We start from the raw sequence: 57,215 nt of genomic DNA, 5'->3' as shown, positions 1-57,215 counted from the left end.
TACCGCGACACCGGCACCGATTCGCCCGCCCAGCTCGTCCAGCAGTCGGACGCACCGCACCCTACCTTTCCGCTGGAGCCCGGCGTCTACGTCGTCCATGCCGGATACGGCCTGGCGGGAGCGACGAAGCGCGTCGTTATGGGTGCCGTGCCCCTGACGGAGACCGTCCCCATCAGCGCCGGCGGGCTCGTGCTCGGCGGTGTCATCGGCGATACTCCGATCGAGCCGGACAAGCTGAGCTTCAACATCTACGTGCCCATCGGCAACGACCCGGAGGGCCGCCTCGTGCTGGAGGGCGCGCGCGCCTCCACCCTCGTCCGGCTCCCCGAGGGGAGCTACCGCGTGGTCTCCACCTATGGCGACTCGAATGCCATCACGAGCGCCGACCTGCGGGTCGAGGTCGGCAAGGTCACCGAAGCGGTGCTGCGCCACCGCGCCGCGACCGTTACCCTGAAACTCGTGACGGCCCCGGGCACCGAGGCGCTCGCGAACACCACCTTCAGCGTGCTCACGCCCGGCGGCGACACGATCCGCGAAGCCATCGGCGCCTTCCCGTCGATGACGCTGGCGGAAGGCGAGTACGTCGTCATCGCGCGCAACGGGGGCAAGGTCTACACGCTGGAGTTCCAGGTGAAGTCCGGCCTCGACCGCGACGTCGAGGTACTGGCCAAGGAGCAGGCGGCACAGCCGCCGGCGGATCCGCAACAGACCGCCCCGCCCGCGTCCCAGCCTTGATCCAGCCCCGGGACAGCACGGTTGCCCGGTGGCAGCATGGTGCCGTTCGGAGTGGCCCGGAGGACAGGTGATGGGTGCTATGTTCCAGTCCGCGACGCGGTGGTGGGTCGAGAGACGTTGTTCAGCCGCGATGTTCGGCGCCGCCGTGCTGGTCCCGGTGCTGGCGTCCTTCCCTGCAACCGCAGGTGATCCGGGAACCGGCCTCTCCATCGCCCGCCGATGGTGTGCCTCATGCCACGTCGTCGAGCCCGGCCAGAAGCAGGCGGCGGCCGACGCTCCCAGTTTCGCCAGCATCGCGAAACGCCGCGGGAAGGACCCGAAGCTCGTCGACTTCCTGATAGACCCTCACCCGAAGATGCCGGACATGCAGATCAACCGCGAGGAAGCGGGCGACATCGTCGCCTACATCCAGAGCCAGGCGCCGCAGTGAGATTTGGCGAGGAGCCGCGCGGGTAGCGCAGCCTGACGCCTTTAGATGCCCAGCTTGGCCTTGAGAAGCTCGTTGACGGCCTGCGGGTTGGCCTTGCCGCCGGACTGCTTCATGACCTGGCCTACGAACCAGCCGATCATCGTGGGTTTGGCCCTCGCCTGCTCGACCTTGTCGGGATTGGCGGCGATGACCGCGTCCACCGCCGCCTCGATGGCGCCGGTGTCGGTGACCTGCTTCATGCCCCGGCTCTCGACGATCTCGCGCGGGTCGCCGCCCTCGGTCCAGACGATCTCGAAGAGGTCCTTGGCGATCTTGCCCGAGATCACCCCTTCGCCGATCAGGTCGACGACGGAACCAAGCTGCGCGGCGGAGACGGGAGACGCGGTGACGTCCTTCCCCTCCTTGTTCAGCCGGCCGAAAAGCTCGTTGATCACCCAGTTCGCGGCGGCCTTGCCGTCACGGCCGCGTGCGACGTTTTCGTAGAAGTCGGCGGACTCGCGCTCTGCCACCAGCACCGAGGCGTCATAAGGTGTGACGCCGTATTCGGCGATGAAGCGTGCCTTCTTGGCGTCAGGCAGTTCCGGCAGGTGCCGGGCGAGCTCGTCGACGAAGGGCTGGTCAAATTCGAGCGGCAGCAGGTCTGGATCGGGGAAATAGCGGTAGTCGTGCGCCTCTTCCTTCGAGCGCATCGAGCGTGTCTCGCCGCGGCCGGGGTCGTACAGGCGGGTTTCCTGGTCGATCTTGCCGCCGTCCTCGAGGATGCCGATCTGCCGTCGCGCCTCGGTCTCGATCGCCTGGCCGATGAAGCGGATCGAATTCACGTTCTTGATCTCGCAGCGGGTTCCAAGAGGCTCCCCCGGACGGCGCACGGAGACGTTCACGTCAGCGCGCAGGCTGCCCTTCTCCATGTCGCCGTCGCAGGTGCCGAGATAACGCAGAATGGTCCGCAGCTTGCTGACGTAGGCGCGCGCCTCCTCCGAGGACCGCAGGTCGGGCTTCGACACGATCTCCATCAGGGCGACGCCCGACCGGTTGAGGTCGACGAAGCTCATCGTCGGGTGCTGGTCGTGCAGCGACTTGCCGGCGTCCTGCTCCAGGTGCAGGCGCTCAATGCCGACGGTGATCTGGCCGCCGCTTTCCGGCAGGTCGACCAGCACCTCGCCCTCGCCGACGATGGGGCTCTTGTACTGGCTGATCTGGTAGCCCTGAGGCAGGTCGGGATAGAAGTAGTTCTTGCGGTCGAAGGTCGAGCGCAGGTTGATCTGCGCCTTCAGGCCGAGCCCAGTGCGCACCGCCTGCTTCACGCATTCCTCGTTGATGACGGGGAGCATGCCGGGCATGGCCGCATCGACCAGCGAGACGTGCGAGTTCGGATCGCCCCCGAACGCGGTCGACGCGCCGGAGAAGAGCTTCGACTTCGAGGTGACCTGGGCGTGGATCTCCATGCCGATGACGACTTCCCAGTCGCCGGTGGCGCCCTTGATGAGCTTCTTGGGATCTGGCTGTGCGGTCATGGTCGTCCGGTGCCTCGGGGCGGTCTGGCCGCGACGGCGGCCGTCCTGCCTTTTGGGTCCCGCGCGCGCGCCGGTCAAGAGGCGCCGGATGGGCCGCACTCCTGCCGAAACCGGCTTTAGACTGCCCGGCGCCTGCCAGCCGGCGCTACCTCACGCTCTCCGCCCGACAGCCCGCCGGGCGGTGAATCCGATGACGGCCCAGACGATGCCGGCGATGAACCGGAACAGGGCGTGCGCGCCCCCGAACAGGAACTCGCCCTCGAACCAGCTGATCCCCACGAAGCGCAGGAGGAAGCTCACCGCCACCCCCGCCAGCGCCGCGATGAAGCCGGCCAGCACGATCTTCACGGCCTGGTCCGCGTGCCATCCCATCCAGAGCCCGATCAGGACCACGGCGGGATCGAGGAAGGCGAGGATGATCACCCACCGGAACTGGTCGAGGTCGGCGAGGAAATGGGGCGGCACGCTGGGTCTCCGATGACGGCTCGGGCGTCATGGGGCGCCGGGCAAGCTGCGTCAAGGACGGCGCCGGGCAGGGATCGCTTGACGGGCGGCGGCGCGCGGACGAAAACGCGTGAGCCGGACGGGACGACCCGGCACAGGATCGCCATGCCCCGGATCACCCTCGTCGACAACTACGACAGCTTCACCTGGAACCTCTACCACGACCTCGGTCGTCTCGGGGCGAAGGTCGACGTCGTGCGCAACGACGAGGTGAGCGCGACGCAGGTCGTCGACGGCACGCCCGACGCGATCGTCCTGTCGCCGGGCCCCTGCACGCCCAACGAGGCGGGGATCTGCCTCGACCTCATCGCTGCCGCCGGCGGGCGCGTGCCCATTTTCGGGGTTTGCCTCGGCCTGCAGGCCATGGGGCAGGCCTATGGCGGCCGGGTGGTGCGTGCTCCGTTGCCGATGCACGGCAAGGTTTCGACCATCCACCACCGCGGCCAGGGCGTCTTCCGCGGCATCAACGGCCCGTTCCGGGCCACGCGCTACCACTCTCTCGTCGTCGCGCGCGAGGACGCGCCTGCCGATCTCGCTATCACGGCCGAGAGCGAGGACGGGCTGGTGATGGGCATGTCGCACCGCGCCCATCCCGTCCATGGGGTGCAGTTTCACCCCGAGAGCATCCTCTCCGAGCACGGCCTCGTCATCCTGAAGAACTTCCTCGACCTCGCGGCCGAGTGGAACAAGACCCAACGCGAACCCGCCTTCGCCTGAGGCGGGTCGCCGGAGCCCGCCCATGGACGCGTTCAAGCCCATCATCGCCAAGGTCGCCGCAGGCAGCCCGCTGTCGCGCGAGGAGGCCCAGCATGCCTTCGACACCGTGCTTTCCGGCGGCTCCACGCTGGCGCAGACGGCCGGTTTCCTGATGGCGCTGCGTGTCCGCGGCGAAACCGTCGACGAGATCACCGGTGCCGTGGCGGCGCTTCGCGACAAGATGCTGCGCGTCGACGCGCCGGCGGATGCGATCGACATCGTCGGGACCGGCGGAGACAATTCCGGCAGCTACAACGTCTCCACGCTCGCGGCGATCATCGCGGCTGCTTGCGGGCTGAAGGTCGCCAAGCACGGCAACCGCGCGGCGTCCTCCCGGTCCGGCGCGGGGGACGTTCTCGCGGCCCTGGGCGTGAAGGTGGGGCTCGAGCCGCCGAGCGTGACCGCCTGCATCGACGAGGCGGGCGTCGGCTTCATGTTCGCTCCCGCGCATCACGCCTCGATCCGCCATGTCGCGCCAGTCCGCGTCGAACTGGGCACACGGACGATCTTCAACCTGCTCGGACCGCTCTCCAATCCGGCGGGAGTGAAACGGCAGGTTCTGGGAGTCTTCTCAGAAACCTGGCTCGAACCGCTCGCGCAGGTTCTGAAGGCGCTCGGCTCGGAGCGCGTCTGGGTGGTGCATGGCCGCGACGGCCTCGACGAGATCACCACCACCGGTGAGACGCTCGTCGCGGCGCTGGAGGACGGCTCCATCCGCCGCTTCGTCATCACGCCCGAGGAGGCCGGGCTCGCGCGCTCGCGTCCCGAGGATCTGAAGGGCGGCGAGGCCGAGCAGAACGCCACCGCCCTGCGCGCCGTCGTCGCCGGCGAGCGCAACGCCTATCGCGACATCGCCGTGCTAAACGCCGCCGCCGGGCTCGTCGTGGCCGGACGTGCGCGGACGCTGCGCGAGGGCGCGGATGCTGCAGCGTCCGCCATCGACAGCGGTGCCGTCGCCCGGACGCTGGACGTTCTCGTCGCGGTGTCCAACCGATGAGCGCGGGGATCGATATTCTCGACCGGATCGAGGCTTACAAGCGCCTCGAGATCGCTGCCGCGAAGCATGCCGTGCCGCAGGCCGAGATCGAGCGGCGTGCCGCGGCGGCCCCGGCGCCGCGCGGCTTTGCCCGGGCCATCGACACCCATCTCGCCGAAGGCCGGCCGGCCCTGATCGCCGAGATCAAGAAGGCGAGCCCTTCCAAGGGCCTTATCCGCGCCGACTTCGACCCGCCGGCCCTGGCGAGGGCCTACGAGATTGGCGGCGCGACCTGCCTCTCCGTCCTCACCGACGAGCCGTCATTCCAGGGCAGGCCGGACTATCTGAAGGCGGCGCGCGACGCGACCCGCCTTCCCGCACTGCGCAAGGACTTCCTGTTCGAGCCCTACCAGGTGTTCGAGGCTCGCGCCTGGGAGGCGGACTGCATCCTCGTCATCATGGCGAGCGTGACCGACGCTCAGGCGCGCGAACTCGTCGCCACCGCCCATGCGCTCGCCATGGACGTGCTGGTCGAGGTGCACGATGCCGCCGAGCTCGATCGCGCCTTGCCCCTGGACACGAGGCTGGTCGGCATCAACAACCGCAACCTCAGGACCTTCGAGACGCGCCTGGAAGTGACGGAGGAGCTGGCTCCCCGCATCCCGGCAGACAGGATCGTCGTCGGGGAGAGCGGCATCTTCGCCCATGCCGAGCTGGAGCGGCTCGGACGCTGCGGCGTGCGCACCTTCCTCGTCGGCGAGAGCCTGATGCGCCAGGCCGACGTTGCCGCCGCGACCAGCGCGTTGCTGTTCGGCGAGGCGGCGGAGGCCTGAGCGATGTCCGGCCTCACCCATATCGACGCGTCCGGCACCGCCTCCATGGTCGACGTCTCCGACAAGTCCGCCACGATGCGGACCGCAGTCGCAGAGGGCTGCGTCGTCATGCTGCCCGAGACGCTGGCGCTGATCCGCATGGGCGACGCGAAGAAGGGCGACGTCTTGGGCGTCGCGCGCATCGCGGGCATCATGGCGGCCAAGCGCACGCACGAGCTGGTGCCGCTCTGCCATCCGCTACTTCTGACCAAGGTCCAGGTGGATCTCGAGCTCGACGACCTTCTCCCGGGCGTTCGCATCCGCGCGCTGGCCCGGGTGACCGGCCAGACCGGGGTGGAGATGGAGGCGCTGACCGCTGTCTCCGTCGCCTGCCTCACCGTCTACGACATGGTGAAGGCCGCTGATCGCGGCATGCGGATCGAGGGCGTCCGGCTGCTGTCGAAGGAAGGCGGCAAGTCCGGTGAATGGCAGGCCGAGGGCACGCCGTCATGAGCCTGCTCTCGGTCGACGACGCCCTGAGAATGGTGATCGAGGCGGCCGGGCCGGTCGAAACGGAGACCGTTCCCGTGGCCGAGGCGGACGGGCGCACTCTGGCAGCTCCGCTGGCGGCCCTGCGCACGCAGCCCCCCTTCGCAGCGTCGGCGATGGATGGCTACGCCGTGCGCGGCGAGGACGTGGCGCAGGCGGGTGCACGGCTGAAAGTGATCGGAACGGCACCGGCGGGGCACGCCTTCGAGGGCCGGGTCGGTCCTCGCGAAGCGGTCAGGATCTTCACCGGCGCGCCATTGCCTGACGGGGCGGACACGATCCTGATCCAGGAGAACGCGACCCGCGAGGGCGATGTCGTCGTGACCACGTCCGCCGAACGCACGGGGCGCTTCGTGCGCCAGGCCGGGCTGGACTTCGCCTCCGGGCAGGAACTGCTGCCGGCGGGCACGCGCCTGACGCCGCGGACGGTGGCGCTGGCTGCCGCCATGGACCATCCCACCATTCAGGCACGTCGCCGCCCTCGCGTGGCCATCCTCGCCACGGGCGACGAGCTCGTCCGCCCCGGGGAGACGGCGCGACCCGACCAGATCGTCGCCTCCAACACCTATGCCGTCGCCGGCATGACCGCCGCGGCCGGGGGGGTGGCGACCGACCTCGGGATCGCGGGCGACACGTTCGAGGCGCTCGAGGACGGCATAACCCGGGCCGAGGCTGCAGGCGCCGACGTGCTCGTCACCCTCGGCGGCGCGTCCGTGGGCGACCACGACCTCGTCCAGTCCGCGCTCACCAGTCGCGGCATGACGCTCGGCTTCTGGCGGATCGCGATGCGGCCGGGCAAGCCGCTGATCTTCGGCCGACTGGGTCGGATGGTGATCCTCGGGCTCCCGGGAAACCCCGTCTCATCCATCGTCTGTGCCCGGCTCTTTCTCGTCCCCCTGCTGCGCGCTCTCGTCGGCGATTCCGAAGCCGGCGGGGATCCGTCGGAGCCGGCCAGGCTCGGCGAGGCGGTTCCCGCCAACGACATGCGGCAGGACTACGTCCGTGCGCGGACGGAGCGCGCGCCCGACGGGACGACGATCGTGTTCCCGTTTCCGCTGCAGGACTCCTCGATGCTCAGCGTCTTGGGCGCAGCCGACGCCCTCCTCGTTCGTGCCCCGCACGCGACTGCCGCCAAGGCAGGCGACGCCTGCAGGATCGTGCGCCTTTAGCGCTCGTCCGGGGCCGCGATCCCATGTGGAACATTGGGCCTCGCCATGCGAACAGGTGATCGATTTGCCGAACACAGGGGGAACGTGTATGGTTTGTTCGTGATTTGTTTGAGTCGCGCAACGCGCGATCGCTCCGCAGGTGGCACCGGCATGTTGACGCGCAAGCAGCACGAACTCCTTCGCTTCATTCACGACCGACTGCGCGAGGACGGCGTTCCGCCCTCCTTCGACGAGATGAAGGAGGCGCTGGACCTGCGCTCGAAATCCGGCATTCACCGGCTGATCATGGCGCTGGAGGAGCGCGGCTTCATCCGCCGCCTGCCCAACAGGGCCCGCGCCATAGAGGTGGTGCGCATGCCCGAGCAGGCGGTGCCGGCCGGCGCCCCGCGAGGCCGCTTCAGCCCGAACGTCATCGAGGGAACGCTGGGCAAGCTGCGGCCGCGCCCGGTCTCGGGCGGCAGTGACGACGCAAACCCGAACGTGGCGATACCCGTCATGGGGCGCATCGCGGCAGGCACGCCCATCTCGGCCCTGCAGGTCCGCAGCCACACGATCAGCCTGCCGCCGGACATGATCGGATCCGGCGAGCATTTCGCACTCGAGGTCCGCGGCGACTCGATGGTCGATGCCGGCATCCATGACGGCGACACTGTCGTCATCCGCCGGCAGGACAGCGCCGACACCGGGGACATCGTCGTCGCACTGATCGACGACGAGGAGGCCACCCTGAAGAGGCTGCGCAAGCGGGGCTCATCGATCGCGCTGGAAGCCGCCAATCCGGCCTACGAGACGCGCGTGCTCGGCCCCGACCGGGTGCGCATCCAGGGCCGGCTGGTCAGCCTGCTGCGCCGCTACTGAGCCTCTTCCTCGCCGTCCGGAGAGGTGGTGCGCGGCATCCGCGGTGGCGGTCTCGCCTGCGGAACCGCACCGGGTGGCGGGGCACGCAGCCATGGGCGCTCCACACCGGGTGGTCGAGCCTGTGTCTCGGCGATGACGCTCACTGTAGTCCCGGCTGCTTCGGCAAAGCCCTGCCCCGGCAACGACATCGGCGGACCTGTTGAGAGTTTGACTCCGGCAATCCCTTCGCTGCCGAGTGCCATGGAGACGGCTCCCGTGCGGGCCAGCGAGGCTCGGTCGATGAGAAGCGCGGGGGTGCACCATGGCGGCGCCCGAAGAGGCGTGACGAGGATCGTGGCGCGCCGGCAATCCTCCTCGAAGGCGGCGGGGGCCGTCGCGAGCACGATGGCGCCTCCGCCGAGTAGCCGTCCGACGCAGCCGATGGGGTCGCAGGACGTGCCCTTCACGAGCGACGGGTCGTCTGGCGAGCGCCCGTCGGCATCGGCGGCGAGCCACTGCGTGACGGCGAAGTCGCCCGCCCCCCGGCCGAGAATTGCGAGCCGTCCATCCTCGGTGCGGAACGCCAGGGCTCTCGCGTCCTGCGGGACCACAAGGTCCATGCGCGGCGCCGAGGCGGCCAGCGCGACGCCTGCGACTGCGGCGGGAACGGCGGACAGGCGCAGCCATCCACGCCAGAGCGTGGCGAGAACCACGGCCGCGGAGAGCCCGAGCAGGGCACCATGTCCGAAGGCCGGAGAGTGGCGGACCGCGCCCGGCAGGCCCGCGACCCAGGCCGAGAGCGACAGCATCCCCTGGACACCAAGCCCCATGACCCGCCAGACCGGCGTGTCGAGCCCGAACGGCATGGCGACCATCCCGAGCATTGCCATCGGCATCACCACGATGCTGACGAGCGGCAGCGTCAGGATGTTGCCGACGATGCCCAGCAATGTCCCGCGCTGGAAGTGATAGAGCGCGAAGGGGGCCGTCGCGGCCTCGGCAACGAGGGTCGAGAGCACGGCGAGCACAACGTGCCGCCGGGCGGACCCGAGAAGGCGTGCGACCGGCCCCGGGGGCGGCGCATCGCGCGGACTGGGCTGTTGCTGGCGCAGCGGCGTGAAGGCTCCCGCTTCCGGGTCGCTGCCCGGAGCAGCCCTCTCGAACAGGGCGATCAGAGCAGCGACGGCCGCAAACGACATCTGGAAGCTCGGGCCGAGCAGGCTCTCCGGCTCCAGGGCGAGCACCACCATCGCCGCGAACGCGAGGTTGCGCATCGAGAGCGCCGGCCTGTCCACGAGTATGGCACCCATCAACACGAGGCTCATCACCAGCGAGCGCTGCGTGGCGATCTCCGCGCCGGCGAAGGTGTTGTAGACGAGGGCCGCCCCCATCCCCGCCAGCGCGGCGATCTTGCGCAGGGGCCAGCGCAGCGCCAGTTCGGCCGAAAGGGCCAGCGTGGCTCTGACAAGCCAGAACACCATCCCGGCCGCGAGCACCATGTGAAGCCCGGAGATCGAGACCACATGGTAGATGCCGGCGCCGCGCAGGGCGTCGTTCGTCTCTTCGGGAATCAGCCCGCGCTTGCCGGTGACCAGCGCAGCGCCGACGGCGCCCGACGGCCCCTCGACAGCGCCGACGATACGGGCGGTGAGGTCGTTTCGGGCACGGTCGACCAGAGCCCGAAGGGAAAGTCCCCACCCCGCAGCAGCGGGAGCCTGCGCGACGGCTACGGGCCCGAGGACCGAGCCGACGGCGCCGATGCCGGAGAAGAAGGCCTCGCGCGCGAAATCGTAGCCGCCGGGCCGAGAGGGCTCGGGCGGCGGCATGAGCCGGGCCCTCACGGCGACGAAAGCGCCGGCTTTCACTTCCGGGCGCCCCTGGGCGACGAGCCGGACCTTGCCGGGGAGCGCGCCGGGCGCCATCCCCTCGATTTGCGAGACGTGCAGCAGCAGCCTGACGGACGCCGCCTGCACCTCGACGCTTTCCACGTAGCCGGACACCTGCGCGATACGCACGCGGTCGAGCACAGGCGCGGCGACCGAGGCCGTGCGCAGGCTCGCGGCCGAGAAGCCGGCGGCCAGGAACGCAAGGCCGAGCGCGACGGCAAAGGGCGCTCCGGCGCGGCGGCGCAGAAGGATGGCTGCCGAGGAGAATACGGCCAAGGCGAGCGGCCCCGCAGCGAGCCACGGCTCCCGGTCGGCCGCGAAGTAGAGGAGGATGCCGGCGGCCATCACGACAGGCAGGAACAGGAAGGCCCGCCCGGCGTCGAGCTCTCCCCGCAGGGAGCGCCCAATGGTGGCATGCGCCGTTTGCGCCCACCTCGCGGCAGCGTCCCACGCCGCCCAGCCGGCATAGCCTGCCTCGGCTTCCGCCGTCGTGCCGCGACCGTGACCGAACGCCATACGCGGCCCCCGCTCCCGGAGCCAAGCGCCCCTTAACGGCGCCGTCCATTGATGCTACACGACGCCCTCCCCGGCGCCACCGCCGCCCGGTTGAAACGCTTTCCCGCCCTGCACGCCCTATTTCCGGAACCGAGCGCGCGATGTCCCGTCCCGTCGTCACCCGTTTTGCCCCCTCCCCCACTGGCTTCCTGCACATAGGCGGCGGGCGGACGGCCCTGTTCAACTGGCTCTACGCCAGGCGCTTCGGCGGCACGATGCTGCTGCGCATCGAGGACACGGATCGCGAGCGTTCCACCGATGCTGCCATCGACGCGATCCTGGACGGCCTCTCCTGGCTCGGCATCACTTGGGACGGCGACGTCGTCTACCAGTTCTCCCGGGCCGCCCGGCACCGCGAGGTGGCGGAGGGCCTCCTGGCCAGGGGGCTGGCCTACCACTGCTACGCCTCGCAGCAGGAGCTCGAGGAAATGCGCGAGAAGGCGCGGGCAGAGGGCCGGCCCATGCGCTATGACGGCCGCTGGCGCGACCGCGATCCCGCCGAAGCCCCCGCCGGGGTCAAGCCCGTGATCCGCCTCAAGGCACCCGTCGACGGCGAGACGGTGGTCGAAGACCGCGTCCAGGGCCGCGTCGTCTGGCAGAACAAGGACCTCGACGACATCGTGCTGCTGCGCTCCGACGGCACGCCGACCTACATGCTCGCGGTAGTGGTCGACGATCACGACATGGGCGTCACGCATGTGATCCGCGGCGACGACCATCTCACGAACGCGGCAAGGCAGACGCAGATCTACCAGGCTTGCGGGTGGGAGGTGCCGGAGATGGCGCACATCCCGCTGATCCATGGGCAGGATGGCGCCAAGCTGTCCAAGCGCCACGGCGCCCTGGGCGTGGATGCCTACCGCTCGCTGGGCTACCTGCCGGCCGCGCTGCGTAACTACCTCGTGCGCCTCGGCTGGAGCCATGGGGACCAGGAGTTCTTCACGACCGACGAGATGGTCGCCGCGTTCGACCTGCCTGGCATCGGCCGCTCGCCCGCGCGTTTCGACTTCGCCAAGCTGGAGCACCTGAACGGCCACTACATGCGCGCCTCATCCGACGAGGATCTCCTGGCCGCGCTTGACACCATCCTGCCCGAGATCGGCCCTGCGCGCGGCGCACCGGCGAAGCTGGAAGGCGATCTGCGCAAGCAGTTCCTGGCCGCGATGCCGGGGCTGAAGGAGCGAGCCAAGACCTTGGTCGAGTTGCTGGACAGCGCCTACTACCTCTATGCGCAACGTCCGCTGGCGCTGGAGCCGAAGGCCGAGGCGCTTCTCGCCGAAGGCGGCCGGGACAAGGTCGGGGCTTTGCTGCCGCGCCTCGAAGCCCTCGAGGACTGGAGCGCCGCCTCCACCGAGGCCGCCGTGCGCGCCTTCGCCGAGGAGACCGGCATCAAGCTCGGGCAGGCGGCCCAGCCGCTGCGGGCAGCCCTGACCGGGCGGTCCACCTCCCCGCCCCTGTTCGATGTGATGGCCGTCCTCGGCCGCGACGAGACGCTCGCCCGTCTCGCAGACCAGACTTCCGCGAAAGGCGCCGTAAAGGCCTGAGCACAGTGCAGGACACCCGCCTTTCGGTGTGGTTGAATGCCGTCTGGAAGTGGGCTAGCAAACCCTAGGATCCTGCGAAATTTTGCAGTGACCGTGTTTGTTGGCCGCCTTTCCCGACGGCAAGCCGCGGTTTCTTCGAGTTGTCGCCGTTCTCCTGCATGTTCCCGGCCCGGTCCGGGATGCAGTCCCATGCCGCACCGAAGGCCGAAGGACCATCGCCCATGAGCGACAAAGCGTCATTCCAGATCGACGACAAGGAACTCGATCTCCCGGTGCGACCAGGTTCGATCGGCCCGAGCGTCGTCGACATCGGCAAGCTCTACGCCCAGACGGGCATGTTCACCTACGATCCCGGGTTCACGTCGACGGCGAGCTGCGAGTCGCAGATCACCTATATCGACGGCGATGCCGGCATCCTGCTCTATCGCGGCTACCCCATCGAGCAGCTGGCCGAGCACGGCGACTTCTTGGAGACGTGCTACCTGCTCCTCTACGGGGAACTGCCGACGGCCGCGCAGAAGGCCGATTTCGACTACCGCGTCACGCGCCATACCATGGTGCACGAACAGATGATGCGGTTCTTCCAGGGTTTCCGCCGCGATGCTCACCCGATGGCGGTGATGGTGGCCTCGGTCGGCGCGCTCTCGGCGTTCTATCACGACTCGACGGACATCTCGGACCCGCACCAGCGCATGGTCGCCTCCATGCGTATGATCGCAAAGATGCCGACGCTGGCCGCGATGGCGTACAAGTACTCCATCGGCCAGCCCTTCATCTATCCGCAGAACAACCTCGACTACACCGCGAACTTCCTGCGCATGTGCTTTGCCGTGCCGTGCGAGGAGTACAAGGTGAACCCGGTGCTGTCGCGCGCGCTGGATCGCATCTTCATCCTGCATGCCGATCACGAGCAGAATGCCTCGACGTCGACCGTCCGGCTTGCCGGCTCGTCCGGCGCCAATCCCTTCGCCTGCATCGCCGCAGGCATCGCCTGCCTCTGGGGTCCCGCCCATGGCGGCGCCAACGAGGCGGCACTGAAGATGCTGGAGGAGATCGGGTCGGTCGAGCGCATCCCCCACTTCATCGCCAAGGCCAAGGACAAGAACGATCCCTTCCGGCTGATGGGCTTCGGCCACCGGGTCTACAAGAACTACGACCCGCGCGCGAAGATCATGCAGAAGACCACGCACGAGGTGCTCGCAGAGCTCGGACACAAGGACGACCCGCTGCTCGAAGTGGCGATCGAACTCGAGCGTATTGCACTGCACGACGAGTATTTCGTCGAGAAGAAGCTCTACCCGAACATCGACTTCTACTCCGGCATCACGCTGAAGGCGATGGGCTTCCCCACTGCGATGTTCACGGTGCTCTTTGCACTGGCACGCACCGTCGGCTGGATCGCCCAGTGGAAGGAGATGATCGAGGATCCGTCCCAGAAGATCGGGCGTCCCCGCCAGCTCTACACCGGCGCACCCCAACGCGAGTACGTCTCGATCAACATGCGCTGACGCCGGCGCCGCGCTACAAGGAAGGGGCCCTCTCGGGCCCCTTTTTCGTAGAGACACCAGCAGCGGGTATCGCCATGGCCTTCGTCGAGCGCAGCGTCTCCGGCCGGAAGTTCAAGGTGCACATGCCGGATGGTGTCGAGGGTCTGCCGCCCGCCATCCTCTTCCTGCATGGCCGTGGCGAGAGCGGCAAAAATGGCGCGCAGACCAAGATCGGACTGCCTCCCGCCGTTCTGGCCGCGCCCGAGCGCTGGCCTTTCCTCGTCGTGTGCCCGCAGAAGCCCAACAAGGATACGCTGTGGCCGGACTGGATGGAGATGCTGGAAGAAATCCTGGCCGCGGTGGACCAGGAGTTTCCGAGCGACCCGGCCCGGCGTTACCTCACCGGCCTCAGCCAGGGTGGCCACGGCACGCTGCGCCTCGCCACCGGGCTGTCCTGGCGCTTTGCGGCCATCGCGCCCGTCTGTGGCTGGGGCGACCCCATGCGGGTTGCTCTCGCCATCCGGAATGTGCCGACGTGGCTGTTCCACGGCACCCAGGATCTCGTCGTTCCCGCCAGTTGCTCCGTCTCGGTGGCCGACTGCATGACCGGCACGGTGTCTCCCGCCGCCGTGCGGCCGCGCCTCACGCTCTACCCCGGGGTGGGCCACGATTCCTGGACGGCGGCCTATGCGGAACCGGAGCTGCCCGGCTGGTTCCTCGCGCACCGGCTGGAGAACGCCTGAGGCCTACTCGCCGGGCTGTCTCTCTTCCGCAACGCTGCCGCTACCGCGCAGGGCTCTGCGCAGCAGGTCCCAAGGCCGCCCGTCGATCGCCGCCAGCCCGAGCCCGATCATGACCATTCCTGCGATGTGGCGCGTTTCCAGGCGCTCGCCGAGGAACAGCACGCCCAGGATGATTGCCGTCACCGGCAGCAGGAAGGTGACCAGCATCAGGTTGGTCGCTCCCGCGCGGGCGAGGATCCGGAAGTATATGACGTAGGCGAGCGAGGTTGACAGCAGCGCCAGCGCGGTGACGGCGAGCAGCGCCTCAGGCGTGGGTGCCGGCATGGCCCACGGCCTGTCGAAGACCAGTGTCGCCGGAAGGAGCATCGCGGCTCCGCAGGTCAGCTGGCCCGCGGCGATGGAGAGGGGTGCGAGACCCATCGCCTTGAAGCGGCGTCCGTAGACGCTGGAAGCGGCATAGGACGCCGATGCCACGAGGCAGGCGACCTCCGCCAGCACGTAGATGCTGAGCGAGGACAGCGCCGAGATGCCGACCATCACGACAACCCCGCCGAAGCCGACGAGCACGCCTGCCGCGCGGTTGGGCGTGAGCTTTTCATCTGACGTGAAGACGTGCGCGAGAAGCACCCCGAAGAGGGGCGTCGTCGCGTTCATGATCGCGGCGAGGCTGGAGGGGATGTTGCCCTGCGCCCAGGCGAAAAGCGACATCGGCAGGACGTTGTTCAGGATCGACATCCCGGCCAAAGCGAGCCAAGCGCGCGAGCCGCGCGGCGCCGGTGCCCCGGTGAGCAGGAGGATGGCCCAGAGCGCGGCCGCCGCAACGCTCACCCGCATCGCGACGATGGCAAAGGGCGGCATGGTGTGGACGGCGATGCCGATGAAAAAGAAGGAGCCGCCCCACAGGACCGACAGGAAGACGAGGAAGCCCCAGTCCCGTGTGTCCATGCGGCGGTGGATGGCGGCGCTCATCTGGGCATTTCCCGACTTCCGGATGCCGGGGGTCTAGCACGCCCCCTCAGGTGTCGCCTTCCGGTTCTTGCGCTGCATCGCCGGCCGGTGTCGACGGCTCGGAGGCGATTACCGTGCGTTGCCCGATGGGCCGGCGGGCTCCGGCTTCCCCCGACGCTCGACTGCTTCTCGCCCTGCGACCCTCAGCACGATCTCGGCCGCCAGCCGGCTCGGGGTCTGGCCGCCGGGCAGGATCATCAGGCCGTCCAGCCGCCGCAGGGCAGCGAGCTGGCTCCGGCGCTCCGGCGTATCCGTGAGAAGCGGCTGCAATGCAGCGGAAAGCCGCGCGGGATTTGCATCCTGCTGAAGGAGTTCCGGGATGGCGTTCGTTTCGAGAATCAGGTTCGGCAGGACGATGGAGGGCACGTTGATGACGTGCTTCAGCTGCTCTTCGAGCTTCGACACCCGGTAGGCCACGACCATCGGAACTCCTGCCAGCGCGAGTTCGAGAGTAACGGTGCCGGAGGCTGCGAGCGCGGCGGTGGCGCGCCGGAACAAGGCCAGCTTCGCGGCCTCGCCTTCGACCACGTCGGGAACCACGGGCCAATCCGCTACCGCCGCCCGGATCGCTGCAGCGAGGTGCGGGACGGCGGGGAGCGCGAGCTCGAAGCGGATGCCCTGCTCGCGCAGCAGGCCTACGGCTTGTCCGAAGGGCTGAAGTAGTCGCGAGATCTCCGACCGCCGGCTGCCGGGCAGCACGAGAAGCAGAGGCGGGCCGGCATCGCGGCGCGCGTCCTCCTCCGGCCCGGGGCGGAGCTCGGCCAGCCGCTCCACGAGGGGGTGGCCGACATAGGTGCAGGCGGGGCCGCCGAGATCCCTGTGTGCCTTCGGTTCGAACGGAAGCAAGGCCAGCACGTGGTCGACATAGGCGCGCATACGTCTCGCCCTTCCCGGCCTCCAGGCCCAGACGCTCGGGCTGACATAGTCGACGACGGGCAGACGAGGCAGAGCCTTGCGCACGCGGCGGGCCACGCGGTGCGTGAAATCAGGGCTATCGACGATGACGAGAACATCAGGACGTGCCGCCACGATGGCGTCGGCGGTCTCGCGGATCCGCCGCAGCAGCGACGGCAGGCGCTTGATGACGGGCAGGATGCCCATGACAGCGATGTCGGAGAGCGGGAAGAGGCTTGCCATACTCTCGCGTTCCATCGCCTCGCCGGCCGTGCCCGTGAAGCGCACGCCGTCAGCGCCGAGCCGCTCCTTCAGCGCCTGCATCAGCTTGAAGCCGAGCTGGTCGCCGGAATGCTCGCCGACGACGATGGCGACATGCAGAGGCGTGCTCATGCAAAGCCCATGAGGAAGAGACCTGCCTTGTCGGCGGCCCTGACGATCTCGGCGCGATCGACGAGGACGACACCGCCCGCCTTGACCGCGATACCGGACAGCCCTGCCGCACGGACCTTCTCGACCGTGCGAGGGCCGATGGCAGGCAGGTCGATGCGGACGTCCTGGCCCGGCTTGGGGATCTTCACGAGAACGCCGCCCTGCCCGTCAAGCTTCACCCTCTTACGCCGCTGGAGATCGACCACGCGGGCGAGAGTTGCGTCTGTCCCCTCGGGGCCTTCGACGGCCAGCACACGGCCGCTGCTGACGACGACGGCCTGCCCGACATCCCAGGGGCCCATGGCGGCGAGCAGTGCCCGGCCGCGCTCGACGTCGGCGATAGCGGCCTCCTTCAGAGCCACGGCGCCGATCACGCCCTCCGGAGCCAGCACCGACGGAGCAATCTCCTGTGCGCCCGCCACCGTGAACCCCGCCTCCTCGATCAGGTCGACGACGCCGCGCAGCAGCCGGTCGTCGCCGGCCGACAGGATGCGCGCGAGATCCTCGCGGTTGCGGTAGGCGGAGAAAACTGAGCCGATGGCGAGCGGCCCCGGCCGTGTGACCGCGCCGGCAAGGACCACGCAGGACGGCGCGCACTGCCGAAGGGCCGCAATCATGCCTCCGGGATCGAGCATGTCCACGCCGACATAGGGGAATCGCCGCAAGAGCTTGTCGGCAAACCCGCGCAGGCCGATGACGGTGACCTCCCGGCCGGCGGCCCTTGCCGCGTCGGCAACCTCGAGCGGAAAGGCGCCGCCGCCCGCGATGATGGCGACCGAACCGGGCGCCACCACGGCTCAGCCCTCGGACGCGTCGCGCGGCGTGCAGATCGAGCGGTTGCCGCCCTCGCGCAGGAACTCGAGGATCTCGTGCACGACGGGGTGGCTGGCAAACTCCACCCCGACATCCTCGATGCGCTCGGTAAGGGTGCCCTCGTCGGCGAAGAGGAGCCTGTAGGCGCGGCGAATGTCGTGGATGACCTCGCGGGAGAAGCCCCGGCGCTTGAGGCCGACGATGTTGAGGCCGGCGAGATGGGCGCGGTTGCCGATGGCGATACCGTAGGGGATCACGTCGTTCTCGACGCCGGAAAGGCCGCCGATGAAGGCGTGGGAGCCTATCCGGCAATACTGGTGCACCGCCGCGCCCCCGCCAATGATGGCGAATGCGCCAACCTGGCAGTGTCCCGCCAGCATGACGTTGTTGGAGAAGATGACGTTGTCGCCGATGCGGCAGTCATGCGCGACGTGCGAACCGGCCAGGAACACGCAGCGGTCGCCGACCGTCGTCACGAGGCCGCCGCCCTCGGTGCCGGGGTTCATGGTGACCCCCTCACGGATCATGCAGTCCGACCCGATGGTGAGCGTCGAGGGCTCTCCCTTGAACTTCAGGTCCTGCGGCTGGTGGCCGATGGAGGCAAAGGGGAAGATGCGAGCGCGGGGACCGATCTCGGTCCGGCCGGCCAGGACGACGTGGCTGATGAGCTCGCTGCCATCGCCCAGGGAAACGTCAGGTCCCACAAGGCAGAACGGGCCGATGGTGACGCCCTCGCCGAGCCTTGCACCCGGCTCGACGATCGCGGTGGGGTGAATGCGGGTCATCGTGGTCATTCGGTCACGAGCATCGCGCTGACATTGGCCTCGCAGACGACCTTGCCATCGACCTTCGCTTCGCCGCGGAACCACCACATGTTGGCGCGCTGCCGGGTCTTGGTCATGTGGTAGTGCACGACGTCGCCGGGCACCACCGGTTTGCGGAACTTCGCGTTGTCGATGGTCATGAAGTACACGACCTTCGGACGGGCGGTGCCCATCTTCGAGTGCACGCAAAGGGCGCCCGCCGTCTGCGCCATCCCCTCGATCAGCATGACGCCGGGCATCACCGGGCGGCCGGGAAAGTGGCCGCTGAACTGCGGCTCGTTGAAAGTGACGTTCTTGATGCCGATGCAGCTGTCGTCGCCCCGCATCTCGACGATCCGGTCGACGAGCAGAAACGGGTAGCGGTGCGGAAGGAGCTCGAGGATCTTCAGGATGTCAGCGGAATCGAGCGTCTCAACAGCCGTATCGTTCATCATGGGCCCCGTGCATGCGGCACCCTCCGGGACGCCGGCCTCAATCGCCGGCTCCGGGCTCGGGCGCGGCGCCTCTCCGCTTCGCAAGATTGCTGACGAGCGTCAACTCCCGGAACCAGTCCTTGACCGGCTTGGCGGGGGTTCCTCCCCAGCGTGATCCCGGCGGCACATCACCAGCGACGTTGCTCGACCCTGCGATCTGTGCGCCTGCGCCGATGCGGACATGACCAACGACGCCGACCTGGCCGCCCAGGGCGACGAAATCCTCGATCGTGACGCTGCCGGAAATGCCGGCCTGGGCGACGATCACGCAATGGCGCCCGATGACGACGTTGTGGCCAATCTGGACGAGATTGTCGATCTTGGTGCCCTCGCCGATCACGGTGTCGCGGTTGGCGCCGCGATCGACCGTCGAATTGGCGCCGATCTCCACGTCGTTCTGGATGATCACGCGGCCGACCTGCGGCACCTTGAGGTGACCCTGCATCCCCAGCGCGAAGCCGAAGCCGTCCTGGCCGATGCGCACGCCCCCGTGGAGGATGACGCGATCGCCTAACAGGGCGTTGAGGACGGTGGCGCCAGCCCCGATGGAGCAGTCCCGGCCGACACGGACGTTGGGGCCGATGACGGCTGTGGAGCAGATCACGGTGCCCGCCCCGATCTCGGCGCCTGGCCCGACCACGGCACCTGGATCCACCGTGACACCCGGCTCCAGGCGTGCCTGGGGGTGCACCATGGCGCCGTGCGAGATGCCCGAGGCCTCGAACACGCTGCCGGGCCGGTCCGCGGAGGGAAACAGCTTCGACGTGACGGCTGCAACGGCCCTGTAGGGCTGTGCGGTGACGAGTGCCGCGACGCCGTCCGGCACCCGCTCGGCGAAGCGCTGCGAAACGAGGCAAGCCGTAGCGCGGGTCGCGCCGAGTTCGGAGGCGTAGCGGGGATTGTCGAGGAAAACGAGGTCGCCGGTTCCGGCCCTGTCGAGAGGCGCCACGCCGGTGACCAGCGTTGCGGGATCGCCCGTCGCGATCTGCGCCCCTGTGAGCGCTGCGATGTCGGCCAGCGACAAGGGCGCCGCGAGGCGGAAGAAGACGGGGTCGGACATCAGGGACTCACGGCTGCCGGCCCGGGACGATACCCGGGCCGGCAGCCAATATCAGAAGGAGGTGCCGCCCGTGAAGCGGAAGATCTGCGTACGGTCGCCGGTCGCCTTGGTGATGGGATAGGCGAGGTCGAAGCGGATCGGTCCGAGAGGCGACTGCCAGAGCAGCGAGGCGCCAACCGACGAGCGGATCGTGTGGCTGTCGAGAACGGTCAGGCAGGTGGGCTGCTTGGTCCAGCTGCTCGAGCTTCCGCCGGGGCAGTACTGGTAGGGAGCAATGTCGGCAAAGTTCGTGCCGGCGTCGTAGCCGAACAGCGTACCTGCATCCGCGAAGACGGCGCCCTTCATGCCGAATTCACGCGGCAGGCCGAACAGCGGGAACTGTACCTCGGCGCTGCCGCCGAAATAGGTCGTGCCGCCCAGCGCGTTGTTCTTCGGGTCCGAAGCGTCACGCGGGCCGATGCCCGACGGCGCAAAGCCGCGAACCAGCGACGGTCCCATGAAGAACTGGTCGACGATCCGCAGGTCGTTGCCGAAGATATTGCCGCCCTGGACTTTCAGCATGCCGACGAAGTCGTCGGTGAGCTCGTGGTAGTACCGCACTTCGCCGGTTGTACGGATGAACCGGCTGTCGCCGCCCAGACCCGCGAAGTCCTGCTTCAGCTCGGCGTAGAGACCGGAACGAGGATTCCGGTTGTTGTCGAGCGTGTTGTAGGCGAGCGTGTACCCGACGAGCGAGGTGATCGACTTGCCCTGGCTCTGCTTCAGCGCGATCGATGCCTCGCCGTTGTTCACGCAGTTCGGATACGACGTTCCGTACCCGACATTGTACCAGCAGTCATTGAACGGCTTGCTCTCGGTGTTCGGGATCGTCACGTCCTGCTGGTACAGCGAGTACCGGAACAGAACAGACGTTTCCTCGGTGAGAGGCAGACCCAGGCGGAGCGTGCCGCCCGTCATGGTGTTCTCGTAGTAGGAGTAGCGGGTGTTGTCGCTCTGCTTCGAGAACAGGTCGAAGCCGGCCGCCATCCGGCGCTCGAGGAAGTACGGCTCGGTGAAGTTGAACTCCACGCCCTTGCTGTACTGGCCGGTCGAGGCGGCAAGGCGGACATACTGGCCGCGGCCGAGGAAGTTCGTCTCGGACACCGCGACCTCGGCGATGAAGCCGTCCGTCGTCGAGTAGCCGCCGGAGACCGAGAACTGGCCGGTGGGCTGGTCCTCGACATCCACGTTGACGATCACGCGGTCCGGGGTCGAGCCCGGCTCGGTGGTGATGCGGACGCGCTTGAAGTAGCCGAGATTGTTCAGCCGGCGCTCAGCCTTGTCCACCAGAACCTTGTTGAAGGCGTCACCCTCGCCCACGTCGAACTCGCGACGGATAACATAGTCGCGCGTGCGGGTGTTTCCGCGGATGTTGAGGCGCTCGATGTAGACGCGCGGCCCCTCTTCCACGACGTAGGTGATGCCGATCGTGCCGTCGGCCGGGTTGCGGTTGCCCTGCGGGCGAACCTGAGCGAAGGCGTAGCCCTTGCTCGCGACCTCGGTCGTGATCTTGGTGAGGGTCTTCTCGACATCCTCGGCATTGTAGGTCGAGCCGCTCGTCGTCTCGACGAGCTTGTCTAGCCGCTGCGATTCGACATCGGGGATGCGCGAGTCGACGGCGACGTTGCCGACCTTGTACTGCTCGCCTTCCTCGACCGTGATGATGACCTTGTAGCCGCCGGCGGCCTGGTCGAACTGCACGTCCGTGTTGACGACGCGGAAGTCCGCATAGCCGTGCTTCAGGTAGAAGCGGCGGACCTGCTCGAGGTCGGTCTGGATCTTGTCGGGATCGTAGACGTCGGTGTTCTTCAGCCACGACAGGAAATTGCTTTCCGTCGTGGTCATCTGGTCGCGAAGGCGGCTGGATGAATAGTGGTTGTTGCCGATGAACTCGATCGACTTCACGCCGGTCTTGTCGCCCTCGACGATGTTGAAGACGACGTCCACGCGGCCATTGTCGAGCGGCACGATCTGGGCCGACACCTGGGCGAGGCCGCGGCCGCTGCGGGCGTAGACATCCTTAAGGCGCTGGACGTCGGAATCGACGGTGGCCTGGCTGAAGGCGCCGCGGTCCTTCGACTGGACCTCCTGCGACAGCTGGTCGGATTTCAGCTTCTTGTTGCCCTGGAACACGACACGGTTGATCGCGTCGTTCTCCCGCACGGAGATGACCAGGCTGCCGCCCCGCTGGGACACGCTAACGCTGGAAAAAAGCCCCGTCGCCAACAGGTCCTTTTGGGCCTGGGCAGGCGAAACACCCGTCGCATAGGAGCGGATGGTCTCCGTGTCGACGCGCCGATTTCCCTGAACGACGATGCTCTCGGCAAATGCCGGAGCCGCGACCGACACGAGAAGGGCGATGCTCGCCGCGGTGTTCAACAGGCCCCGCATGGAACGCCGGTGGCCTAATTTCTCGACTGTCATCGAGTTACCCGCCCTCTTCTGTGGTTTCCGGTAGGCCCGACAGGCGCGCCCGGACTCCCCGGATGTACCCGTCGCTTCTACAAATTTTCAGCAGCCCTGCAAACTTAGATTCCTAACGAATCGCCCGTTTCCCAGCTGGCGTGTCCGACGAGACACTTAGCATCGGGTTAAAGCGAGACGAGGTGCAGCAGGTCGTTGACGGTGGTGAACAGCATCAGCATCACCACCAGGCCAAGGCCGATCCGGAAGCCAAACTCCTGAACTCGTTCACTCAGAGGCCGCCCCCTCGCCGCCTCGACGGCGTAGTAGAGGAGGTGTCCCCCGTCCAGCAAAGGTACGGGAACCAGGTTAATAAGACCGATAGAAACTGAGAGGATCGCGGCAAGGTTGAGGAGCGCCGCAATGCCCGCCTGCGCCACCTCGCCCGACACCTGCGCGATGCGGATGGGGCCCGACAGCTGGTCGGTCGATTCCGTCCCGGCGAAGAGCCCGCGGACATAGGCTCCCGTGCGCTCGATGATGAACCACGTTTCGCCGACGGCGGCCGAGACGGCCGTCGCGGGCCCCATCGAGAGCGTCCGGACGTCGGCAGGGTCGCGAGACCCGCTGACGCCCAGTTTTCCGAGCCGCTGCTTGCCGAAAGACGTCGATTCGATCTTGAGTTCGGGTGTCGCCGTCAGCGCCACCTCCTGGTTGCCGCGCTGCACCACGAAGGCGAGCGGCACGCCGGGCGAGGTCGACACGATGCGCTGCATGTCGGCGAAACTGTCGATCTCGGAGCCGTCGATCGACACGATGAGGTCGCCAGGCTTCAGGCCGGCCCGCTCGGCCGCGGTGCCGGGCAAAACCTGGTCGATGCGTGGCGTAACGATCTGTTTTCCATAAACCAGATTGATCGAAGCGAAGACGACGATGGCAAGGATGAAGTTTGCGATGGGGCCGGCCGCCACGACCGCCGCCCGCTTCCAGACCGGCTGGAAATGGAAGCTCACCGCCTTCTCCTCAGGCGTGAACTCCTGCAGCGATCCGTCGGGCATGGAGGCCGCGTTGGCGTCGCCGAAGAACTTGACGTAGCCGCCGAGCGGAATCGCCGCAAAGCGCCAGCGCGTTCCCTTGCGGTCGGTCCAGCCGAACAGCTCGGGCCCGAAGCCGATGGAGAAGGTCTGGACGCGGATGCCGCACCAGCGGCCTACGATGAAATGGCCGAATTCATGCACGAAAACGACGACGATGAGGACGAAGAGGAAAGGAACCAGATATCCGCCAGCCATGTTCACGAGCCCATGCAGGGCACCCACCACGTCCATGTCGTGTCCTCTTCTGCACCCGTCGACGGAGATGTGTCGGGTGCGCGCATCCTAGCCGCAATCCGTAAGTCCGGCGACCTAGGGTGAATCAGTAGTTAATGTGTCGCAGTTGCGGCAATCCCGGCCGGAGACATAACGAATTCCCGGGCGACGGCGCGTGCCTCGACGTCGATGGCGAGTGCGTCGTCGACGCTTGCCGGCTCCTCGCCCGCTCCCGACCGGCCAACCCGCGCCATTGTCGCCTCGACGACCCGCGCGATGCCGCCAAACGGAAGGGAGCGCCCCAGGAAGGCGGCGACAGCCACCTCGTTGGCGGCGTTCATGACCGTGGCCAGGGACCCGCCCCCTTCCAGGGCCGCGAGAGCGAGGCCGAGCGCCGGGAAACGCGCGATGTCGGCTTCCGCGAAGTCGAGCCGGCCGATGGCGGCGAGGTCGAGCCGCGGCGTCGCCACGCCGAGCCGCTCGGGGTAGCCGAGGCAATGCGCGATCGGAACCCGCATATCCGGCATGGCGAGCCCTGCTGTGACTGAGCCATCGCGGAACGTGACCAGACCGTGCACGATCGACTGGCGGTGGATCAGCACACCGAGGCGCCGGGCGGGCACCCCGAACAGGTGATGGGCTTCGATGACCTCGAGCCCCTTGTTCATGAGCGAGGCGGAATCAACCGTGATCTTGGCGCCCATGGACCAGTTCGGGTGCGCAAGCGCCTCCTCGGGCCTGGCCATCGCGATCTTATCGGCCGGCCAATCCCTGAAGGGGCCGCCGGACGCCGTGAGGATCATGCGGTCAATGTCGTCGGCGTCGTGACCACCGAGTGCCTGGAAGATCGCGTTGTGCTCGGAATCGACCGGCAGGACAGTGGCTGCGGCTGCCCTGGCGTCGCGCATGAAGGCCGAGCCGGCACAGACGAGACATTCCTTGTTGGCGAGCGCCACCCTGCGGCCCTCGCGCACCGCGGCGTGAGTGGCGCGCATTCCCGCCGTGCCCGCGATGGCGGCGACCACGATGTCGGCCGGCGCCGAGGCCGCCGTCGCGACCACCGCCTCCTCGCCGGCAGCAGCCTCGATCCCGCTTCCGGCGAGCGCATCGGCGAGAGCGCGGTAGGCGCCGGGGTCGGCGACGACGGCGAGCCGCGCGCCGAATTCCCTCGCGATCGCCGCGAGGCCCTCCGCGTCGCTGTAGGCCGCCACGGCCTCGACCGGAAAGCGCTCGCGATGCTCCGCCACGACTGCCAGCGTGGAGCGGCCGACTGACCCTGTCGCCCCGAGAATCACGAGGCGGGCCGACTGACCGGCCATCAGCCAGGCCCCGGCCCGGCGTGCAGGAGCACACCCATGAGCACGCACACGGCAAAGAACGAATCGAGCCTGTCCATCACGCCACCATGCCCCGGGATGAGATGGCCGGCATCCTTGACCCCGTATCGACGCTTCAGCGCGGACTCCAGCAGGTCGCCCCCTTGGGAGAGCACCGCCGCAAGGACGGACAGGATCACCAGCGCCATCTCCGAATACCAGCCGAGGCCGTAGTGATAGCGCGCCACCTGCACGAGGGCCACGCCCGCAGCGGCGCCCCCGATGACACCGCCGATAAATCCCGACCAGGTCTTCTTCGGGCTCAGCCGCGGCCATAGCTTCGGCCCGCCGATCGAGCGCCCGGTGAAGTAGGCGATGATGTCGGTGCCCCAGGTGATGGCGAACATCCACAGCACAGCGACCAGCCCGTGCGCCTGGTTGCCGCGCACCTCGACGGGGACGACGGCGATGACGGCGGCATAGAACACGCCCGCGAAAGCCGGCAGGCGGGCCGGGCCAGGCGCGAGAATCCCGGCGATAACAGCGCCGGCCAGGAGGATCAGAACCGGCAGGAGGCCGACCGCCTGAGATTCCGCGAAGACGCCCGCGGCCGCGATGGCGACGGCCCCAGCCAGCCAGCCGGCCGTAAGCTGCCACCCCTTCGTGCCGACGACGGCCAGCCACTCACGCAGGAGAAGAATGGCAGCCAGTGTCCAGAACACCGCGAAAGGCGCCCCGCCCCACCACGCTGCACCAAGCGCCAGCGCGGCCATGACGAGCGCGGACACGATGCGAAGCGCCAGTTCCGATGTGGTCCGGCCTGCGGGCGCGGCAGAGCCGGGCTGGTCGGTCAAGAAGCCGCTCCCGCCCGCGTCGACAGACCGCCGTAGCGGCGGTCGCGCAGGCGGAACTCGGCGACCGCATCTTGAAGCGCGGCCATGTCAAAATCGGGCCAGAGAACGGGAGTGAAGACGAACTCGGCATACGCCGCCTGCCAGAGCAGAAAGTTGGAGAGGCGCATCTCGCCCGACGTGCGGATCACAAGATCAGGATCGGGGATGCCGGCAGTCTCGAGGCGGGAGGAAAAGGCGTCCTCGTCGATGTCGCGGGGCGAAAGCCTGCCTTCGGCTACGTCACGGGCGAGGCTCGCGGCAGCGCGCAGCATCTCCTGGCGGGCGCCGTAGTTGAAGGCGATCACCAGGGTCAGCCCGGTGTTGTCCCGCGTCAGGTTCTCCGCCTCGTCGAGCAGCGAGTCGATGTCGTCGGACAGGCGCTCGCGCGACCCGGCGATGCGCACCCGAACTCCCTGGCGGTGAAGCTCGGCGAGATCCTTGCGGATGAACCGCTTGAGCAGCCCCATGAGGTCGCTGACCTCCTGCGCCGGGCGGCGCCAGTTCTCCGACGAGAAGCTGTAGACCGTGAGATAGCGGATGCCGAGCGTAGCGGCGTTCGATACGGTCCGCCGCAGCGCCTCGACGCCGCGCCGATGGCCCTCGAGCCGCGGGAGGCCCCGAGCCGAGGCCCAGCGGCCGTTTCCGTCCATGATGATCGCCACATGCGCCGGAACGCCGATGGCGCGGGCGCGAAGAGTGGTCTCGGCTTCAGACCAGTCAGACATGCCGGGCCTCCGCCTCGATCCGCCGCTCAGACGTGCATGATTTCCTTTTCCTTGGTCGCCAGTGCGGCATCGATCTCGGCGATGGTCTGGTCGGTCGCCTTCTGCACCTGCTCGGAATGGCGGTCGAGCTCATCCTGGCTGACATGACCATCCTTCTCGAGCTTCTTCAGCTGATCGAGCCCGTCCCGGCGGACGTGGCGCGCCGCGACGCGGGCTTCCTCAGCATATTTATGCGCAACCTTTACGAGTTCCTTGCGACGCTGCTCATTCAGCTCCGGAATCCGGATGCGCAGCACCTGCCCCTCCGTGTCGGGGTTGAAGCCGAGGTTGCTGTCGCGGATCGCCTTTTCCACGGCCTTGACCATGGACCGGTCCCACACTTGAACCGAGATCAGGCGGGGTTCGGGCACATTGACGGTGGCCACCTGGTTCAGCGGCATCAGGCTGCCATAGGCATCGACCTGGATGGGATCCAGCAGGTTCGCGGAAGCGCGCCCCGTGCGCAGGCTCGCAAGATCGCTCTTGAAGGAGGAGAAGGCGCCCTGCATTCGGCGCTTCACGTCGGCGAGATCGAACGAGGTTGTCATCGATGCGTCCGCGTTGCTTGTTCTTGAGGATGATCTTGGGCTTACGCCGCCGCGTCACTCTGTTCAAGTGCCGAAGAGAGCGCACACCGCACCGAACAGGGTACCACGGGCGTGACGGCCCGCCTGTCAGGGCGTGACGAGCGTCGAGGGAGCCTCGCCCCGGAGGATGGACGTGATCGCGCCTGGACCGTGAGCAGAACCGACGATGACTGCAAGCCGGTTCTCGCGGGCAAGCGCGAAGGCGGCGGTGTCCATCACCTTGAGGTCGCGCGTGATCGCCTCATCGTGGGTCAGCGTGGAAAAGCGGGTTGCGCTCGGGTCCTTCTTGGGATCGGCGCTGTACACGCCATCGACCTGCGTGGCCTTCAGCACCGCGTCGCACTTCAGCTCGACGGCCCGGAGAACCGCCGCCGTGTCTGTCGTGAAGAACGGGTTGCCGGTACCGCCGCCCAATACGGCGACGCGGCCCTTGGTGAGGTGATGCAAGGCGGGCTGCCGCGCATAGGTCTCGCAGATCGACGGCATCGCCACCGCAGACATGGTGCGCGCGGGCGCACCGGCCGCCTCCAGCGCGCTCTCCAGGGCGATGGAGTTCATGACGGTGGCCAGCATGCCCATGGCGTCGGCCGTGGCGCGGTCGATCCAGCCGGCGGCGCCCACCTTTGCGCCGCGGATGACGTTGCCGCCGCCGATGACGACCGCGAGTTCAAAGCCCGCGAGCCGTGCGGCGGCGAGATCCGCGGCGAGCGTCGACAGGGTCTGGGGGTTCAGCCAATAGCCGTCCGGGGCGATCAACGCCTCGCCGGAAAGCTTCACCAGAATGCGCCGGTGCTGCGCCGCCATACCGAACCTCCAGAAGCCGCCAGAAACGAAACGGGCGGCCGAAGCCGCCCGCAAGGCTCAAGCCTGGCCGCCGGCCGCGGCCGCGACCTCGGCCGCGAAGTCCGATTCCTGCTTTTCGATGCCCTCGCCAAGCGCATAGCGATGGAAGCCTGTGACCTTGACCGGGGCGCCGACGCGGCCCTCGCTCTCCTTCACCGCCTGGGCGACCGACTTGGAGCCGTCGTGGATGTAGACCTGATCGAGGAGGCAGACCTCCTTGTAGTAGGTCTTCAGCCCGCTCTCGACGATCTTCTCGAGGACGTTGGCGGGTTTGCCGGCATTCTTGTCCGCCAGCACGGCCTTCTCGCGCGCCACGACGGCAGGGTCGAGGCCGGACGAGTCGAGGGCGGAGGGGCTCGCGGCGGCGACATGCATGGCGAGCATGCGCCCGAGCGCCGTCAGTTCCTCGGTGGAACCGGTCGATTCCAGCGCGACGATGACACCGATCTTGCCCAGGCCCGGGGCGACGGAGCCATGAATGTACTGGCCGACCACGCCATGGCTGACCGACAGTTCAGCCGCGCGACGCAGCGTCATGTTCTCGCCGATCGTCGCGATGGCGTTCGAGACGGCGTCCTGCACCGTGCCGCCGCCGGGATAGTGCGTGCCGAGCAGCGCCTCCGTGTCCGCCTTCTTCTCGAGAGCGACGTCGGCGATGGTGCGCACCAGGGCCTGGAACTCCTCGTTGCGGGCGACGAAGTCCGTCTCCGAGTTCACCTCGACGACAACGCCACGGTTGTCGCGCACCGCCACGGCGACCAGGCCCTCGGCAGCGACGCGGCCGGACTTCTTGGCGGCCTTGGCGAGGCCCTTCTTGCGCAGCCAGTCGATGGCGGCCTCGACGTCGCCGCCATTGGCCTCCAGAGCGGCCTTGCAGTCCATCATGCCCGCGCCGGTCTTCTCGCGCAGGTCCTTCACCAAAGCGGCGGTGATCGTGGCCATGGGTCTCACCCCTTTCAATTCGATGTCTTGGGCGCGAGCCGGGACCGGCCTTGTCGCCCGGGCGGCAGGCGCCGCCGTTGATCTCACCCTCGCGCCCCGTGCTCATGACAGTCGGGGCGGAAGCCTGTCTCACAGGTCCGCCCCGGCGGGGCCGCGGCGCGGCAGGGAAGGACCCGCGGGGCGGGTCCCGCCGGTATCAGGCGTTCTCGAGGAACGAGCGGGCCTGCTGAACCCAGCCCTCGCGGTCGATCCGGCCGCCGAGCTTTGCGAGCTGGTCGACCTTGGCGACGTCCTCCGGCGACATGGCGGCAACCTGCCAGTAATGGAAGATGCCAGCGTCGTTGAGGTTCTTCTCGTGCTGCGGGCCCATGCCCGACAGGCGGGACAGGTCGTCCGGCGCGCCGCGCGGGGCGGTGAGCAGCTCGAAGGCCTCACCGGTGGGCGAGCCCGTCTCGGCCGGGGGAAGCTCTTCCACCATCGGCTCGGCGGAAGCACCGACGTCGTGCCCGCTCGAACCCTGGCCGCGCGAGATGCCGTCGATGGCGGCGCGCGAGATCAGGTCGCAGTAGAAGGCGATGGCGCGGCCGGCGTCGTCATTGGCCGGAACCGGGAAGGTGATGCCGTCGGGGTCGCAGTTCGAATCGACGATGGCGGCGACCGGGATGCCGAGGCGCTGCGCCTCCTTGATGGCCAAGGCCTCCTTGTTCGTGTCGATCACGAACAGCAGGTCGGGAATGCCGCCCATGTCCTTGATGCCGCCGAGAGCGCGCTCGAGCTTCTCCTTCTCGCGGGCGAGCATGAGGCGCTCTTTCTTGGTGAGGCCCTGGGCACCGCCGCCGAGGATCTCATCCACCTTGCGAAGGCGCTGGATGGAGCCCGAGATCGTCTTCCAGTTCGTCAGCATGCCGCCGAGCCAGCGGGAGTTGACGTAGTACTGGGCCGAACGCTTCGCGGCATCGGCGATGGCATCGGACGCCTGGCGCTTCGTGCCGACGAACAGCACGCGGCCGCCGGCGGCGACCGTGTCGGAAATCGCCTGCAGCGCGCGATGAAGCATCGGCACCGTCTGGGCGAGATCCAGGATGTGGATGTTGTTGCGCTCGCCAAAGATGAACGGAGCCATCTTCGGGTTCCAGCGGTGGGCCTGGTGGCCGAAATGCGCGCCTGCTTCCAGGAGCTGGCGCATGCTGAAGTCTGGCAGAGCCATCTGCGTAATTCTCCGGTTCGAGCCTCCGCGGGACGTGAACCGGACACATGCCCGGTCACCGGAACGGCCGAAGCCTTGCTCCCGCGTGTGGAATGGGGCGGCTCTTACTACAAGACGGGAAGCCATGGCAAGGGCGAGGCCCGCAGACCGGCCCGCCGCATCCCCGGATCAGGCGTACTCGACCGTCACCACTCCCGGGACAGCCTTGAGCGCACCAGCGATCTGGGGCGTGGCCTTGTAGCGTCCGGGCAGGCGGATTTCCACCTCGCGCTGGCCGCCGTCGACCATGACGATCAGGGCCACTTCTCCGTCGCCGCGTTCGCGCAACCTCTCCGCGATGGAGGGCAAGGGCTTGTCGTCCCTCAGGAAGATGCGCATCGACGAGGGCAGCTTGGCGGCCGCGGCGTCGAGCGGCTCGGCGCCCTGGATGCGGGCGCGCACCTCTTCGCCCTCGGCCGACGCCTGCAGGGTGAGGATGACCGCCCGGCCGGGCTCCAGCAGGTCGCGGAGCTGGTTCAGGCCCTCCTGGAAGATGATGGCCTCGAAATGCCCGCTCTGATCCGACAGGGCGAAGATCCCCATCTTGTTGCCGCTCTTCGTCCGGCGTTCCTGCCGGTCGAGGATGGTAGCGGCGACGCGGCCCATCGAGACGCCCTCCCGCACGGCGCGAGCGAAGTCCGACCAGCGCTGTACGCGCAGGCGCTTCAGCACGGGGTCGTAGTCGTCGAGAGGATGGCCTGTGAGAAAGAAGCCGATCGCCTCATACTCCCGCTGCAGCCTTTCGGACGCCGTCCATGGTGCGTGCGGGGCGAGCCGGAGCGTGTCCGAGCCGCGCCCGAAGATGTCCGCCTGGCCTGCCGACAGCGCCTCGTGCGAGCGCGCGGCAGCCGCCATGATCGAGTCCAACGCGGCATGGGCGCGTGCCCTTTCCGGCTCGATCTCGTCGAGGGCCCCGGCGGCGATCAGGCTTTCCAGCGTGCGCTTGTTGACGAGCCGCGGGTTCAGCCGCTGGGCGAAGTCGGCGAGGTCGGCAAAGGGACGCCCCTCGCGGGCCTGGACGATGCTCTCCACCGCCTGCGAGCCCACGCCCTTGACGGCGGCGAGGGCATAGCGGATCGTGAGCCCCCCCTGCCCGTCCGGGGTGACGTCGAAGGTCACGCCCGAGTGGTTGACCGAGGGCGGCAGGACCTTGATCCCGATACGCTGAGCTTCCCGGCGGAATTCCGAGAGCTTGTCGGTGTTCGACATGTCGAGCGTCATCGACGCCGCAAGGAACTCGACGGGGTAGTTCGCCTTCAGGTAGGCCGTCTGGTAGGCCACGAGGGCGTAGGCGGCCGCATGCGACTTGTTGAAACCGTAGTCGGCGAACTTGGCCAGCAGGTCGAAGATCGTGTCGGCGGTCGCCTGGTCCAGCCCGCGCTCCACCGCGCCCGTGACGAAGCGCACCCGCTGGGCGTCCATCTCCGCCTTGATCTTCTTGCCCATGGCGCGGCGCAGCAGGTCGGCCTCGCCGAGCGAGTAGCCCGACAGGATCTGCGCGATCTGCATCACCTGTTCCTGGTAGATGATGACGCCCTGCGTCTCCCTGAGCACCGCCTCCAGCTTGGGGTGCAGGTAATCCGGCTCCTCCTCGCCGTGCTTGCGGGCGCAGTAGACGGGGATGTTGGCCATCGGCCCCGGCCGGTACAGCGCGACGAGAGCGATGATGTCCTCGAAACGGTCCGCCCGCATCTCGACGAGGGCCCGGCGCATGCCCGCCGATTCCACCTGGAACACCGCGACGGTCTCGCCCCGGCCGAGCATCTCGTAGGTCTTCGTGTCATCGAGCGGGATGGCCGCGAGGTCGATGGCGATGCCCCGCCGGGCGATCAGATCCACCGCCGTCTTGAGGACTGTCAGCGTCTTCAGGCCGAGGAAGTCGAACTTCACGAGGCCGGCCGGCTCCACCCATTTCATGTTGAACTGGGTGACGGGCATATCCGACTTCGGATCGCGGTAGAGCGGCACCACCTGGTCGAGCGGACGGTCCCCGATGACAATGCCGGCAGCGTGGGTGGAGGCGTGGCGGTAGAGCCCCTCCAGCTTCTGCGAGATCTCCAGCAGCCGCGCGACGACCGGCTCCTCGGCCGCGGCGGCCTGCAGCTTCGGCTCGCCCTCGATGGCCTGCGCCAGCGTCACCGGCTTGGCCGGGTTCTGCGGGACGAGCTTGGTCAGCTTGTCGACCTGCCCATAGGGCATCTGCAGAACGCGCCCGACGTCGCGCAGGACGCCGCGGGCGAGCAGGGTGCCGAAGGTGATGATCTGCGCCACCCGGTCCTGCCCGTAGCGCTGCTGGACGTAGCGGATCACCTCGTCGCGCCGCTCCTGGCAGAAGTCGACGTCGAAGTCCGGCATCGACACGCGTTCCGGGTTCAGGAATCGCTCGAAGAGAAGGCCGAAGCGCAGCGGGTCCAAATCCGTGATCGTGGTCGCATAGGCCACCAGCGAGCCCGCGCCTGATCCACGGCCGGGACCGACCGGAATGCCGTGCGCCTTCGCCCACTGGATGAAGTCGGCCACGATCAGGAAGTAGCCGGGATATTTCATCCGCTCGATGACGGAGAGTTCGAAGTCCAGCCGCTCCCGGTACTCCTCCTCGGTCAGGCCCGGCGCCGGGCCGTGCGCGGCGAGCCGGGCGGTAAGCCCCTCCTGCGCCTGCCGGCGCAGCTCGGCGGCCTCCGCCTTCACCACTTCGTCGGGATCCTCGACATCGCCGGTCGTGAAACGGGGGAGGATCGGCTTGCCCGTGCGTGGCCGGAAGGCGCAGCGCATGGCGATCTCGACGGTGTTGGCCGCCGCCTCCGGCAGGTCCGAGAAGATCTCGACCATCTCCGCGCGGGTGCGGAAGTCATGGCGCGGCGTAAGGCGCCTGCGCTCCTCGTCGGCGACCAGCCGTCCCTGCGCGACGGCGAGCAGGGCGTCATGAGCGTCATAGTCGTCCGGCTTGCCGAAAAACGGCTCGTTCGTCCCCACGATCGGTATGCCGCGGCGATAGGCGAGGTCCAGGAGATCCGGCTCGATGGCCGCCTCCTCGGCGATGCCGTGGCGCTGGATCTCGACATAGAGCCTGTCGCCGAACCCGGCGAACAGCCGGTCGAGGCGTTGCAGCGCGAGGTCTGACTGGCCGGCCTGCAGCGCCTTGTCGACCGGGCCGCACGGACCGCCCGTCAGCGCGATCAGGCCTTCGGCATAGTCGAGCACGGTGTCGAGGGCGAGGTGGGGCGGCTCGCCGGGAGCGGGCGTCATGTAGGCCAGCGACCCAATGCGCATCAGGTTGGCGTAGCCGCCAGCCGTCGCAGCGAGAAGCACGATGCAGGGCCGCTCCACGAGGTGCTGCGCCCTCCCCGGCTTCTCGTCCCCCATCTCGACCGAGAGCTGGATGCCGACGATGGGCTGGACGCCGGCGCCAGACAGCTTCTCGGAGAATTCCAGCGCACCGAAGAGATTGTTGGTGTCGGTGAGCGCCAGGGCCGGCATGCGGTCCTTCAGCGCGAGCTTCTTCAGGTCGTCGACCCGCAGCGCCCCCTCCAGCAGGGAGAAGGAGGAATGCACATGCAGATGCACGAACCCGACGTCGCGCAGGATGCGTCCCACCACCTTCTCCCTTTGCTCGCGGCACCCGGCCAGCAGCCCTGCCCGATATGCAGCCGAGTCGCGGGCCGGAGTTTGGCTCCTCGATCCCGCCTGGTCCAGACATTGCGGCCCCGAAGCTGGGGACGGGTCTCGTCAGGCGCCGAACGCGCGCGCCCAGATGAGAACGGCCCCTGCAAAGGCGGCAAGCGCGCTGATCTCTGCAACGTCTTCGATGATACGCCGAAGCATGAAGCTCACTCCTTTTCTTGACATGAGCTCATTATGTTCGTCTTTTGTTCTCGCGCAAGTGAAAGTCATGCCCAGCTTATCCACAGGCAGGCGAGACGCTGCGTTATGGTTAATTGCCGGCCGGAGGCTGGTCTTTTGCGGACCAGTCAGTCCCGGCGGGCGGCATAGCAGGCCGTAAAAGGGAGCAAGGGAGGTTCGGACGGAGACGGGGTCCGCGCAAGGACTGGACCCCTTCCCGGCCCTCTGGGCAGCCGGGGATAACAGACGCGAGGCCGACTACGTCACGCGAGCTCTACCACCACCCCGTCGCGGATCGTCACGCGCCTGTCCATGCGCGCGGCAAGGTCGAGGTTGTGCGTCGCCACGATGGCGGCGAGGCCGGTCTGCCGCACGAGGGTCGTCAGCGTGTCGAACACGTGCGAGGAGGTGTGCGGGTCGAGGTTTCCCGTCGGCTCGTCCGCCAGCAGGATACGGGGAGCGTTCGCGACGGCGCGGGCGATCGCGACACGCTGCTGCTCGCCGCCGGACAATTCGGACGGCCGGTGCTCGAGCCGCTCGCCCAGGCCGAGATAGGAGAGCAGCCCGGCGGCACGTTCGGCAGCGTCCTTGCGCTTCAGCCCGCGGATGAGCTGCGGCAGCATCACGTTCTCCAGCGCCGTGAACTCGGGCAGGAGGTGATGCGCCTGGTAGACAAAGCCGATTTCGATGCGCCGCAGCGCCGTGCGCTCGTCATCGCCGAGTTCGACGGTACCGCGCGAGCCGATATACACCTCGCCCGCGTCGGGCTTCTCCAACAGGCCCGCGAGTTGCAGGAGCGTCGACTTGCCGGTGCCGGACGGCGCGATCAGCGCGACGGACTGGCCGGCCCAGACCGCGAGGTCCGCCCCGCGTAGAACCTCGAGCGCGTGGCCCTTCGTCTCCGCAAAGCGCCGCTCGACGTGCCAGAGGTAGAGAATGGGATCGGGGACGCCGGACACGCAGGCCTCACTCGTAGCGCAGCGCCTCGACCGGATCGAGCCGGGCGGCGCGCCATGAGGGATAGAGCGTGGCGATGAGCGAGAGCACGAGCGCCAGGACCAGGATGGTCGTCACCTCGCGCGGATCGATCTCCGATGGCAGGCGGCTGAGGAAGTAGAACTCGGCGGGGAAGAGATCGGTGTCGAAGAGCTTCGAAATGGCATCGACGATCGCCCCGAGGTTCATGCTGATCACCACCCCCAGCAGGAAGCCGAGCAGCGTGCCGACCACGCCGATGGCGCCGCCCGTGATCAGGAAGATGCGCATGATGGAGCCCCGCGTAGCCCCCATGGTGCGCAGGATCGCGATGTCGGCGCTCTTGTCCTTCACCAGCATGATCAGGCCGGACACGATGTTGAGCGCGGCCACGAGCACGATCAGGAGGAGGATCACGAACATGACGTTGCGCTCGACCTTCAGCACGCCGAAGAAGGTCATGTTGCGCTGGCGCCAGTCGGACAGGATCAGCGGCCGGTCGGCGGCGGCATCGATGGCGGCCTTGCCTTCGTCGATCCTGTCGGCATTGTCGAGATAGACCTCGATGGCCGTTACGTCGCCTTCGCGGCCGAAATAGGCCTGCGCCTCCGCGAGCGGCATGTAGATGAAGCCGGCATCGAACTCCGACATCCCGACCTCGAACACGGCCACGACAGGATAGGCCTTGATCCGTGGCGTGACGCCGAACGGCGTCTCCGCCCCGCGCGGGGATGTGAGCGTGACGCTGTCGCCGGGGCGGACGAAAAGCTGCTCGGCCAGTCGCCTACCCAAGGCGACGCCGCCCGCCGTGTCGAAACCGTCCAGCGTGCCCTGCCGGATCGTGCCGCCGATCGAGGGGATGCGCTTGATGTCGGCCTCCCGCACGCCGCGCACGAGGACGCCGGCGGCGGCAGCCTGGGAGGAGGCGAGTGCCTGCCCCTCGACCATGGGGAAGGCGAACTTCACGCCGGCTGCCTTGGATATCCGGTCGGTCACGTCTGCGAAATCCGTCAGCGGCTTATCGACGGCCGCGGCGAAGATGTGGCCGTTGATGCCCACGATCTTGTTCAGCAGCTCGCTGCGGAACCCGTTCATCACCGACATGACGATGATCAGCGTCGCCACGCCGAGCATGATGCCGAGGAAGGAGAATCCGGCGATGACCGAGATGAAGCCCTCGCGGCGACGGGCGCGCAGATAGCGCCCAGCCACCATCCACTCGAACGCCGAGAAGGGCGCGGTGCCCTCGGGCTCGCGCGCACCCGCCTGTGCCACCGCCGCATCCGCCATCGCGCCGGCCTCAGGCGCTCAGGCGGGCGACGGCGTCTTCGACCGACACCTGATGGCGTTCGCCGGAGGCGCGGCGCTTCAGCTCCACCTTGCCCTCGGCGAGCCCCTTCGGGCCAACCACGACCTGCCAGGGCAGGCCCAGGAGGTCTGCTGTGGCGAACTTCGCACCGGGGCGCTCCTCGCGATCGTCGTAGAGCACGTCTATGCCACGCATCTCCAGCGCCTTGTAGATCGTGTCGCAGGCCGCATCAGTGGCAGCGTCGCCGACCTTGAGGTTGAGGAGACCGACCCTGAACGGGGCAACCGCGTCGGGCCAGATGATGCCGTGCTCGTCATGCCCGGCTTCGATCAGCGCAGCCGCGACACGGGACGGCCCGATGCCGTAGGACCCCATGTGAACGGGCCGCTCGACACCGTCGGGGCCTGCCACCACGGCCTTCATCGGCTCGGAATACTTGGTGCCGAAATAGAAGATGTGGCCGATCTCGATGCCGCGGGCCGAGACGCGGCGATCCTCGGGCAGCGCGGCGAAGGCGGCCTCGTCATGCATGTCGGACGTGGCGGCGTAGCGCCCCGTCCATTTGTCGACGATTGACTGCAGCCCGGCGACGTCGTCGAAGTCCGTATCGGCGGGCGGAGCCTCGTACTCGAGAAAGGCGCGGTCGCAGAAGACTTCGCTCTCGCCCGTGGCGGCGAGGATGATGAATTCGTGGCTCATGTCGCCCCCGATGGGGCCGGACTCCGCGCGCATGGGAATCGCCGTGAGGCCCAGCCGGTGGAAGGTGCGGAGATAGGCTACGAACATCTTGTTGTAGGAGTGGCGGGCCGCCTCCTGGTCAACGTCGAAGGAGTAGGCGTCCTTCATCAAGAACTCGCGAGAGCGCATCGTGCCGAAGCGCGGGCGCACCTCGTCCCTGAACTTCCACTGGATGTGATAGAGGTTGAGCGGAAGGTCCTTGTAGGAGCGTACCGACGCCCGGAAGATCTCGGTGATCATCTCCTCGTTTGTGGGACCGAACAGCATGTCCCGCTCATGCCGGTCCTTGATGCGGAGCATCTCCTTTCCGTAGGCCTCGTAGCGGCCCGATTCGCGCCAGAGATCGGCCGACTGGATGGTCGGCATCAACAGCTCGACGGCGCCCGACCGATTCTGCTCCTCCCGGATGATCCCGTTGATCTTCTCGAGAACGCGCAGGCCCGCCGGCAGCCAGGCATAAATCCCGGCGGATTCCTGGCGGACGAGGCCGGCCCGCAGCATCAGGCGATGCGAGACGATCTCTGCCTCCTTCGGCGTTTCGCGCAGGATCGGCAGGAAGTAGCGGGACAGGCGCATGGGAGAACGAAGACCATTCTGGAGGACGGGGCGCCGGAAAGGCTCGTTCATGAAAACCATCGGCGCCCAAAACACAAGCGTTCGGGGACGCCGCGGGGCGGGGTGCAGCCGGCAAGGCGGGCCCGCCATCTTGCCTCTGCTGCAGTCCCCTCTTGTGGCGTTGCCGAGCCATGAGACGGCCAGATCATAGACGCCAGAATTGGAGACGAGCGGCCTTTTCCCGTCAGGCGAGCAGCCCCGGGTCGGCACACCGGGATCTCACTCCAAAAACTGCATCTTTTTCGCTCCGGGCCTGCACAAAGAGATGACAGCCGAAAAACGCTGGGCTATGAATTGTCGCCAACAACAGACCCGCCGCCGGATCAACCGGTGCAAAGGGTCAGGGTCCAAGTCTTGGGAGGAAGACGGCCAGCATGCTCGGGAAGGGCTGCTGGATCGGTAGCGGAAGTGGCGCCTGAAATGGCTGACGCCCGACGCCGATCACGAAACAAAAAATCTGAAAGGCAAGGCGAAAGCCTTGCCTTTATTTTTTGCGCCTGTGATCAACGATAAAATTCTAACGCTATTCAGTCCGTGTAGTGGATGAACGCGTAAGCGAGCGCAAAGGCCGGGATCGCCGCGAGCGTCGTCCACAACAGCTTGCGCCACATGGCCGGAGCGATGGGCGCGCCCGGTTCGGTGCCATCGGTGACCTCGCCGCCTTCGTGCTGGCTGCGGACGCCGATGGGCAGGATGGCGAAGAGCGTGATCCACCAGATGATGAAATAGAGGGCGATCGAGCCGCTGATCGTCATGGTGGATATCCGTTTCCAAAGCGAAGGCGCCAGCGCCTCATGCCTGCTCGAGTTCGACGAGCGTGCCGTTGAAATCCTTCGGGTGCAGGAAGAGCACCGGCTTTCCGTGAGCGCCGATACGCGGCTCGCCGTCGCCGAGCACGCGGGCACCCTGCCCTCTCAGCCGGTCCCGCGCAGCGAGGATATCGTCCACCTCGTAGCAGATGTGATGGATCCCGCCGTCGGCGTTGCGTTCCAGAAAGCGCGCGATCGGTGACCCCTCGCCCAGCGGCTCCAGCAACTCGACCTTCGTGTTCGGCAGCTCGACGAAAACCACAGTGACACCGTGCTCCGGCTGCGGCAGCGGCGCCGAGACCTTGGCGCCCAGCGTCTCGCTGTAGAGGCGCGTCGCGGCATCCAGATCCTTTACGGCGATGGCGACGTGGTTCAGGCGACCGATCATGTGGGTACCTCCCCGGCTGGAAGCCCGACGGATATCGCGGCTCCCGGCACCGGCGCCACCCGTCCTTTCGTCAGGGCGGCGGCGGGGTCCCTCATACGACGAGAACGTGTACGTGGCACATGGGCTTCTTGCCCCAGGCGTCCGCAACCGCCCCACGCACCGAGCGCTCGATGGCGCCCTCCATCAGGTCGGGATCGCGGCGCTTCTGCTTGGGGAGGCTGTCAAGGACGTTGAACACCGCCTTTTCGACGATATCCTCAAACGGCACGCCGTCGCGCGTGGCCTGCGGCAGGCCGGTGATCTCCAGCGCGGGATCGCCGATCAGGCCGCCGCGCGAGTCGACCGCGATGGCCACCGAAACCACGCCGCCGAAGGAGAGCCTCCTGCGCTCCTGCACAGCCGAGTCGCCCGCATTCACCAGCAGGTTTCCGTCCTTGTAAAGGCGGCCGGGGACGATCTGGTCGACGACGCCCGGGCGACCGGGACCGAGCAGCACGACGTCTCCATCGGTGGGCACAACGACGTCCTTCACGCCGAGGGAGCGGGCGAGCTTCTCGTGCTCGTGCAGGTGCAGCGCCTCGCCGTGGACGGTCACGGCCACCTTCGGGCGCACCCAGTGATACATGCGCTCCAGCTCGCCCCGGCGCGGATGACCGGAGACGTGGACCATATGCGTCCGGTCGGTGATCACCTCGACACCGCTCCGGATCAGACCGTTGATGATGCGGCCGACCGGCTTCTCGTTGCCCGGGATGGTGCGCGACGACAGGATCACCCTGTCACCCTTCGCAAGCGTCACGTCCGGGTGCTGGTTTTCGGCGACCCGTGCCAGCGCGGCGCGCGGCTCGCCCTGGCTGCCGGTGAGAAGGGCGACAACCTTGTCAGGCGGCAGATAGCCGTAGTTCTCGATGCCGCGTACGGGCGGCAAACCGTCGAACATGCCGAGTTCGTTGCCAACCTGGATGACGCGGTCCATGGCCCGGCCGACCGCCACCACCTCGCGGCCGGCTGCTGCCGCCGCCTCGCAGACGGCCCTGATGCGCGCGACGTTCGAAGCGAAGGTCGTGACGGCCACGCGGCCCGGAGCGGAGGCGACCAGCTCCTTCAGCGTCTCGGCAACGTCCGCCTCGCTCGGGCTCTCGCCTCCGCGGATGGAGTTGGTGCTATCGCAGACCAGCGCCAGCACGCCCTCGTCGCCGAGCGCGGCAAGCCGCTCCGCGTCGGTCGTCCAGCCGACGCCGGGGTGCGGGTCGATCTTCCAGTCGCCGGAGTGGAGCACCATGCCCACCGGGGTGCGGATGGCGAGCGCGGTCGACTCCGGGATGGAGTGCGCCATTGCGACCACCTCGACGTCGAACGGGCCGAGCGGCAGCCGCGATCCGCGGTCCATGATCGAGATGTCGAACTTCTGCGCGCCCGGCTCCTGCAGCCGGCGCACTTCGAGCAGCCCAGCTGCGAAGCGCGTCATGTAGACAGGCGCACGCAGGCGCGGCCACATCTCCACCAGCGCGCCGATGTGGTCCTCATGGGCGTGTGTGATGATGATGCCGACGAGGTCCTGGCGGCGCTGCTCGATGAAGGACATGTCGGCGATGATCAGGTCGACGCCGGGCAGATCATCGCCCGCGAAGGCGACGCCGCAGTCGACAAGCAGCCATTTCCGGCGGCGGGGAGGTCCGAAGCCGTAAAGGCTGGCATTCATGCCGATCTCGCCCACCCCTCCAAGCGGAAGGAAAACGAGTTCGTCGTCGCCGTGCGACATGTGTGCGTCCTTGCTCATGGAAGGTCAGCCGGACGGAATGGCCAGGCCGGAAAGAAAAACGTCGCCCGCTTCGATGGGGACGGTGATGCCACGCTCCTCCAAGAGCAGACGGCCGTCCGCGTCAAGGTCGCGGAATGTCCCTCGCCTGTCGCCATCGGGCCGGCGGACCAGGATCGGCTCCCCGAGCCCGCCTGCCCTCTCGAGCCAGGCGCGGCGGAGCGCTGGGAAACCAACGCCCGAGGCCCAGGCATCCACCCAGAAAGCCATTGCGTCCGCAAGGAGCGGCAGGAGATCCGAAGGCCGGCACCCGATTCCGAGGGACGCGAGGTCGGTCGCCGGATAGGGCGTCTCCGACGGGTGGTGCGAGAGATTGACACCGATGCCGATGACGGCGGCAAAACGCGGCGGCTGCCCGGCGCCAGGGAGGCTGCTGCCCTCGACGAGGATGCCTGCCAGCTTTGCGCCATCGCAGAGGAGGTCGTTCGGCCATTTCAGGCGCAGGCGGCCGGGGGCCAGACCGGTGGCCCTTCCGACCGCGTCGTGCAGCGCGACGCCGGCCACGAAGCCGAGCTGCGGCGCGATGCGCATCGGCCCGGGATCGACGAGGAGCAGTGTGGAATAGAGGTTCCCGGGAGGCGAAGACCAGGCCCGTCCGCGGCGCCCGCGGCCTTTGCCCTGCGCGTCCGCGACGACCCAGACACGCCCGGGATCGCCGGACCGGGCCAGGGCTGCCGCCTCGTCGTTGGTCGACCCCACCTCGCCGCAGTGGTCGAGCCTGTAGCCGCCTGAGATCGCTCTTTCGCCGAGCTTCACGGGATCAGAACAGCGACTTCGCCGCCACCGTCGCGGCCGCGACGAGCGGCGCCGGCCACAGCCAGAAGAGCAGGTTCAGGATGCCCGACACGCCCATGACGGTCTTCAGCGTCGCGTTGGCGGGCGTGAACGCCTCCCTGGGCTCGTCGAAATACATGATCTTGACGATGCGGAGGTAGTAGTAGGCGCCAATGGCGCTGGTGATGACGCCGATGACCGCCAGGGCGTAGAGCTTGGCCTCCACCGCCGCGGCAAAGACGTACCACTTGGCGAAGAAGCCGGCGAGCGGCGGAACGCCGGCCAGCGAGAACATCAGCATTGCGAGGACAAAAGCCATGAATGGGTCGGTTCGCCCGAGACCGGACAGGTCCTCGATCTCCTCGACATAGGTGTCGCCGCGCTTCATGGCGAGGATGCAGGCGAAGGTGCCGAGCGTCATGACGAGGTAGATCGCCATGTAGATGGCGACACCCTGCACGCCAGCGGGCGTGCCGGCCGAAAGCCCCACGAGCGCGAACCCCATGTGCCCGATCGAGGAGTAGGCCATCAGCCGCTTGATGTTGCGCTGGCCGATCGCTGCGAACGACCCGAGCGCCATCGACGCGATCGCGATGAAGACGACGATCTGCTGCCACTGCACGAGGATGCCGGGAAACGCGGTGATGACGATGCGGACGGTGAGGGCCATGGCGGCCATCTTGGGCGCAGCCGCGAAGAAGGCCGTGACGGGCGTCGGCGCGCCCTCGTAGACGTCCGGCGTCCACATGTGGAAGGGCACGGCAGAGATTTTGAAGGCGAGGCCCGCCATGACGAAGACGAGGCCGAAGATCACTCCGGTGGAGCCTTCACCCTGCAACACGGTGGCGATGGTGGCGAAGGAGACCGAACCGGTGAGGCCGTAGACCAGCGAGGCGCCGTAGAGCAGCATGCCGGAGGACAGCGCGCCGAGGACGAAGTACTTCAGGCCCGCCTCGGTGGCCCTCACGTCGTCGCGGTGGAATGCGGCGATGACGTAGAGCGCGAGGCTCATCAGCTCCAGGCCGAGATATAGCGCGATCAGGTCGCCCGCCGAGATCAGCATCATCATGCCGAGCGTCGACAGCAGGACTAGGATCGGGAACTCGAAGCGCTGGACACGCACGTCGTCCCAATAGTCCAGCGACATGGCGAGCGTCACGGCGGAGCCGAGCAACGTCGCAATCTTCATGAACTTGCCGAAGCCGTCGATGACGAAGGAGCCGTGGAAGGCCGACTTCGGCGCCGGGTCCTGGCCGAAGGTCAGTGCCAGCGCGATCCCGAGAACGATGAATGCGCCGACCGTGACCATCCCCAGCGAACGGTCGCCGCGGATCGCGCCGACGAGCACCAGCAGCAGCGCACCCACTGCCATGATGATCTCAGGCAGAGCGGGTCCCACATAGGGGAGAACGGCATGGCCTAGCATCGGTCAACCTTCACGGATCGGGCGTGCCCCCGCAGGGGCGGACGGAACAACGCAACTGGTCATCACTGCGCGGCGAGGGCCGCAGTCTTGGCCGCGCCGATGGCCGCCTGCGCGGTCTTCAGCAGGGCGTCGGTCGGCGCAGCGAAAGCCTCGAGGATCGGCGCAGGGTGGATGCCGTACCAGATCGTCAGCACGATCAACGGCGCGAGGACGAGCACCTCGCGCGGCGTGAGATCCGTGATCGACTTCAGGCTCGGCTTCTCCAGAGGCCCGAACATCACCCGGGCGTAGAGCCACAGCGCATAGCAGGCGGAGAGAATGACGCCCGTCGTGGCGAAGAAGGCCACCCAAGGATTGGCCTTGAAAGCTCCCATCAGCGTCAGGAACTCGCCGACGAAACCGGAGGTGCCGGGCAGGCCGACATTCGCCATGGTGAACACCATCAGCGCCACCGCATAGAGCGGCATGCGGCTGGTGAGGCCGCCATAGGCCGCGATCTCGCGGGTGTGCATCCGGTCGTAGACGACGCCGACGCAGAGGAAGAGCGCGCCCGAGACGAGGCCGTGGCTCACCATCTGGAACATCGCGCCCTGGATGCCCTGGGCAGTCAGCGTGAACAGCCCCATCGTCACGAAACCCATATGGGCCACGGACGAATAGGCGATCAGCTTCTTGATGTCCTCCTGCATCATCGCGACGAGCGAGGTGTAGATGATCGCGATCACGGACAGGGCGAAGACGAAGGGCGCGAAATAGACGGAAGCGTCCGGGAACATCGGGATCGAGAACCGGATGAACCCGTAGCCGCCCATCTTCAGCAGGATCGCCGCGAGGATGACCGAGCCGGCCGTCGGCGCCTCGACGTGGGCGTCGGGCAACCAGGTGTGAACCGGCCACATCGGCATCTTCACCGCGAAGGAGGCGAAAAAAGCCAGCCACAACCAGGTTTGCATGCCGGCCGGGAATTTGTGGGCCAGCAGCGTCGGGATGTCGGTCGTGCCGGCGTCCCAGTACATCGCCATGATGGCGACCAGCATCAGCAGCGAGCCGACGAGGGTGTAGAGGAAGAACTTGAAGCTGGCGTAGATGCGCCGCTTGCCGCCCCAGATGCCGATGATGAGGAACATCGGGATCAGGCCGGCCTCGAAGAAGAGGTAGAACAGCACGAGGTCCAGCGCCGCGAAGACGCCGATCATCAGCGCCTCGAGGACGAGGAAGGCGATGAAGTACTCCTTCACGCGCTTCTCGACCGAAACCCACGACGCCACGATGCAGAACGGCATCAGGAAGGTCGTGAGCAGGATGAAGGGGAAGGAGAAGCCGTCGACGCCGAGCTTGAAGCGGATCGTCTCCGACAGCCAGGCGGTCTCCTCGACCATCTGGAAGCTGGGATCGGCGGGTTCGAAGCGGCCCCACGCCACCAGCGAGACCACGAAGGTGATCAGCGTCGTGAACAGCGCCACCCAGCGGATGTTGCGCTGCCCGTTGGGGGTGTCCGACGGCACGAAGAGGAGGAGAATCGCTCCCAGCAGCGGGAGGACGAGGAGGCCGGTCAGCAGGCCCATCAGTGAGCTCCCCCGAACATGTACCAGGTGACCAGGGCGGCGACGCCGATCAGCATGGCGAAGGCGTAGTGGTAGACGTAGCCGGTCTGCAGGCGGACGACGGCCTGGGTGAGGTCGAGCACACGGGCGGAGACGCCATCCGGCCCGAGGCCGTCGATGACCATGCCGTCGCCCTTCTTCCACAGCGTGCGGCCGAGCCACTTCGCCGGACGGACGAAGATGACGTCGTAGAGCTCGTCGAAATACCACTTGTTGAGCAGGAAGCGGTACAGCAGCGGCTGGCTCTCGGCGAGTTGGCGAGGCAGGTAGGGATACCGCACGTAAAACAGCCAGGAGACGACGAAGCCGATGACCATGGCGATCGTCGGCAACCAGGCGACGAGCGCCGGAACGTGCTCCTCCTCGCCCAGCACGATGGCACCCTTCCAGAAGTGCTCGCTGGCTTCGCCGATGAAGTACTTGCTGAAGACGATGCCCGCCAGAAGCGCGCCGACCGCGAGAACCTCCAGCGGTATCAGCATCACCCTCGGCGACTCGTGCGGCTCCACGGTGTGGCCGTGGGCGCCATGGCCGTGATCGTCATGCGCATGCGCTGCATGGGCATGAGAGCCGTGGCTGTCGTCCTCGGCCTCCACATGGTGGCTGACGGCGGCATCGTGGCCGTGCGGCGTGTCCCAGCGCGGCGTGCCCTCGAACGTCAGGAAATACAGGCGCCAGGAGTAGAATGAGGTCAGACCTGCCGTCAGCACGAGCAGCACGAAGGCGTAGACGTTGCCGACCGTGTGCGTGGCGTAGGATGCCTCGATGATCGCATCCTTGGAGAAGTACCCGGCCGTCAGCGGGAAGCCGGTCAGCGCCAGCGTGCCGATCGCCATCATCGCAGCCGTCAACGGGATCTTCTTGCGCAGCCCGCCCATGCGCCGCATGTCCTGCTCGTGGTGCATTGCATGGATGACGGAGCCGGCGCCCAGGAACAGCAGGGCCTTGAAGAAAGCGTGCGTGAAGAGGTGGAAGATGCCGGCACCGAAGGCGCCCGCGCCCAGCGCGACGAACATGTAGCCGAGCTGCGAGCAGGTCGAGTAGGCGATCACGCGCTTGATGTCGTTTTGCACGAGGCCGACCGTGCCGGCGAAGAATGCCGTCGTCGCGCCCACGATCAGAACCACGGCCATCGCGACATGCGAGGCCTCGAACAGCGGCGACAGGCGGGCCACCATGAACACGCCGGCCGTCACCATGGTCGCGGCATGGATGAGGGCGGAGACCGGCGTCGGGCCCTCCATCGCATCCGGCAGCCAGGTGTGCAGCAGAAACTGCGCGGACTTGCCCATCGCGCCCATGAAGAGCAGCAGGCAGGCGATGGTGACGGCGTTCCAGTCGTAGCCGATGAAGTGGAACGTCTGCTTGCTCAGCTCATCCACCTTCGGAAAGATGGCGTCGAAGACCACCGAACCCGTCAGGGCGAAGACGAGGAAGATGCCGAGCGCGAAGCCGAAGTCGCCGACCCGGTTGACGATGAAGGCCTTCATCGCCGCGGCGACGGCCGAGGGCTTCTGGTACCAGAACCCGATCAGCAGGTATGAGGCGAGGCCCACGCCCTCCCAGCCGAAGAACATCTGCACGAGGTTGTCGGCCGTCACCAGCATGAGCATGGCGAAGGTGAAGAGCGACAGGTAGGCGAAGAAGCGCGGACGATGCGGATCCTCGTGCATGTACCCGATCGAGTAGAGGTGCACGAGGAAGGACACGGTGTTGACGACGACGAGCATGACCGCCGTCAGCGTGTCCACCCTGAGCGCCCAGTCTACGGCGAGGTCGCCGGAGACGATCCAGCGGGCGATCTGCACCTTCTCCCCACCGCTGCCGAAGCCGACGGAGAAGAAGGCGATCCACGAGAGCACCGCCGACACGGCGAGAAGGCCCGTGGTGACGAGCTCGCTCGGCCGCGGCCCGATGAACCGGCCGAAGAGGCCGGCGATGAGGAAGCCGACGAGCGGCAGGAAGACGATGGCCTGATACATGTGCCCTGTCCGTCGGAGCCCGGCGCGCCTGGCTCAGCCCTTCATCATGTTGATGTCTTCCACCGCGATCGTGCCGCGGTTGCGGAAGTAGACGACGAGAATGGCGAGCCCGATCGCGGCTTCGGCAGCAGCGACGGTCAGCACCAGCATGGCGAAGACTTGGCCGACGATGTCGTTCAGGAAGCTCGAGAAGGCGACGAAGTTCAGGTTGACCGAGAGCAGGATCAGCTCGATCGACATCAGGATGACGATGACGTTCTTGCGGTTGATGAAGATGCCGAGCACGCCGATCGTGAAAATGATCGCCGCGAGCGCCAGGTAGTGTTGGAGACCGACTTCCATGTTCGCCTCGGTTGATCCCGTCACACGCCCTGCCGGGAAGGCACTTTCTTGACTTCCATCGCGGTGGCGCGATTGCGCGCCACCTGGGCGGAAATGTCCTGCCGCTTGACGCCCGGCTTGTGGCGCAGCGTCAGAACGATGGCTCCGACCATGGCCACCAGCAGGATCATGCCCGCGGCCTGGAAATAGTAGACGTACTGGGTGTAGAGCACCCGGCCTATCGCCTCGGTGTTGGACACCAGCACCGCGCTCGCCGGCGCCGCACCGGAGGCATGCCGCAGCGCGCCGGGTTCGATGGCGAAGGTCAGCATCACCATGATGAGCTCGGCCAGCAGGATGCCCGCCAGCACGACGCCGATCGGCAGATAGCTCTGGAACCCCTGGCGCAGCTGCGCGAAGTCGACGTCGAGCATCATGACGACGAACAGGAAGAGCACGGCGACCGCGCCGACGTAGACCACGACCAGGATCATCGCGAGGAACTCGGCGCCCATCAGGACGAAGAGCCCGGCCGCGTTCACGAAGGCCAGGATGAGGAAGAGCACGGAGTGCACGGGGTTGCGCGAGGCGATCACCATGAAGGCCGAGGCCACGGTGATCGTCGCGAACAGGTAGAAGAAGGCCGCGGCCACGCTCATGCGAGGTGTTCCCCCGGACCGCCAAATGCGGCCCCGATATCGCCGGCCGGACCGGGTGGCCCGCCGTTTTCCCAAAGACTCAGGCCGGGAGGCCTGCCGTCTGCCCCGCAGGGTCTATAGACAGCCAGCCCCGGCCCCACAACCCTGACGTCCCGCGCGGCTCCCCCGATGGTCCGCGCCGGTCGTGCTCACCGGTACGGAGCGTCTGCCGCGATGTTGCGGGCGATCTCCCGCTCCCAGCGCGCGCCGTTCTCCAGCAGCTTATCTTTGTCGTAGAAGAGCTCCTCGCGCGTCTCCGTCGCGAACTCCATGTTCGGCCCCTCGACGATGGCATCCACGGGACAGGCCTCCTGGCAGAAGCCGCAGTAGATGCACTTCGTCATGTCGATGTCGTAACGGGTCGTTCGGCGCGTGCCGTCGTTGCGACGCGGGCCGGCTTCGATCGTGATCGCCTGCGCCGGGCACACCGCCTCGCAGAGCTTGCACGCGATGCACCGCTCCTCGCCATTGGGGTAGCGCCGCAGGCCATGCTCGCCGCGGAAGCGCGGCGAGATCGGTCCGCGCTCGTAGGGATAGTTGAGCGTGGCCTTCGGCTTGAACAGGTAGCGCATCGAAAGCCCGATGGCCCCGACGAACTCCTTCAGCAGCAGCGAGCTTGCAGCCTGTCTCAGTCCCATGTCCTCGCCGGCGCGTCAGCGCCGCTCCTTGATTACGCGGCAGAGCCGCGCCGTTTTCATCCGCCGGTGATGGTCTTCCCGAGGAGGTAGCCCACCACCGGGAACACGCCCACCGTCATGATGAGAAAGACGACGCGCATGCCGCGGATCTTTCTCTCGAATACAGCCGTCTCGTCAGGTCCCTGCGACCTGTCGAGCTTGCGGAGCCGTCCTTCCACCACGCCGGCTACGACGCGGTAGTCGACATAGCCGAGCGCCAGTCCGACCAGCGCGCCGACGAGGCCGGCGAGGGACAGCTCCACGGCCCCTCCCCTCAGGTCCCAGGCGCCCAGCCGGTGAACTGCAGCACCCCCGCCACGATGACGACCATGGCGAGCGAGATGGGCAGGAACACCTTCCAGCCCAGCCGCATCAGCTGGTCGTAGCGATAACGGGGTACGAAGGCCTTCACGAGCGCGATCATGAAGAACATCGCCGACGCCTTCAGCACGAACCAGATCAGCCCCGGCACCCATGTGAAGGGGGCGAACGGGATCGGCGACAGCCAGCCCCCGAGGAACAGGATCGTCATCAGCGCGCACATGCTCATGATGGCGACGTACTCGCCCAGCATGAAAAGCAAATACGGGGTGGAGGAGTACTCCACCATGAAGCCCGCCACGAGCTCCGATTCCGCCTCGACCAGGTCGAAGGGCGGCCGATTGGTCTCGGCCAGCGCCGAGATGAAGAAGATCACGAACATCGGCAGCAGCGGCAGCCAAAACCAGCCGAAAAGGCCGGCGCGGCTGTCCTGCGCGCGGACGATGTCGCTGAGGTTCAGCGATCCCACGCAGAGCAGCACGGTGATGATGACGAAGCCGATGGAGACTTCGTATGACACCATCTGCGCTGCCGAGCGTAGCGCCGACAGGAACGGGTACTTCGAGTTCGAAGCCCAGCCGCCCATGATGACGCCGTACACGCCGAGCGACGAGATGGCGAAGATGTAGAGGATGCCGACATTGATGTCGGCGATCGCCCAGCCTTCCGCGAGCGGGATGACCGCCCAGCCGGCGAGCGCGAGACCCGCCGTCACCAGGGGCGCCAGAAGAAAGATGCCCTTGTTCGCACCGGCCGGGATGATCGGCTCCTTGATCGCGAACTTGATGAGGTCGGCGAAGGATTGCAGCAGGCCGAACGGCCCGACCACGTTGGGGCCGCGGCGCAGCTGCACCGCCGCCCAGACCTTGCGGTCGGCGTAGAGCGCGAAGGCGATGAAGATCAGCAGCAGCGCGATCAGTACGAGGCTCTGGATCAGCGGCTTTCCGACGGCCCAGACCCAGCTGTCGTAGAACGAGGTTTCCATCACCCTCTCCGTCACTCGGCCGCGACGGCCGCGGTGCGGCCTATCGCAAGGGCCGAGCATTCGGCCATGATGCCCGAAGCGCGGGCGATGGGGTTGGTCAGATAAAGGTTGGCCACGGCCTTCACGAACGGTGCCTTGTCTGTGGTCCCGCCCACCGAGGCGAGCTTCTGCACGTCGGCGGGATCTCCGGCCGCGATCGCGTCCAGCCGCAGCAAGTGCGGATGGTCCTCGACCATGCGGGCGCGCAGCTGCGTCAGCGAGTCGAAGGGCAGGCGCTTGCCGACGAGATCCGACAGAGCGCGCAGGATGGCCCAGTCCTCGCGAGCCTCACCCACCGGGAAGGTGGCGCGGGCGCCGGCCTGGACACGGCCTTCGGTGTTGACCCAGATGCCGTTCTTCTCGGTATACGCCGCGCCCGGCAGGATCACGTCGGCCCTGTGCGCGCCGCGATCGCCATGCGTGCCGATATAGACGACGAAGGCTCCGGGAGCGACGTCGATCTCGTCCGCCCCGAGGAGCACCACCACGTCGAGCGCTCCCGGCTGCGCCATGGCGAGGGCATCGAGCCCACCCTCCCCCGGCACGGCGCCGACGTCGAGGGCACCGACGCGGGACGCCGCCGTGTGCAGCACTGAGAACCCGTTCCAACCCTCGGCCAGCGCGCCGGAAGTGACGGCCGCCTGCGCGGCGAGCGCCAGAACCGCCTCTCCGTCAGGACGCGACAACGCGCCCTGTCCGACGATGATCAGGGGCTTCTTCGCGTCCTTCAGCACCTGGGCGAAGGAGTGCGATCCGTCGACGATGCCAGCCAGCGTCTCCGGCCCGGCGCCGAGGTGCTGAACGGGGAAGGTGAGGTCCACAGCCTCGCCTATGACACCCACCGGCAGCGGTCCCATGCGCCAGCGCTTGCGAATGCGGGCGTTGAGCACCGGCGCCTCACGGCGGGGGTCGGACCCCACGAGCAGGACTGCGTCGGCTTCCTCGATGCCCTGCACCGTGCTGTTGAAGATGTAGGACGCGCGCCCGTGACGCGGGTGCAGCTTCGTTCCGTCCTGGCGGCAGTCGATGCTGGCCACGCCGAGGGCGTCTGCAAGCAGCTTCACCGCGAAGGCCTCCTCAGTGGAGGCGAGATCGCCGACGATGAAGCCGGTCCTTGCGGGGCCGGCGGCCTTGATCCGCGCGGCCGTGGCCTGCATCGCCTCGGCCCAGCTCGCGGGCCGCAGGCGGCCATCCTGCCGGACATAGGGGCGGTCGAGGCGCTGGGACCTGAGGCCGTCCCAGACGAAGCGGGTCTTGTCCGAGATCCACTCCTCGTTCACCGCCTCGTTGAGCCGCGGAAGAATGCGCAGCACGTCGCGGCCGCGCGCGTCGACGCGGATGGCCGAGCCGAGCGCGTCCATCACGTCCACTGTCTCGGTCTTGGAAAGCTCCCAGGGCCGCGCCTTGAAGGCGTAGGGCTTGGAAGTGAGCGCGCCGACGGGGCAGAGGTCGATGATGTTGCCCTGGAGCTCGGACGCCATGGCGTTCTCGAGGTAGGACGTGATCTCCATATCCTCGCCGCGGCCGATGGCGCCGAGGTCCGGCACGCCCGCAACCTCGGTGGAGAAGCGGACGCAGCGCGTGCACTGGATGCAGCGGTTCATCTGCGTCTGGACGAGCGGCCCAATATACTTGTCCTCGACCGCGCGCTTGTTCTCGGCGAAGCGCGACGTGTCGACGCCGTAGGCCATCGCCTGGTCCTGCAGGTCGCACTCGCCACCCTGGTCGCAGATCGGGCAATCCAGCGGGTGGTTGATGAGGAGGAACTCCATCACCCCTTCGCGCGCCTTCTTCACCATCGGGGACCGCGTGAGGACGACCGGCGGCTCGCCGTTCGGGCCGGGCCGGCAGTCACGCACGCCCCAGGCGCACGACGCCACGGGCTTGGGCCCGCCCTTCACCTCGACGAGGCACATGCGGCAATTGCCAGCGATCGAAAGCCGCTCGTGGAAGCAGAAGCGCGGAATCTCCGCGCCGGCCGCCTCGCACGCCTGAAGCAGCGTGTACTCGGCGGGAACGTCCACCTCGACTCCGTCGACGATGATCTTGGCCATCGGTTCTTCCAGTTCCTCAGTTCGGCGCGGCGACGAGGTCTAAACGTGTGTCAGGTTTGTGGGCCATCCGGCTGCTCCTGTCCTGACTGGGCCAGGTATGCCGCAAACAGCGCGCTGACCGGTACACCCTCGATAGTCGCTCCCAATAGATTGCAGTCTACGAAGCGGGAGCCCGCAAGGTTCGCGTTATCCACCGTGATCTCCGACAGATTCACGTCGTGGAAGGCGCTTCCGGAGAGGTTCACGTCGCGGAAGACGGAACCGGATAGGTCACAGTCGCTGGCCTCCAGCGCACAAGTTTCATTCTCAATCCGCATCTCGCTCACTCCGCCGCGACCTGCGAGCACGACCGCTCGCGCCAGAGTTTCGCGTCCTTCAGCCACGACCAGCCGAAGGCATGGTCGCTGTCGCCATTCGCTTCCAGATGGGCCAGGCGCTCCATCCCTTCTTCGAGCGTCGGGTGGTGGCCTGCCGGCACCCACCACATGACGAAGTGCATGCGGCCGAGCACCTCGAACCACTCCTGGCGGCGCTCATAGAACTGCCGGTGCACGGTGTTCCAGACGAAGACCTCGAGGGTCTCCACGCTCTCCCAAACCGTCAGGTTGGAGACGAAGAGCGGGTCACCGGCGATCTTGGTGTCGGTGTTGCCGGTGTTCGGGCCGCCCGAGCCTTCCATCATCCAGACGAAGCCGGGCATGCGCTTGCCCATGCCGTTCACACGGTCGAGCGCCCGCATGAACTCGGCCACGCGCGGATCGTCCACCGGCGCGACGAGGCGGCCGATGTTCAGCTCCGCGAGATGGTGGCCCGGAGGCGTCATGTGCTCCTCGTGTCCCAACCTGTCGTCCCCGGTGCCTTGCGAAGCAGGGCGGGACGGAATCCAGGCATTGTCGTTCCAAACTTCGGATCCAGAGCCGAAAAAGGCTGGATCCCCTTCCTTTCCGCGGCTGCGCCGGGGATGACAGACAAATCCTACTCCGCCGCCACTCGCACCGGTTCCGAATGCGGGTTGGCCGCATAGTCGTCGATCCGCTTCTCGATCTCGTGTCGGAAATGCCGGATCAGGCCCTGCACCGGCCATGCCGCCGCGTCGCCGAGCGCGCAGATCGTGTGGCCCTCCACCTGCGTCGTGACCTCCAGCAGCATGTCGATCTCGCGCTTCTGGGCGCGGCCCTCGGCCATGCGCGTCAGCACGCGCCACATCCAGCCCGTGCCCTCGCGGCACGGCGTGCACTGGCCGCAGCTCTCGTGCTTGTAGAAGTACGAAATGCGCGCGATCGCCCGGACAACGTCCGTCGACTTGTCCATGACGATCACGGCCGCGGTGCCGAGGCCCGACTTGAGGTTGCGCAGCGTGTCGAAATCCATCGGCGCATCGATGATCTGGTCGGCCGGCACCATGGGCACCGACGAGCCGCCGGGAATCACCGCCAGCAGATTGTCCCACCCGCCGCGGATGCCGCCGCAGTGGCGGTCGATCAGTTCGCGGAAGGTGAGGCCCATCTCCTCTTCCACGTTGCACGGCGTGTTCACGTGGCCGGATACGCAGAAGAGCTTCGTGCCGACATTGTTGGGCCGGCCGATACCGGCGAACCACGCCGCGCCGCGGCGAAGGATCGTGCCGGCCACGGCGATCGACTCGACGTTGTTGACGGTCGTCGGGCAACCATAGAGGCCCATATTGGCAGGGAACGGAGGCTTCAGGCGCGGCATGCCCTTCTTGCCCTCGAGGCTTTCGAGAAGCGCCGTTTCCTCGCCGCAGATATAGGCGCCCGCCCCGTGGTGGACGACGAGGTCGAACGGCCAGCCATGGACATTGTCCTTGCCGATCAGGCGGGCCTCATAGGCCTCGTCGACCGCCGCCTGGAGCGCCTCGCGCTCGGCGATGTACTCGCCACGGATGTAGATGTAGCAGGCGTGCGCACCCATCGCGAAGGACGCGATCAGGCAGCCCTCGATCAGGAGATGCGGATCGTGCCGCATGATCTCCCGGTCCTTGCAGGTGCCGGGCTCGGACTCGTCGGCATTGACCACGAGGAAATGAGGCCGCCCGTCCGACTGCTTGGGCATGAAGGACCATTTCAGCCCGGTCGGGAAGCCGGCACCCCCGCGCCCGCGCAGGCCCGACTTCTTCATCTCGTCGACGATCCAGTCGCGGCCGCGGTCGAGCAGCACCTTGGTGCCGTCCCAGGCCCCGCGCATCTGCGCGGCCTTCAGGCCCGGCGAGTGAAAGCCGTAGAGGTTGGTGAAGATGCGATCGCGATCAGCCAGCATGTCCGGTCAATCCTTCGGCCTGTCGCCGATCTTGCTCTCCGGCCGCCAGCCGGAGGCGAGCTTCTGAGCCTGGTCGATCCACTTGTCGCGCACGGCGCGCCCGCGAAATGCGCCGAGGTTCTGGTCCACCCAGCGGAGGTTCATCTCGTTCCACTTCGCGATCTGGGCGAAGTGGAAGATCCCCATGCCGTTCAGCATCTTGGCCAGCTTGGGGCCGACGCCCCAAATCAGCTCGAGATCGTCAGCCTGCCCCTGCGGGCCGGACAGAAGCTCAGGCTTGTGCTCGTCCGACACAGGCGGTGCGTCGGCCGCGACCGGCGTGGCCTTGCCGCCGCCCTCGCCCTGGCCGGGTGTCGCCACGAAGGAGGTCGGGCGAGCCTCGGCGGGAGCGTCCGCCAGTTTCGCCGCGGGCTTCTCGGTCGTGGTCGATGTCTTCGGGTCGGCGGCCTTGGCCTGCGCCTCGGGATGGATGGCCGGCTTGCCGTCGGCCACACGCGCGGCGGGAGTGTCGGCCGCCTTCTGCCCGCCGGTGTTGTCGGAGGGCTTGCCGGGCTTTGGCGTCTCGGCGGCCTGCGCGGCGGCGGCTTTATCAGCTGCGGCCTTCTCCTCGGCGGCGATGCGGGCCTTCTCGGCCTCTTCCTCGAAGCGCTTGCGCCACGCGCCGACGACCGATCCGTCGAACAGCGCCGGATCCGTCAGGGTTGCGGCACCCGTGGCGGGTTCCGAGGAGACGCGACCGTTCTGCGGTCCCACCTTCACCGGCCGTCCGGCGGCGAGGTCATCCAGCAGCCTGTTGAAATTCTCGGTCGTCAGGTCCTCGTAATAGTCGTTGTTGATCTGCACCATCGGCGCATTGCAGCACGAGCCGAGGCATTCGACTTCCAGCCACGAGAACTTGCCGTCGGGCGTGACCCTGCGCTGCGGGCCGATGCGCTGCTCGCAGACCTTGATGATGTCCTCGGCACCGCGCAGGCGGCACGGCGTCGTCCCGCAGAGCTGGATGAAGTACTTCCCCACCGGCTCCAGGTTAAACATCGTGTAGAAGGTGGCGACTTCGAGCACGCGGATATAGGGCATGCCGAGCATGCGCCCGACCTCCTCGATCGCCGCCTTCGGCACCCAGTAGTCGTGCTGCTCCTGCGCCCGCCACAGCAGCGGGATCACCGCCGACGCCTGCCGCCCCTCGGGGTACTTGGCAATGAGCGTCTGCGCCCATTTCAGGTTCTCGGGCGTGAAAGCAAAGCTCTCGGGCTGGACTTCTGCGAGTCTGCGGACCGACATCAGGGCCTCTTCTCAAGCGCGGCGACAGGCGCGGCCGATGTCGCGCGGGGCCGTAACGCCAGGACATTGCGGAACAGAATTTCTTCTCCGCCTACCAGGAAATCGATGGTTCCCAATGCACGCGCCCGCAGTCGTGCGAGAGCGGCGCGATCACCGGACATGGCATGCCGCAAGCCCACAGCCGCATACACGACCAGCTTGCGCAGACAGAGAGCGCGGCCCTTCACAGGTCCGCCGCGCTTGAGCATCACATAGGCGGCCGACTGCCCCATCAACCTGTCTCGCAGGAAGGACGAGTAGCCGTCGACGGACGAGGACTTTGCCACGAGATGGTCGACGGCAACGCCTTCGACCTGCCCGATCCGGTATCCCGAGTCGCGCGTGCGCAGGCAGATCTCGTTGTCCTCGCCGAACAGGAACAGCTTCTCGTCAAAGAAACCCGCCGTCCTGAAGGCATCCAATCGCAGCAGCATCGCTGCGCCGACGACGTCGCGGACCTCGCGCAGTGCCGGCACCCCCTCGCTCGCACTGCCCCCGAGCCCTGCGGGACCGAGAATTGCGAAGTCCGGGTTCGCTTCGGCCGTCGCCACCAGAGCCTCGAGAGAGCCGGGCGAGAGGACGCAATCGGGGTTGAGCAAGAATGCGTAAGGGGTCGTCGCCTGGCGCAGCCCGACGTTGCTGGCGCGGCCAAAACCGAGGTTTGAGTCGAGCGCGACCACCTCGGCCCCGGGATACGTTTCGCGCACCACGGATACCGTCTCGTCGTTGCTGCCATTGTCGACCACGATGATGCGGACGCCGGCGGGAACGGAGCGCACCGCGGCAGCGACCACGGACGCGCTGTGAAAGGTGACGGTCACAACCGTCACCTTCGCGCCCAAGCCGGTCGGATCTGCCAACGATGCGATCTCCGCAGGGTCGCTCCTCACCGGTCGACCTCTCCGAAGACGATGTCGAGCGAACCCAGGACGGCCGACACGTCGGCCAGCATGTGGCCGCGGCAGAGATGGTCCATGGCCTGGAGATGCGCGAAGCCGGGTGCCCTGAGCTTGCAGCGGTAGGGTTTGTTGGTGCCGTCCGCGACGAGGTAGACGCCGAATTCGCCCTTCGGCGCCTCGACGGCGGCATACACCTCACCCTCGGGAACGTGGAAGCCCTCGGTGTAGAGCTTGAAGTGATGGATGAGCGCTTCCATCGAGCGCTTCATCTCGCCGCGCTTGGGCGGAACGATCTTGCCGTCCTTGGTGGATATCGGCCCCTGTCCATCCGGCGCGCGCAGCTTGGCGATGCACTGCTTCATGATGCGCACGGACTGGCGCATCTCCTCCATGCGGATGCAGTAGCGGTCGTAGCAGTCGCCGTTCTTGCCGATGGGGATGTCGAAATCCATCTCCTCGTAGCACTCGTACGGGTCTGCCTTGCGCAGGTCCCACGCGGCGCCTGAGCCGCGCACCATGACGCCCGAGAAGCCCCAGGCCCACGCCGTGGCGAGCGGCACGACGCCGATGTCGACATTGCGCTGTTTGAAGATGCGGTTGTCGGTCAGCAGGTTGTCGAGGTCGTCGACCACCTTCAGGAATGGATCGCAGAAGGCCTCGATATCATCGACAAGCTGCGTCGGCAGGTCCTGGTGCACGCCGCCGGGCCGGAAATAGGCCGCGTGCATGCGCGAACCCGAGGCCCGCTCGTAGAAGATCATCAGCTTCTCGCGCTCTTCGAAACCCCACAGCGGCGGGGTGAGCGCTCCGACGTCCATCGCCTGCGTGGTCACGTTCAAGAGGTGCGAAAGCAGCCGGCCGATCTCCGAGTAGAGGACGCGTATCAGCTGCGCGCGGCGCGGTACCGCGATCCCAAGCATCCTTTCGACCGCCAGGCACCAGGCATGCTCCTGGTTCATCGGCGCGACGTAGTCGAGCCGGTCGAAATAGGGCAGCGCCTG

52 protein-coding genes (1 of these 52 running past the window's edge) are annotated in these 57,215 nt (G+C 67.4%); 11 read left to right on the top strand and 41 right to left on the bottom strand.

Going from position 1 to position 57,215, the window contains the following annotated elements:
• Positions 1-735 carry the 3' portion of an RgsD C-terminal domain-containing protein gene (locus AC5JCN_RS05520; protein WP_495754029.1) on the top strand. Its footprint begins 210 nt before the window's first position, so only the last 735 of its 945 coding nucleotides appear in the window; its start codon lies beyond the left edge, outside the window; the stop codon is at positions 733-735.
• Between the two features lie 70 nt (positions 736-805).
• Complete coding sequence (locus tag AC5JCN_RS05515; RefSeq protein ID WP_495754028.1) at positions 806-1,165, top strand: c-type cytochrome; 360 nt, start codon at positions 806-808, stop codon at positions 1,163-1,165.
• A gap of 41 nt (positions 1,166-1,206) precedes the next feature.
• Here AC5JCN_RS05515 and gatB read toward each other — a convergent pair whose 3' ends face one another.
• Positions 1,207-2,679, bottom strand: a complete 1,473-nt coding sequence (gene gatB, locus AC5JCN_RS05510) for an Asp-tRNA(Asn)/Glu-tRNA(Gln) amidotransferase subunit GatB (RefSeq protein WP_495754027.1) — start codon at positions 2,677-2,679, stop codon at positions 1,207-1,209.
• Between the two features lie 150 nt (positions 2,680-2,829).
• Complete coding sequence (locus AC5JCN_RS05505; protein WP_495754026.1) at positions 2,830-3,144, bottom strand: hypothetical protein; 315 nt, start codon at positions 3,142-3,144, stop codon at positions 2,830-2,832.
• A 144-nt stretch (positions 3,145-3,288) separates the two neighbouring features.
• On the opposite strand from AC5JCN_RS05505, the gene AC5JCN_RS05500 reads away from it, so the two are divergent.
• The 6 genes from AC5JCN_RS05500 to lexA all read left to right on the top strand — a co-directional run bounded on the left by AC5JCN_RS05500 (position 3,289) and on the right by lexA (position 8,303).
• Entirely contained in the window at positions 3,289-3,900 is a 612-nt protein-coding gene (locus AC5JCN_RS05500) for an anthranilate synthase component II (RefSeq protein ID WP_495754025.1), read from the top strand.
• A 22-nt stretch (positions 3,901-3,922) separates the two neighbouring features.
• Positions 3,923-4,936 (top strand): anthranilate phosphoribosyltransferase, encoded by a 1,014-nt coding sequence (gene trpD / locus AC5JCN_RS05495; RefSeq protein ID WP_495754024.1) that lies wholly within the window; start codon positions 3,923-3,925, stop codon positions 4,934-4,936.
• The gene (gene trpC / locus AC5JCN_RS05490) at positions 4,933-5,748 is read left to right on the top strand and encodes an indole-3-glycerol phosphate synthase TrpC (protein WP_495754023.1); all 816 of its coding nucleotides are present in this window, start codon (positions 4,933-4,935) and stop codon (positions 5,746-5,748) included. Before trpD ends, trpC begins: the two co-directional genes overlap by 4 nt.
• A 3-nt stretch (positions 5,749-5,751) precedes the next feature.
• Positions 5,752-6,240: a cyclic pyranopterin monophosphate synthase MoaC gene (gene moaC, locus AC5JCN_RS05485; protein ID WP_495754022.1), complete on the top strand. Its 489-nt coding sequence runs from the start codon at positions 5,752-5,754 to the stop codon at positions 6,238-6,240.
• The gene (locus tag AC5JCN_RS05480) at positions 6,237-7,445 is read left to right on the top strand and encodes a molybdopterin molybdotransferase MoeA (protein WP_495754021.1); all 1,209 of its coding nucleotides are present in this window, start codon (positions 6,237-6,239) and stop codon (positions 7,443-7,445) included. The genes moaC and AC5JCN_RS05480 overlap by 4 nt, the downstream gene beginning before the upstream one ends.
• 150 nt (positions 7,446-7,595) lie before the next feature.
• The gene (gene lexA / locus AC5JCN_RS05475; RefSeq protein ID WP_495754020.1) at positions 7,596-8,303 is read left to right on the top strand and encodes a transcriptional repressor LexA; all 708 of its coding nucleotides are present in this window, start codon (positions 7,596-7,598) and stop codon (positions 8,301-8,303) included.
• On the opposite strand, the gene AC5JCN_RS05470 is transcribed toward lexA, so the two are convergent.
• The gene (locus tag AC5JCN_RS05470; RefSeq protein ID WP_495754019.1) at positions 8,297-10,684 is read right to left on the bottom strand and encodes a ComEC/Rec2 family competence protein; all 2,388 of its coding nucleotides are present in this window, start codon (positions 10,682-10,684) and stop codon (positions 8,297-8,299) included. The genes lexA and AC5JCN_RS05470 overlap by 7 nt on opposite strands.
• A 140-nt stretch (positions 10,685-10,824) precedes the next feature.
• On the opposite strand from AC5JCN_RS05470, the gene gltX reads away from it, so the two are divergent.
• From gltX to AC5JCN_RS05455, 3 genes are all read left to right on the top strand, one after another.
• Positions 10,825-12,267 (top strand): glutamate--tRNA ligase, encoded by a 1,443-nt coding sequence (gene gltX, locus AC5JCN_RS05465; protein WP_495754018.1) that lies wholly within the window; start codon positions 10,825-10,827, stop codon positions 12,265-12,267.
• Positions 12,268-12,488: 221 nt separating this feature from the next.
• Positions 12,489-13,775, top strand: coding sequence for a citrate synthase (gltA, locus tag AC5JCN_RS05460; RefSeq protein WP_495754017.1), 1,287 nt, complete (start codon positions 12,489-12,491; stop codon positions 13,773-13,775).
• Positions 13,776-13,849: 74 nt separating this feature from the next.
• Positions 13,850-14,497 carry a carboxylesterase family protein gene (locus AC5JCN_RS05455; RefSeq protein ID WP_495754016.1) on the top strand — a complete coding sequence of 216 codons (648 nt, stop codon included), beginning with the start codon at positions 13,850-13,852 and terminating at the stop codon, positions 14,495-14,497.
• A 3-nt stretch (positions 14,498-14,500) separates the two neighbouring features.
• Here AC5JCN_RS05455 and AC5JCN_RS05450 read toward each other — a convergent pair whose 3' ends face one another.
• From AC5JCN_RS05450 to AC5JCN_RS05265, 38 genes are all read right to left on the bottom strand, one after another.
• Complete coding sequence (locus AC5JCN_RS05450) at positions 14,501-15,466, bottom strand: DMT family transporter (protein WP_495754015.1); 966 nt, start codon at positions 15,464-15,466, stop codon at positions 14,501-14,503.
• 108 nt (positions 15,467-15,574) lie between these two features.
• The gene (gene lpxB, locus AC5JCN_RS05445; protein ID WP_495754014.1) at positions 15,575-16,792 is read right to left on the bottom strand and encodes a lipid-A-disaccharide synthase; all 1,218 of its coding nucleotides are present in this window, start codon (positions 16,790-16,792) and stop codon (positions 15,575-15,577) included.
• Positions 16,789-17,625 (bottom strand): LpxI family protein, encoded by an 837-nt coding sequence (locus tag AC5JCN_RS05440; RefSeq protein WP_495754013.1) that lies wholly within the window; start codon positions 17,623-17,625, stop codon positions 16,789-16,791. The genes lpxB and AC5JCN_RS05440 overlap by 4 nt, the downstream gene beginning before the upstream one ends.
• Positions 17,626-17,628: 3 nt before the next feature.
• Positions 17,629-18,438, bottom strand: coding sequence for an acyl-ACP--UDP-N-acetylglucosamine O-acyltransferase (lpxA, locus tag AC5JCN_RS05435; RefSeq protein WP_495754012.1), 810 nt, complete (start codon positions 18,436-18,438; stop codon positions 17,629-17,631).
• The gene (fabZ, locus tag AC5JCN_RS05430; protein ID WP_495754011.1) at positions 18,435-18,899 is read right to left on the bottom strand and encodes a 3-hydroxyacyl-ACP dehydratase FabZ; all 465 of its coding nucleotides are present in this window, start codon (positions 18,897-18,899) and stop codon (positions 18,435-18,437) included. The genes lpxA and fabZ overlap by 4 nt, the downstream gene beginning before the upstream one ends.
• A gap of 40 nt (positions 18,900-18,939) precedes the next feature.
• Positions 18,940-20,001, bottom strand: coding sequence for a UDP-3-O-(3-hydroxymyristoyl)glucosamine N-acyltransferase (lpxD, locus tag AC5JCN_RS05425; protein ID WP_495754010.1), 1,062 nt, complete (start codon positions 19,999-20,001; stop codon positions 18,940-18,942).
• A gap of 51 nt (positions 20,002-20,052) precedes the next feature.
• The gene (gene bamA / locus AC5JCN_RS05420; protein WP_495754009.1) at positions 20,053-22,431 is read right to left on the bottom strand and encodes an outer membrane protein assembly factor BamA; all 2,379 of its coding nucleotides are present in this window, start codon (positions 22,429-22,431) and stop codon (positions 20,053-20,055) included.
• Between the two features lie 200 nt (positions 22,432-22,631).
• Entirely contained in the window at positions 22,632-23,771 is a 1,140-nt protein-coding gene (gene rseP, locus AC5JCN_RS05415) for an RIP metalloprotease RseP (protein ID WP_495754008.1), read from the bottom strand.
• 95 nt (positions 23,772-23,866) lie between these two features.
• Entirely contained in the window at positions 23,867-25,072 is a 1,206-nt protein-coding gene (gene dxr, locus AC5JCN_RS05410; RefSeq protein WP_495754007.1) for a 1-deoxy-D-xylulose-5-phosphate reductoisomerase, read from the bottom strand.
• Positions 25,072-25,923: a phosphatidate cytidylyltransferase gene (locus AC5JCN_RS05405; protein ID WP_495754006.1), complete on the bottom strand. Its 852-nt coding sequence runs from the start codon at positions 25,921-25,923 to the stop codon at positions 25,072-25,074. Before AC5JCN_RS05405 ends, dxr begins: the two co-directional genes overlap by 1 nt.
• Positions 25,920-26,687 (bottom strand): isoprenyl transferase, encoded by a 768-nt coding sequence (locus AC5JCN_RS05400; protein ID WP_495754005.1) that lies wholly within the window; start codon positions 26,685-26,687, stop codon positions 25,920-25,922. Before AC5JCN_RS05400 ends, AC5JCN_RS05405 begins: the two co-directional genes overlap by 4 nt.
• Positions 26,688-26,713: 26 nt before the next feature.
• Positions 26,714-27,274 carry a ribosome recycling factor gene (gene frr, locus AC5JCN_RS05395; protein WP_495754004.1) on the bottom strand — a complete coding sequence of 187 codons (561 nt, stop codon included), beginning with the start codon at positions 27,272-27,274 and terminating at the stop codon, positions 26,714-26,716.
• Positions 27,275-27,400: 126 nt separating this feature from the next.
• On the bottom strand, positions 27,401-28,117 hold the full coding sequence (gene pyrH, locus AC5JCN_RS05390; RefSeq protein ID WP_495754003.1) for a UMP kinase: 717 nt from the start codon (positions 28,115-28,117) through the stop codon (positions 27,401-27,403).
• A 57-nt stretch (positions 28,118-28,174) separates the two neighbouring features.
• The gene (tsf, locus tag AC5JCN_RS05385) at positions 28,175-29,098 is read right to left on the bottom strand and encodes a translation elongation factor Ts (protein WP_495754002.1); all 924 of its coding nucleotides are present in this window, start codon (positions 29,096-29,098) and stop codon (positions 28,175-28,177) included.
• 196 nt (positions 29,099-29,294) lie between these two features.
• Positions 29,295-30,305: a 30S ribosomal protein S2 gene (locus AC5JCN_RS05380; RefSeq protein ID WP_495754001.1), complete on the bottom strand. Its 1,011-nt coding sequence runs from the start codon at positions 30,303-30,305 to the stop codon at positions 29,295-29,297.
• Positions 30,306-30,473: 168 nt separating this feature from the next.
• Positions 30,474-33,938 carry a DNA polymerase III subunit alpha gene (dnaE, locus tag AC5JCN_RS05375; protein WP_495754000.1) on the bottom strand — a complete coding sequence of 1,155 codons (3,465 nt, stop codon included), beginning with the start codon at positions 33,936-33,938 and terminating at the stop codon, positions 30,474-30,476.
• A gap of 509 nt (positions 33,939-34,447) precedes the next feature.
• Positions 34,448-35,143 carry an ABC transporter ATP-binding protein gene (locus AC5JCN_RS05370; RefSeq protein WP_495753999.1) on the bottom strand — a complete coding sequence of 232 codons (696 nt, stop codon included), beginning with the start codon at positions 35,141-35,143 and terminating at the stop codon, positions 34,448-34,450.
• 7 nt (positions 35,144-35,150) lie between these two features.
• Positions 35,151-36,449 carry a lipoprotein-releasing ABC transporter permease subunit gene (locus AC5JCN_RS05365; RefSeq protein ID WP_495753998.1) on the bottom strand — a complete coding sequence of 433 codons (1,299 nt, stop codon included), beginning with the start codon at positions 36,447-36,449 and terminating at the stop codon, positions 35,151-35,153.
• Positions 36,450-36,459: 10 nt separating this feature from the next.
• Positions 36,460-37,782: a proline--tRNA ligase gene (gene proS / locus AC5JCN_RS05360; RefSeq protein WP_495754077.1), complete on the bottom strand. Its 1,323-nt coding sequence runs from the start codon at positions 37,780-37,782 to the stop codon at positions 36,460-36,462.
• A 566-nt stretch (positions 37,783-38,348) separates the two neighbouring features.
• Entirely contained in the window at positions 38,349-38,576 is a 228-nt protein-coding gene (locus AC5JCN_RS05355) for a DUF1467 family protein (protein WP_495753997.1), read from the bottom strand.
• A 37-nt stretch (positions 38,577-38,613) separates the two neighbouring features.
• Positions 38,614-39,018, bottom strand: coding sequence for a methylmalonyl-CoA epimerase (gene mce, locus AC5JCN_RS05350; protein ID WP_495753996.1), 405 nt, complete (start codon positions 39,016-39,018; stop codon positions 38,614-38,616).
• A gap of 91 nt (positions 39,019-39,109) precedes the next feature.
• Complete coding sequence (locus tag AC5JCN_RS05345) at positions 39,110-40,780, bottom strand: ribonuclease J (protein ID WP_495753995.1); 1,671 nt, start codon at positions 40,778-40,780, stop codon at positions 39,110-39,112.
• A gap of 24 nt (positions 40,781-40,804) precedes the next feature.
• Positions 40,805-41,593, bottom strand: coding sequence for a biotin--[acetyl-CoA-carboxylase] ligase (locus AC5JCN_RS05340; protein ID WP_495753994.1), 789 nt, complete (start codon positions 41,591-41,593; stop codon positions 40,805-40,807).
• 4 nt (positions 41,594-41,597) lie between these two features.
• Entirely contained in the window at positions 41,598-43,037 is a 1,440-nt protein-coding gene (gene nuoN, locus AC5JCN_RS05335; RefSeq protein ID WP_495753993.1) for an NADH-quinone oxidoreductase subunit NuoN, read from the bottom strand.
• A gap of 62 nt (positions 43,038-43,099) precedes the next feature.
• Positions 43,100-44,602, bottom strand: a complete 1,503-nt coding sequence (locus tag AC5JCN_RS05330) for an NADH-quinone oxidoreductase subunit M (RefSeq protein ID WP_495753992.1) — start codon at positions 44,600-44,602, stop codon at positions 43,100-43,102.
• Complete coding sequence (gene nuoL / locus AC5JCN_RS05325) at positions 44,602-46,623, bottom strand: NADH-quinone oxidoreductase subunit L (protein WP_495753991.1); 2,022 nt, start codon at positions 46,621-46,623, stop codon at positions 44,602-44,604. The genes AC5JCN_RS05330 and nuoL overlap by 1 nt, the downstream gene beginning before the upstream one ends.
• A 33-nt stretch (positions 46,624-46,656) precedes the next feature.
• Positions 46,657-46,965 carry an NADH-quinone oxidoreductase subunit NuoK gene (gene nuoK, locus AC5JCN_RS05320; protein WP_495753990.1) on the bottom strand — a complete coding sequence of 103 codons (309 nt, stop codon included), beginning with the start codon at positions 46,963-46,965 and terminating at the stop codon, positions 46,657-46,659.
• A gap of 20 nt (positions 46,966-46,985) precedes the next feature.
• Positions 46,986-47,603 carry an NADH-quinone oxidoreductase subunit J gene (locus AC5JCN_RS05315; RefSeq protein ID WP_495753989.1) on the bottom strand — a complete coding sequence of 206 codons (618 nt, stop codon included), beginning with the start codon at positions 47,601-47,603 and terminating at the stop codon, positions 46,986-46,988.
• Between the two features lie 188 nt (positions 47,604-47,791).
• Entirely contained in the window at positions 47,792-48,280 is a 489-nt protein-coding gene (gene nuoI, locus AC5JCN_RS05310; RefSeq protein WP_495753988.1) for an NADH-quinone oxidoreductase subunit NuoI, read from the bottom strand.
• 56 nt (positions 48,281-48,336) lie between these two features.
• Positions 48,337-48,582 carry a hypothetical protein gene (locus AC5JCN_RS05305; RefSeq protein WP_495753987.1) on the bottom strand — a complete coding sequence of 82 codons (246 nt, stop codon included), beginning with the start codon at positions 48,580-48,582 and terminating at the stop codon, positions 48,337-48,339.
• 11 nt (positions 48,583-48,593) lie between these two features.
• On the bottom strand, positions 48,594-49,625 hold the full coding sequence (gene nuoH / locus AC5JCN_RS05300; protein WP_495753986.1) for an NADH-quinone oxidoreductase subunit NuoH: 1,032 nt from the start codon (positions 49,623-49,625) through the stop codon (positions 48,594-48,596).
• 11 nt (positions 49,626-49,636) lie between these two features.
• Positions 49,637-51,718, bottom strand: coding sequence for an NADH-quinone oxidoreductase subunit NuoG (nuoG, locus tag AC5JCN_RS05295; protein WP_495753985.1), 2,082 nt, complete (start codon positions 51,716-51,718; stop codon positions 49,637-49,639).
• Positions 51,719-51,768: 50 nt separating this feature from the next.
• The gene (locus AC5JCN_RS05290) at positions 51,769-52,035 is read right to left on the bottom strand and encodes a pentapeptide repeat-containing protein (RefSeq protein WP_495753984.1); all 267 of its coding nucleotides are present in this window, start codon (positions 52,033-52,035) and stop codon (positions 51,769-51,771) included.
• Between the two features lie 5 nt (positions 52,036-52,040).
• Entirely contained in the window at positions 52,041-52,541 is a 501-nt protein-coding gene (locus AC5JCN_RS05285) for a DUF3291 domain-containing protein (protein ID WP_495753983.1), read from the bottom strand.
• A 152-nt stretch (positions 52,542-52,693) separates the two neighbouring features.
• A complete protein-coding gene (nuoF, locus tag AC5JCN_RS05280) occupies positions 52,694-53,995 on the bottom strand; it encodes an NADH-quinone oxidoreductase subunit NuoF (RefSeq protein WP_495753982.1) in 1,302 nt (433 codons plus the stop codon).
• A 6-nt stretch (positions 53,996-54,001) separates the two neighbouring features.
• Positions 54,002-55,276: an NADH-quinone oxidoreductase subunit NuoE gene (gene nuoE, locus AC5JCN_RS05275; protein ID WP_495753981.1), complete on the bottom strand. Its 1,275-nt coding sequence runs from the start codon at positions 55,274-55,276 to the stop codon at positions 54,002-54,004.
• Positions 55,276-56,175: a glycosyltransferase family 2 protein gene (locus AC5JCN_RS05270; protein ID WP_495753980.1), complete on the bottom strand. Its 900-nt coding sequence runs from the start codon at positions 56,173-56,175 to the stop codon at positions 55,276-55,278. Before AC5JCN_RS05270 ends, nuoE begins: the two co-directional genes overlap by 1 nt.
• A gap of 26 nt (positions 56,176-56,201) precedes the next feature.
• Positions 56,202-57,215 (bottom strand): NADH-quinone oxidoreductase subunit D (locus AC5JCN_RS05265; RefSeq protein WP_495753979.1); only part of this gene is annotated, 1,014 nt, incomplete at its 5' end.

The sequence above is a fragment of the Alsobacter sp. genome (assembly GCF_059501845.1).
Note: the sequence above shows the minus strand (reverse complement) of the source record. Positions and strands in the feature narration are given on the sequence as shown.

Coding starts and splice junctions, on each gene's coding strand:
- AC5JCN_RS05285 (WP_495753983.1), bottom strand. CDS start 52,541: ATGACGCCTCCGGGCCACCATCTCGCGGAGCTGAACATCGGCCGCCTC.
- nuoK (WP_495753990.1), bottom strand. CDS start 46,965: ATGGAAGTCGGTCTCCAACACTACCTGGCGCTCGCGGCGATCATTTTC.
- lpxA (WP_495754012.1), bottom strand. CDS start 18,438: ATGACCACGATGACCCGCATTCACCCCACCGCGATCGTCGAGCCGGGT.
- lpxB (WP_495754014.1), bottom strand. CDS start 16,792: ATGAGCACGCCTCTGCATGTCGCCATCGTCGTCGGCGAGCATTCCGGC.
- AC5JCN_RS05470 (WP_495754019.1), bottom strand. CDS start 10,684: ATGGCGTTCGGTCACGGTCGCGGCACGACGGCGGAAGCCGAGGCAGGC.
- nuoF (WP_495753982.1), bottom strand. CDS start 53,995: ATGCTGGCTGATCGCGATCGCATCTTCACCAACCTCTACGGCTTTCAC.
- frr (WP_495754004.1), bottom strand. CDS start 27,274: ATGACAACCTCGTTCGATCTCGCCGACGTGAAGCGCCGAATGCAGGGC.
- AC5JCN_RS05400 (WP_495754005.1), bottom strand. CDS start 26,687: ATGTCTGACTGGTCTGAAGCCGAGACCACTCTTCGCGCCCGCGCCATC.
- gatB (WP_495754027.1), bottom strand. CDS start 2,679: ATGACCGCACAGCCAGATCCCAAGAAGCTCATCAAGGGCGCCACCGGC.
- proS (WP_495754077.1), bottom strand. CDS start 37,782: ATGCGCCTGTCCCGCTACTTCCTGCCGATCCTGCGCGAAACGCCGAAG.
- gltA (WP_495754017.1), top strand. CDS start 12,489: ATGAGCGACAAAGCGTCATTCCAGATCGACGACAAGGAACTCGATCTC.
- moaC (WP_495754022.1), top strand. CDS start 5,752: ATGTCCGGCCTCACCCATATCGACGCGTCCGGCACCGCCTCCATGGTC.
- fabZ (WP_495754011.1), bottom strand. CDS start 18,899: ATGAACGATACGGCTGTTGAGACGCTCGATTCCGCTGACATCCTGAAG.
- dxr (WP_495754007.1), bottom strand. CDS start 25,072: ATGGCCGGTCAGTCGGCCCGCCTCGTGATTCTCGGGGCGACAGGGTCA.
- nuoE (WP_495753981.1), bottom strand. CDS start 55,276: ATGTCGGTCCGCAGACTCGCAGAAGTCCAGCCCGAGAGCTTTGCTTTC.
- rseP (WP_495754008.1), bottom strand. CDS start 23,771: ATGGACGTGGTGGGTGCCCTGCATGGGCTCGTGAACATGGCTGGCGGA.
- gltX (WP_495754018.1), top strand. CDS start 10,825: ATGTCCCGTCCCGTCGTCACCCGTTTTGCCCCCTCCCCCACTGGCTTC.
- nuoH (WP_495753986.1), bottom strand. CDS start 49,625: ATGGAAACCTCGTTCTACGACAGCTGGGTCTGGGCCGTCGGAAAGCCG.
- nuoL (WP_495753991.1), bottom strand. CDS start 46,623: ATGTATCAGGCCATCGTCTTCCTGCCGCTCGTCGGCTTCCTCATCGCC.
- nuoI (WP_495753988.1), bottom strand. CDS start 48,280: ATGGGACTGAGACAGGCTGCAAGCTCGCTGCTGCTGAAGGAGTTCGTC.
- AC5JCN_RS05330 (WP_495753992.1), bottom strand. CDS start 44,602: ATGGGCCTGCTGACCGGCCTCCTCGTCCTCCCGCTGCTGGGAGCGATT.
- AC5JCN_RS05515 (WP_495754028.1), top strand. CDS start 806: ATGGGTGCTATGTTCCAGTCCGCGACGCGGTGGTGGGTCGAGAGACGT.
- AC5JCN_RS05290 (WP_495753984.1), bottom strand. CDS start 52,035: ATGCGGATTGAGAATGAAACTTGTGCGCTGGAGGCCAGCGACTGTGAC.
- AC5JCN_RS05345 (WP_495753995.1), bottom strand. CDS start 40,780: ATGTCGCACGGCGACGACGAACTCGTTTTCCTTCCGCTTGGAGGGGTG.
- nuoN (WP_495753993.1), bottom strand. CDS start 43,037: ATGCTAGGCCATGCCGTTCTCCCCTATGTGGGACCCGCTCTGCCTGAG.
- tsf (WP_495754002.1), bottom strand. CDS start 29,098: ATGGCCACGATCACCGCCGCTTTGGTGAAGGACCTGCGCGAGAAGACC.
- AC5JCN_RS05500 (WP_495754025.1), top strand. CDS start 3,289: ATGCCCCGGATCACCCTCGTCGACAACTACGACAGCTTCACCTGGAAC.
- AC5JCN_RS05450 (WP_495754015.1), bottom strand. CDS start 15,466: ATGAGCGCCGCCATCCACCGCCGCATGGACACACGGGACTGGGGCTTC.
- bamA (WP_495754009.1), bottom strand. CDS start 22,431: ATGCGGGGCCTGTTGAACACCGCGGCGAGCATCGCCCTTCTCGTGTCG.
- trpD (WP_495754024.1), top strand. CDS start 3,923: ATGGACGCGTTCAAGCCCATCATCGCCAAGGTCGCCGCAGGCAGCCCG.
- AC5JCN_RS05355 (WP_495753997.1), bottom strand. CDS start 38,576: ATGACGATCAGCGGCTCGATCGCCCTCTATTTCATCATCTGGTGGATC.
- AC5JCN_RS05455 (WP_495754016.1), top strand. CDS start 13,850: ATGGCCTTCGTCGAGCGCAGCGTCTCCGGCCGGAAGTTCAAGGTGCAC.
- lpxD (WP_495754010.1), bottom strand. CDS start 20,001: ATGTCCGACCCCGTCTTCTTCCGCCTCGCGGCGCCCTTGTCGCTGGCC.
- AC5JCN_RS05365 (WP_495753998.1), bottom strand. CDS start 36,449: ATGGCGGATGCGGCGGTGGCACAGGCGGGTGCGCGCGAGCCCGAGGGC.
- pyrH (WP_495754003.1), bottom strand. CDS start 28,117: ATGGCGGCGCAGCACCGGCGCATTCTGGTGAAGCTTTCCGGCGAGGCG.
- AC5JCN_RS05480 (WP_495754021.1), top strand. CDS start 6,237: ATGAGCCTGCTCTCGGTCGACGACGCCCTGAGAATGGTGATCGAGGCG.
- AC5JCN_RS05380 (WP_495754001.1), bottom strand. CDS start 30,305: ATGGCTCTGCCAGACTTCAGCATGCGCCAGCTCCTGGAAGCAGGCGCG.
- mce (WP_495753996.1), bottom strand. CDS start 39,018: ATGATCGGTCGCCTGAACCACGTCGCCATCGCCGTAAAGGATCTGGAT.
- trpC (WP_495754023.1), top strand. CDS start 4,933: ATGAGCGCGGGGATCGATATTCTCGACCGGATCGAGGCTTACAAGCGC.
- AC5JCN_RS05315 (WP_495753989.1), bottom strand. CDS start 47,603: ATGAGCGTGGCCGCGGCCTTCTTCTACCTGTTCGCGACGATCACCGTG.
- lexA (WP_495754020.1), top strand. CDS start 7,596: ATGTTGACGCGCAAGCAGCACGAACTCCTTCGCTTCATTCACGACCGA.
- nuoG (WP_495753985.1), bottom strand. CDS start 51,718: ATGGCCAAGATCATCGTCGACGGAGTCGAGGTGGACGTTCCCGCCGAG.